The sequence below is a fragment of the Demequina muriae genome (assembly GCF_030418295.1).
Classification (GTDB): Bacteria; Actinomycetota; Actinomycetes; order Actinomycetales; family Demequinaceae; genus Demequina; species Demequina muriae.
Genome location: NZ_JAUHQA010000001.1, coordinates 1,476,930 through 1,532,251, shown reverse-complemented (window position 1 = coordinate 1,532,251; position 55,322 = coordinate 1,476,930). Strand labels below are relative to the sequence as shown.

The following is a 55,322-nucleotide window of genomic DNA, read 5'->3' as shown; positions in this document are numbered from 1 at the left end:
GGGAGCCAGAGGGCAGCGCCCCGCCCGATACTAGTGAGCGCACTCACTCTCACCATCGTGACGTCGACCCCAGGAGCCACCATGCCCCGTCCCGCAAGCGACAAGCGCGAGCGCCTCACCGAGGCCGCCATCACTCTGGCCCGCGCACACGGCCTGGAGGCCACCACTCTGGCCGCGATCGCGACCGAGGCGGGCGTGGCTCAGGGCTCCGTGTACTACTACTTCAAGACCAAGGCGGACGTCGCGCAGGCCGTGGCAGACGGTGTCGCCGAGTCCCTCGCGTCAGCACGATCGACGCTCGGACCAGAGCCCACCGACGCCCTCGTCGGCTTTCTGGGTGCGTACGTGGACGACGCCGCCGCGATCTGCGCGCACGGATCGCTGCTCGCCACCGCATCGGCCGGGACCGGCAGCGACCGGGCGCACCGGGAGGCCATCGACTGGCTCGCCGAGCGCTTCGGAGACCTGGGCTTCGCCGCCGAGGCCGCCCGCGCCCGTGCGGTCCACCTCCTCGCGGGGATCGAAGGCGGGGCCGCGTTGGCGCACGCGCTGAACGATCTGTCTCCGCTCGAGCGGGAGGCCACCCACTTGGGGCGCTGGGTGGCGAACGCCTCCGCCTGACAGGGCTCAGTCAGGCAGCGGGCGCGCGAGCGCTTCGGACCAGATCCGCCGCTCGAGAGCATAGGCGGGCGCTATGCGTCGGCGGCCGTCGGCGCCGTACATGATCGCGCTGTGGTCGGGCGCATGCCGCGGGGCGTCGACGGCACCCGAGCGCACCATCGCCAGCCAGTCCGCGTGTACTGCGTTCGCGAGCGCCTGCGGCGGGTCCTCACCGACGGCGTGAGGCACGCCCTCGGCATCCAGGATGTCGAAGCCGAACGGCACGTCGACGCAGTGCGCCGCACCCGTGGCGGCATCCGAGCGCGACTCCCAGCGGAAGTCGTAGCCCCACGTGGGGCCGTCACCGCGCAGCGCGGCCCAGCCGGCCGTGGGCGCACGGAAGATCGCATCCGTGAACACCTGGCCCAACGCCCAGTCCGCGCCGCGTTCGGGCTCACGCGCGGCCATGGCGATGGCGAGGTCCTGCGGGACGCCCGCTTCGCGCAGGAGCTCGACAGCGTCCGCCTCTGGCCTGGCGGCCGTCGCGCCAGTGAGCGCCTCGTTGAACTCGTGAGCCGTCGAGCCGATCAGGAGGGGCTTGCCCGCGCCCACGCCGGCACGGATCCCCTCCGTCACCGACTGGGGCACCAGATCGCCGTCCACGACCGGGGCGAACGGAAGCGGCTCCGCCGAGCGCGGCAGCAGTCCGACGATCGGATCGTCCGGCTGCGGGTTGGCTGCGCCGAGGGCGTGGAACACCGCGACCTCGTCAACCGCGCTCATGCCCGCCACGTCCGGTGAGACGCCGAGCGAGCGCGCCACCGCCTTCGCCGCCTGGCGCGCGCGGTCCCGAGTCGGCGAAGCGTCGGCTGGCGAGATCGCCATCGCCCCCGCGAAGAGGGGCTGAGCGGCGGGCAGAGTGAGCAACCGCATGACGGCGGCGCCACCGGCGCTCTGGCCGGCGATGGTGACGCGGCTCGGATCGCCGCCGAACGACACGATGTGGCGCTGGATCCATTCGAGGCCCGCGAGCCAGTCAAGCACCCCGCGGTTGGGAGCGGCGTCCTCCATCCACCCGAAGCCTTCGAACCCCAGGCGGTATGACAAGGTCGCGGTGACGACGCCGTCACGCGCGAAGGACTCCCCCACGTACCAAGGACTGGCCGGGGAGCCGGCCACGAAGCCGCCGCCGTGGATCCACACCAGCACCGGAAGCCCGGCTGACGGCGACGGATCGGGCGTCGTGATGTTGACGGACAGCACGTCCTCACCGGGGATGGACGGCTCGGGAATGCGCGGCGGGTCATACGGGGACTCGCGTTGCGGCGTCGGCCCGAAGTCGCCCGCGTCACGCACGCCGTCCCACCCCGACGCCGGGGCGGGCGCGGCGAAGCGCAGGCTCCCCACGGGCGGCGCCGCATAGGGGATGCCCCTGAACGTGGCGTACCGGGTCACCGCCCCGCGCGCATCCGTCCGCGAGCGCCAGCGGCCGCGCAGACGACCGGCGGTGGTGGTCACGATCGGATCGTCGGTGAGGCTCACCCGCTCATGCTAATCGCGGTCTCAGCCCCCGCATCGGCCGTTCGGGTGCCATGCCCCGCCACTCCCGCCGACAGTACGAACCCACCCGGGCGGCGACACCCCGCTGGCGCCGATCAGGGGGCCGCCTCTTCGCGGAGTGTCGGGATGCTGATGGTTCGTACTGTCGGGGAGGGGCGCACGAATAGGCGAATGCCCGCGGCTTCACTAGAATGAGGCCCCGTGCCCGGGCACGGGCATCCCACACTGACACTCCTGGAGTTCCCGCATGCCTCTCGTGGTGCAGAAGTACGGAGGATCCTCCGTCTCGGACGCCGATGCGCTCAAGCGCGTAGCGCGCCGCATCGTGGAGACGCGTCGCGCGGGGAACGATGTCGTGGTCGCCGTCAGCGCGATGGGTGACACCACGGATGAGCTCATCGACCTCGCCAACGCGGTGAGCACCGACCCCGCGCCGCGGGAGATGGACATCCTCCTCACTGCCGGCGAGCGCATCTCGATGGCGCTGCTCGCCATGGCGATCCGCGAGATGGGCGTGGGCGCGCAGGCGTTCACCGGCCCGCAGGCCGGCGTCATCACCACCGAGCACCACGGCCGCGCCCGCATCATCGACGTGGCTCCCGGGCGCCTGCAGAAGGCGGTCGAGGACGGCGACGTGGCCATCGTCGCGGGATTCCAGGGGCTGCACCCGGACACCCAGGACGTCACCACGCTCGGCAGGGGCGGCTCTGACACCACCGCCGTGGCCCTGGCCGCCGCGCTCGGTGCGGACGTCTGCGAGATCTACACCGACGTCGACGGCGTGTTCACCGCGGACCCCCGCATCGTGCCGTCCGCTCGCAAGCTCGACCGCGTCTCGTACGACGAGATGCTCGACCTGGCCGCCTCGGGCGCCAAGGTCCTCATGCCGCGGTGCGTGGAGTACGCGCGGCGATTCGACGTGCCGATCCACGTGCGCTCGTCCTTCTCAGGCCTTGAGGGGACCTGGGTGACGGGGGACACTGATGAAGGAGACGAGATGGAAGACCCGATCATCGCAGGAGTCGCACACGACCGCTCCGAGGCCAAGATCACGGTCATCGGCGTGCCGGACGTGCCCGGCTCCGCCGCACGCCTGTTCGAAGCCGTGGCGCGCGCCGACGTCAACATCGACATGATCGTTCAGAACGTCTCCGCGATCGTCACGGGCGTCACCGACATCTCCTTCACGCTCCCTGCGGAGTCGATCCCGCGTGCGACCAGCGCGATCGAGGCCGACCGCGACGCGATCGGCTACGCCGAGCTGCGCACGGACGACACCATCGGCAAGATCTCGCTCATCGGCGCCGGCATGCGGTCCAACTCCGGCGTCAGCGCCAAGTTCTTCGCGGCGCTGCGCGACGCGGGCGTGAACATCGAGATGATCTCGACCTCGGACATCCGCATCTCCGTGGTGACCCGGTCCGAGACCCTCGACGACGCCGTGCGCGCCGTCCACACCGCATTCGAACTGGACTCGACCGACGGCGAAGCCGTGGTCTACGGAGGGAGCGGACGATGACCCTGACCATTGCCATCGTGGGTGCCACCGGACAGGTGGGCACCGTCATGCGCGAGCTCGTGGCCGAGCGCTTCCCCGACGCGACGGTGCGGCTGTTCGCGTCGTCACGCTCGGCGGGCAAGGTCCTCGAGCACCTCGGCAAGGACGTCACCGTCGAAGACATCGCCTCGGGCGACTACGCCGGCATCGACATCGCGATCTTCTCCGCCGGCGGGGGCCCGTCGACCGAATACGCGCCCCAGTTCGCTGCGGCGGGCGCCGTCGTCGTGGACAACTCGAGCGCCTGGCGCATGGACCCCGACGTGCCGCTGGTGGTCTCGGAGGTCAACCCCGAGGCCCTGGATCGTCTCCCCAAGGGAATCGTCGCGAACCCCAACTGCACCACCATGGCCGCGATGCCCACGCTCAAGGCGCTGCACGCCGAGGCCGGGCTCACCCGCCTGATCGTCTCGACCTACCAGGCAGTCTCCGGCTCCGGCGTCGCGGGGGTCGAGGAGCTCGGCTCGCAGGTGCGCGCGGTCGCGGACAAGGCCGATGCGCTGGCGAGGGACGGTCGCTCCGTGGACTTCCCTGCGCCCTCGGTCTACACCGACACCATCGCGTTCAACGTGCTGCCGCTCGCGGGCGGCCTGCTCGACGACGGCTCGAACGAGACCGTCGAGGAGCGCAAGCTCGTCGACGAGTCGCGCAAGATTCTGGGCCTGCCCAACCTGCGCGTGAGCGGCACGTGCGTGAGGGTCCCGGTGTACTCCGGGCACTCACTGTCCGTGAACGCCGAGTTCGCGGCACCGCTGTCCCCCGAGCGCGCGTACGAGATCCTCAACAACGCCCCCGGCGTGGTGGTGGACGAGGTCCCCACTCCGCTCAAGGCCGCCGGAGCGGACCCCACCTACGTGGGTCGCATCCGCCAGGACCACGGGGTCGACGACGGCCGCGGGCTCGCACTGTTCATCGTGGGCGACAACCTGCGCAAGGGTGCAGCGCTCAACGCCGTGCAGATCGCGGAGCTGCTCGCAGCCCGAATCACCGCCGCCAAGGCCTGACACCCGTCACCTGTCCGGCACTGGTGGACGCCTCTGGCGCCTGGATGACTCCTGTCCGGCACCTGGTGTCAGTGAGTGCCGGACAGGGAGCCGCGAGCGCCCGTAGCCGACAATGAGTGCCGGACAGGGGTGGGGCTAGACGATCACCCAGGCCATGACGCCGATGATCGCGAGGCACACGGCCGCGATCGGTAGAGCCTTCGTGAGCACCTGACCCTCGCGTCCCGATAGGCCCACGGTCGCCGCCGCCGCGACCACGTTGTGCGGGCAGATGAGGTTGCCGATGGCCGCCCCCGCGCCCTGCGCTCCCATCAGCGGCACCGGATCGAGATCCGCCGACAACGCCGTCTGGTCCTGGAACTCGGTGAACAGGATGTTCGATGCGGTCGCCGAGCCGGTCATGAACGTCCCCAGCGCCCCGACGAACGGGGACAGCAGCGGCCACGCGGCGCCCGCGCCGGCGGCGGCGACGGCAAGCTGAGTGGTCATGCCGGACTCTGACATGGTGAACGCCACCGTCACCATCGCCACCAGCGCCACGAACACCGGGATCACCTGGTAGGTGGCCTTCTCGAACGCGAGCCCGACGTCTCTCACCGCCGCACGCTGCCAGACGGCGCCCGCGAGGAACGCGACGAGCAGCAGCAACCCCGGGTGGTACAGCGGCTGGATGCTCTCCGAGAAGTGCCCGAACAGGTCCCAGCGGACCTCCCACGCCTGACTCGCCTCACGGACTGGCGCGGCCAGGCGCGTGAGCAGCACCAGCGCCACCAGCACCAGGTACGGGGCTGTGGCTGAGAGCACGCTCATGCGAGGCTCGCGACGCACGGTGTGGACAGGCACGGTGTCGACAGGCGCGGACTGACCCGCCCGCGCATCGGCCGCACGCAGCTCCTCGGAGCGCTCGATCACCTCCTCGGCGCTCTCACGGACCTGCTCGTCGGCCGCGATCTCCTCAGCGCTCAGCGGAGGTCCCGTGCCCGTGGCGTCCGCCCGCATGCGGCGGCTCACAGCCCAGCGCACGGTGAGGATGAATGCCACCGCGCCGCCGATCGCCCCCACGAGCGACGGCAGCTCCGGCCCCACGAACCGGGCGATGAGCAGGTTCGGGACGAAGAACGCGGCGTAGGCGACGGCCATCCACCTCCACGGCGGCCCCGCCGTCGGGAGCAGGGTGCCCACCAGCCGGGCCACGACGAAGGCGAGCACGAGTCCCACCACCGCCATGTACGGCGCGACAGCCCAGGAGAGCTCGCGCGGGGCGTAGTCGACGATCGCGAGCTGAGCGAGTGTCGGGGTGCCGACGGCCGCGAATGGCACCGCGGAGGCGTGTCCCACCATCGCCGCGACCACCGCCGTCACCGGCTTGAACCCCGCCGCCACGAGAAACGGGGCCGCGAGCGCCACCGGGGTGCCGAACCCCGCTGCACCCTCGATGAGCAGGCAGAAGAACCAGACGATCAGCAGGGCTGCGACGCGCGGGTCGGGGGTGATGCGCGCCAGCCCGGCCTCCAGCGCGGCGGTCGCACCTGTCCGCTGCTGCAGGTGATGCACGCCAAGCGCGGGGCCGATGATCAGCATCACGGTGAACGCGACCCAGGCCGCGCGCGCGAGCACCCCGATCACGCCCTCGAGCGGGCCGAACGGATCGTCCTGTCCGTACTCGAAGGCCGTCAGCGCGAGGATGATCGCGCCGAATGCCGCCGTCGCGCCCGCGAGCGAGGCCGACCACTTGGCGCCCACCATCAGGATCAGGATTGCAGCGACGGGCAGCGCCGCGAGCGCGGTCAGCACCCCGACCTCGCACCGATGCGACTCGCTGTCATGCCCCCAGCGTGCCAGACCGACGGCCGATGCGCGGGCACGTCAGCAGGCGTCGCGCCCCGAGGAGAGGAGGGGAGGAGTCAGCGCTCGCCGAGCGGATCTGCCAGCAGTGACGCGAAGGCGAGTTCGGCCGCGCCCACCATCAGCAGCTCGTCGCGCAGCGCCGCGCGTTCGATCCGAAGGCCGTCGGCCAGCGGCGAGAAGGCGTGGGCCGCGACGGCGGCCTCGAGCCGCTCGGTGCGCAACGCGTACATGGTTCCCAGGAACCCGCCGAGGATCGCCGACTCGGGGTTGAAGACGGAGACGAAGGAGGCGATGGCACGCGCCAGGACGTCGACCTGACGGTCGATCTCGTCGCCGAGCGCCGGCGGCAGTTCGCCCGCGAGCGCCGTGTCCAGGTCATCGTGGTTGAGCGCCCTGTCCCCCGCAGCGGCCTCGAGCCGCTGCAGGTTGACCTCGGTCTCGAGGCATCCCGATCGGCCGCAGTGACAGTCCTCACCGCCGGGAGTGACGAGGGTGTGCCCGAGCTCGCCGGCGAAGCCGTCCGCCCCTCGCAGCACCGCGCCTCCCACCAGCACGCCGCCGCCGATGCCGGACGTCGAGCCATTGAGGTAGATGAGGTCGGACCGCTCGCGCCCTGCGCCGAAGAGCGTCTCGGCGGCGAGCGCGGTGTTGGCATCGTTGTCGGCGGCCGCCGGCACGCCGAATGCCTCCGCATACGCAGCCGCCACGGGCTCGTCTCGCCACAGCAGGTGGGGTGCGCGGGTCACGACCCCCTCGGAGGTGCGCACCAGTCCAGGCACCGCGATGCCCGTTCCCACCACACGCAGGCCCACGGGCGCATCGGCCGTCAGCGCCGCGACTGCTGCACGGACGTGCTCAATGCTTGCGTCGACGCTGGGAACGTCGGCGAGTGCGATGCGGCGGCGGCCATGCACCACGCCGCCGAGTCCGACCAGCCCCACGAGGATCGCGTCGACATCGGGATTGACCGCGATGGCGGTGACCCGGGAGTCGGGCCGGATGATCGGGCTGGGCCGGCCCACCGTGCCGGTGGCGGGGGCGGTCTCCTCGACGAGTCCCGCCGCTGCCAGGTCGGCCACGAGGGCGCCGATCGTGGAGCGATTCAGTCCGGTCAGTCGCGTGAGCTCCGCCCGCGACGCCGAGCGCCGGTGGTGGACCAGCGACAGCAGGGTGGACAGATTGTGGCGGCGAGTCGACTCGTTGCGGCTGCCCCGTCCGGCCGCGAGGGGACGCGGCGGTGTCGCCTCAGTCATCTGCGCGCCTCCGTGTCCATGCGATCGAGATCGGTCCGACCCATATTTTGACAGGTCCCCACACCGCCGATTATGTTGGAGTCAACAACCTAACAGATCGACGATGATCGGAGCATCACCATGGCCCCCACACCTACGCGCGAGGACAAGTTCTCGTTCGGCCTCTGGACCCTTGGCTGGGAAGCACAGGACCCCTTCGGTCCCGCCACCCGCCCCCGCCTGGACACCGTTGAAGCCATCCATGGACTGGCGGAAGCCGGTGCCTGGGGCATCACGTTCCACGACGACGACGTCTTCCCGTTCGGCTCCTCGGACGCCGATCGCACCAAGGCGATCGACGACCTCAAGGGCGCATGCTCGGACACGGGCATCGTGGTCGAGATGGTCACCACCAACCTCTTCTCGCACCCCGTCTTCAAGGACGGCGGCTTCACCTCGAACGACCGCGGCGTGCGTCGCTTCGCGATGCGCAAGGTGCTGCGCAACATCGATCTGGCGGCAGAGCTGGGCGCGAAGACCTTTGTGATGTGGGGCGGCCGCGAGGGCGCGGAGTACGATTCGGCCAAGGACGTGGGCGCCGCTCTCGAGCGCTACCGCGAGGCTGTGAACGTGCTCGGCGACTACGTCACCGACAAGGGCTACGACATCAAGTTCGCGATCGAGCCCAAGCCCAATGAGCCCCGCGGCGACATCCTGTTGCCGACGGTGGGACACGCACTTGCGTTCATCAACTCCCTCGAGCGTCCGGAACTCGTGGGCCTCAACCCCGAGGTCGGCCACGAGCAGATGGCCGGGCTGAACTTCACCGCGGGCATCGCTCAGGCGCTGTACCACGGCAAGCTGTTCCACATCGACCTGAACGGCCAGCGCGGCATCAAGTACGACCAGGACCTGGTCTTCGGCCACGGCGACCTGCACAACGCCTTCTCGCTGGTCGACCTGCTCGAGAACGGCGGCCCCAACGGCGGCCCGAGCTACGACGGCCCCCGCCACTTCGACTACAAGCCCTCACGCACCGAGGACATCACGGGCGTGTGGGAGTCGGTGCGGGCGAACATGTCCATGTACCTGCTCCTCAAGGAGCGCGCAGCGGCGTTCCGTGCGGACCCCGAGGTGCAGGAGGCGCTCACCGAGGCACGCGTCTACGAGCTCGGCCAGCCCACCATGGGCGAAGGTGAGACCTACGACGGCCTGCTCGCCGACCGTTCGGCATACGAGGACTTCAACGCCGACGAGTACTTCGGCGGCAAGGGCTTCGGCTTCGTCCGTCTGCAGCAGCTGGCCTCCGAGCACCTGATGGGTGCCCGCTAGACCCAGTGTTCGACCGGTGCGCCCGCCCCTACGCCTCGCCCGGCGGGGGCGGGCGCACCGCTATCTCCCCTCCCGACGAAAGGACGCGCGATGACGCTCGTTGCCGGTATCGACTCTTCCACCCAGAGCTGCAAGGTGGTCATCCGCGACCTCGACACGGGGGCCATCGTCAGGTCCGGCCGGGCCTCGCATCCCGACGGCACCGAGGTGCCACCTGCGGCGTGGTGGGACGCCCTGCGCGCGGCTCTGGACGACGCCGGCGGTCTCGAGGACGTCGCCGCGATCTCCGTCGGTGGCCAGCAGCATGGCATGGTCGTGCTCGATGACCAGGGCCGCGTCATCCGTGACGCGCTGCTGTGGAACGACACCCGCTCCGCCGGCGCCGCCGAGGACCTCATCGCCGAGTTCAGCGCCGCCACGCTCGCCGACCGCACGGGACTGGTGCCCGTCGCCTCCTTCACGTCGACCAAGCTGCGCTGGCTGCGCGACGCCGAGCCCGAGAACGCCGCACGGGTGGCCGCTGTCGCCCTGCCCCACGACTGGTTGACCTGGCGTCTGCGCGGCTACGGTCCCGCAGACGACAGCTCCCTGGGACCGGACCTCGGTGAGCTCACCACCGACCGCTCGGACGCGTCCGGCACCGGCTACTGGAGCCCCGCGACGGGCGAGTACGACCGCGACCTCCTCGTCGCGGCCCTCGGCCACGACGCGATACTTCCGCGCGTGCTCGGCCCCGGCGATTCCGCCGGCACGGGCGTGGCTGGCTACTCCACGACGGCCGATGCTGTCGTGGGCCCGGGTGCGGGAGACAACGCGGGCGCAGCGCTGGGCCTGGGAGCGGGAGAGGGCGACGCGGTCGTGTCGATCGGCACCTCCGGCACCGTCTTCGCCGTCACTCCGGTCCCGGCCCGCGACGAGTCGGGCTCGGTCGCCGGGTTCGCCGACGCCTCCGGGGAGTTCCTGCCGCTGGTCGCGACCCTCAACGCCGCTCGCGTGCTGGACGCGATCGCGCGGGTGCTCGGCGTCACGCACGACGAACTCGGCACCCTCGCCTTGGCCGCGGAGCCCGGTGCCGGCGGCGCCGTGCTGGTGCCGTACTTCGAGGGCGAGCGTACGCCCAACCTGCCCGATGCGACCGCGACGCTGAGCGGCCTCACGCTCGCGTCGACGACGCGCGAGAACCTCGCCCGCGCGGCCGTCGAGGGCATGCTGTGCGCCCTGGCCGACGGTGTCGAGGCGGTGCGCCGCCAGGGACTCGAGCCCAAGCGACTGCTGCTGGTCGGCGGCGCGGCGCAGAATCCCGCAGTCCAGGCCATCGCGGCGCAGGTGTTCGACACGCCCGTCGAGATCCCCGAGCCGGCGGAGTACGTCGCGCTCGGAGCGGCGGTCCAGGCGGCGTGGGCGCTCACGGGAAGCCGCCCCGCATGGGACGTGCAGACCGTCGCAAGGCCCGCACCGGACCACCAGCCAATCATCCGCGAGCAGTACCGCGCCGCGGCCTCCGCCTACTGACTCCGCCTCGCCGCCTTAGCGTCCCAGTGGGCGCTCAGTGTCGGATCCGCGGTGTGCGGGAACGCTGGCGGGCACTGAGTGTCGGGCTTCGACCCGCCGCTTGAGCGACCGGTTGAAGGAGTGCGCATCGAGGGCGTGCCCGGCGGAGATGTCGATCGATGTGGAGAGAACGATGCTCATGACCGCTTCCGATCCGTGCGCACTGCGGGCGTGGTGGGAGTCTCACTGAGCTCGCCCCAGTGGGCGAGCGCGAGGATGAAGCCGTCGACGAGCCGTGCGAAGCTGCGATCGATGTCCGCGCTCCATCGGAACGAACCCGTGGTCTCGAAGGCGATGAAGCCGTGGAGCACCGAGCGGAAGGCCCTGATCGCGTCGACCGAATCGTCGCCCTCGAGCTCGTACGACTTCAGCACATCCGCGATGATCTGGACCACGGCCATCGAGAGCGCCTCGTCCTCCACGTCACCGGGCGCCGGCACCGCGTTGGCCGCCTGGTACCTCGCTGGGTGCTCGACGGCCCACTCGCGGTAGGCGTGAGACATGGCGCGGATCGCCTCGGGGCCGGAACGCCCCACGGCCGCGCGAGCAAGCACGTCCCCGACCTCGCGCTTGGCCTGGCATCCGACGCTGCGGCGCAGACCAGCAAGCGAGTCGATGTGCTTGTAGAGCGAGGGCTGGCGTACTCCAAGTCGCTCGGCCAAGGCGGCAAGGGTGAGGTTGTCGAGCCCCACCTCGTCGGCCATGATCGCCGCCTCGTCGGTGACCCGATCCCGCGTCAGGCCAACCCTAGGCACGGTGCACCGACCCGAGGAACTCGATCACGGCGGCCGCGGTCTCTGCGGGCTGCTGCGAGTGTGGGTAGTGACCCGCGTCGGCGACCATCACGACCCGCCCCTCGAGCGCCTCGCCCACGAAGCGGGCCTCGGCGGCGGGATCCTTGAAGTCCGGATCCTTGTCTCCCATGATCACGAGGGTGGGAGCGGTGACTGCGCCGAGCTTCGCCTCGGCGGGGTCGTGGTCGGTCTGGCGGGTCGTCTGGGAGAACGCCCGCCCGTACTCCTTGCGCTTGAGGTTCGCCACGACGGCCGCGCGGTACTCGTCGAAGTCGTCGGGCTTGCGGCCCGCGTACAGGGTGGGCATGTAGCCCTTCCACACGGGTGCGATCCAAGCGGGCGCCATCATCGCCCGGAACATCGCGCGCATGAACGCATTGGCGGGCGGGTTCCGGACGAACGGGCCCACGAGGACCAGCCCCTCCACCTCATCGGGGTGCTCGGCCGCGACGATCACAGCAGCGCCAGCGGCCAAGGAGTTGCCCACGATCACGGCCGATCCGCCCAGCTCGGCGATGAGCGCCCGTATGTCACCGGCGGTCTCGACGTCTCCGTACGCCGCGAACGTCGTGGCGCTGTCTCCATGACCACGAAGGTCCGTCGTGGCGACGGTGTAGCCGGCGTCGACGAGCGCCGGCGTCAGGAACCGGTACGAGGACCGCAGTTCGCCCATCCCTGGGACGAGAACGAGCAGCGGGCCTTCGCCCTGGATGTCATAAGCGACCCGCCCTTCCGGACGGTCGATGTAGTGCGTCTGAGCCTGGGGTGACTGCTGTGGTGTGGTCATGCGGCTAGTGTGCATCTCCTTTTGGCTATTGTCAATAGCCTCTTCTCCATCGAACGCTGCAGCGCCGCCACGGCGACTGCGGTCGACCCAACCGGCCTGGCAGAGGGCCTTGACTCCTGAAGCACCTGGACTGCTACTGTCAAGCGCACGCAACGGAGAAGCAACGATGCAGCGGGATAGACCTTGGTCGCCCAGTTCCAGCTGTGGAGCGAGTGGGCGAAACCGGCTCCGATGACACGATCATCACAGGAGCAATGCATGAAGAAGGCAATCCTCACAGGCATCCTCGCAGGCGCCAGCATCCTCGTCGCCGTCACCGGATCGCCGGTCGCGGCAGCGCCCAGCGCCGGTGGCACCGATGACAGCTCCCAGTTCGCAGGAACGGTGTCCGACATCGTCGATCCCGCGGCAGAGACGGGCATCCCGCGCCGATGGATGCGTCACGTCGGCGATCCCGCTCCCAGCGGCTACAGCCACGGCTACCAGTGGGGCGCCCCTTCACTCACCACGCCGGCCGATGCGGGCGTCGTCACTCTCGAGGGGACGCTCGACCTGATCGACGCCGCAGCCGGTGACTTCGGCCTCATCGGCCTGGTCGACACCGCGACGCTCGCGGCGGGCGAGCGGGGCCTCAATGAGGGCGCGTACATCTACCTCACCATGTCGACGGCGAACCGCGCGATCGTGGGCCTGAGCGATGGACGAGGCGCCGGCGGCGAGTACGTCCAGACGTTCCACACCATCGACCTGACCGGCACGGACCGGGTTCTCGACGTCACCTTCGAGATCGACGCCGACGCCGACCCCACGACGTGTGCGACGGCTGCGGCCGATGTCGCGACGGCGGAGGGCTGCCTCACGCTGCAGATCGACGACCTGACGTTGCTGACGGACAGCTACGGCTCGATCACCAACGATGCGGCGAATGGTGGCCAGGAGTTCATCGCCGGCGGAACACTCGGCTGGGATGGTCTGGCCTCGGCGACGGCGGCCACGGGCATCGACTACGACTTCACGGTGTCCCCCACCGTCGTGCTCGAGCCGCAGAGCAAGGCCGACTGCAAGAAGGGCGGCTGGGAGGCATTCGGGTTCCGCAACCAGGGCCAGTGCGTCTCCTCCGTCGCCAAGAACCAGTAGCAGTCACCCTGTCCGGCACCACCTGTTCACCAGTGCCGGACAGGGGGCCGATGCGCGCCACAGGGGACAGTGAGTGCCGGACAGGATAGGGGTCCGGTGAGCGTCGCCCGGAGGGCGGAACGGTCAGTCGTGGAGACAGCAAAGCCCCTCCCGAAGGAGGGGCTTTGCTGTGAATGGTCGGGGTGACAGGATTTGAACCTGCGACCTCGTCGTCCCGAACGACGCGCGCTACCAAGCTGCGCCACACCCCGATTTTTCAGCCGTGTCAGGATACCTGATGCGCAGGCCCTGAACCTAACTGGCCCTCGGGCCTCTCCCCCGCTCAGCGTCCGCGCGGCATCAGGGTGAGCACGGTGACCTCGGGTCGGCACGCGAGCCGCACGGGGGTGTACGGCGACGTGCCCACCCCGGCCGAGACGTGCAGCCACACGCTGTCGGTCCCTCCCGGCGCATCGGGCCTCGGACCCGGCCAGCCGTGCAGGCCGCTCGCACGCGACGTGTCCAGATCGCAGTTCGTGACCAGCGCTCCGTAGCCCGGCACCGCCACCTGCCCGCCGTGCGTGTGGCCCGCCAGGAGCACGGACGCTCCGTCACCACGGAGCGCCTCGAGCGCTCGTCTGTACGGGGCGTGAGTGACGCCGATGCGCAGGGCGCCGACGGCGTCCACCGCTGTGGGCGTCGCGTCCCGGCCCAGGTGCGCATCGTCCAGTCCCACGAAGTCCACGCGCTGGCCGCCGATCTCGAGCTCGCCACGGGCGTTGTTGAGATCCAGCCATCCCGCTGCCGTGAAGCCTGCGGTGAGCGACGCAGTGTCGAGCGACGTCGCGTCGTCGTGCACCTCCGTGGGACGACGGAGGTACGCCAAGGGGTTCTTGAGACGCGGCGCGTAGTAGTCGTTCGAACCGTGGACGAACACTCCCGGGAACTCGAGCAGCGGCTCGAGCGCGTGGAGAGCCGTAGGCACGGCGTCAGGGTGGGCGAGATTGTCCCCGGTGTCCACCACCAGGTCGGGACGATAGCGCGCCAGCGAGCGCACCCACTCGACGCGGTGCGTGCTCCCCGGAGTCAGATGCAGGTCCGAGAGGTGCAGAATGCGAATCGGACGCGACCCCGGCGCGAGCACGGGCGCCGACACTTGACGCACCGCGTACGAGCGCGCCTCGAGAAGGCTCCATGCCAGCACGCCGGCGCCAACGGACGCGACCGCACCAGCGGCCTTGACCCACGGACTCATCGCGTCACTCAGTCGTCATCGTCGTCGTTGTTGCCGCCGCCGTTGCCGCCGCCGTTATTGCCGCCACCGCCGTTGCCGCCGCCGACGGGGTTGCCGTCCTCGTCATAGCCAGGGCAGGGCTTGTCGGTGTCCTCGTTGAAGGTGTCGTCACCCGTGCACTGGCGCTCCCAGCCGTTGGGCGGGTTCGACTCGAACTCCGCCGGCGGCCAACTCGAACCCCAGTAGTCGTCGGGCGCAGTGTTGCGGTCCCAGCCGTCCGGCCAGTTGTACCACCAGTCGGGGTAGGTGTCGGTGGCGACGTAGACGGTCATGGTGCCGCCCGGCGTCATCGTGCTTCCGGCACTCGGAGACTGCGCGGCCACGGTACCGGCCTCGTACTCATTGGAGAACACCAGCTGCTCGGACACGCGGAACAGGAACCCTGCGTCGTTGGCCATGAACCGGGCGGAGCCCTCGCTGCGGCCACGCACGTCGGGCACTCGCACCGGGACGCCATTGAGCATGTCGGACGAGACCTCGGGGAAGCCAAGAACCTCCCGGCCATCGAGGGCGCGCTCCATGAACGCCTCCCACGTGGGTGCGGCGAGGGTCGAGCCGTAGAAGTACGGCTCCCACCGTCCGCCGATGGTCATGTTCTGCTGCGGGACGTCTCGGTCGGGGTGGCCGAGCCAGAACACTGAGACCAGCTGCGGCGTGTAGCCCGCGAACCAGGTGTGCGCATTCTCCTGGGACGTACCGGTCTTGCCGGCGGACGGACGGCCGTCGAGCTGGGTGAACCGGCCCGAACCGTCCGTCATGACCTCTTGCAACGCGTAGGTGACGCCGTTGGCGACATCCGCGTCGATGGCCTGACGACAGTCCTCCTGCGGCACCGGAACCTCCGTGCCGTCCGGCTGCGTGATCGACAGGATCGCGATGGGCTCGCAGTGGATGCCCTCATTCGCGAACGTCTGCATGACCTCGGCCATGGTCAGCGGCGAGGCGTTCTGCGGGCCCAGCACTGACGACGGCACCGGTTCGTACGGCTGGCCGTCGGCGCGCTCGTACCCGAGCCGTTCCGCCATGGTGCCGATGTCGCACAGGTCGAGCTGGCTCGACATCGCCACGTACGCGGTGTTGACGGAGTTCGCGGTGGCCTGCAGCACGGACATCTGTCCGGCGCCGGTGCCGCCCACGTTGCCCGGCTCCCAGGTGCCCGAGTAGAGCGGCCCATCGCCCAGGCACGATGCGGTCCAGTCGTCGCCCTCCCACTCGCGCTTGGTGCCGGAGACGAACTGACGCAAGGAGTGGCCGGTGTTGAGCCACTCAGCCAGGATCACGGGCTTGAAGGTCGAGCCGGGGGAGAATCCCCTCGAGCCGCCCATCTTGCGATCCACGGAGTAGTTGATGGACGTGGAGTTCTCCGCCTCGGCGGCGGGGTCAAACTCCCGGTTCTGAGCCATCGCCAGCACCTCACCGTTCTCGGGGTCGAGAGCGACCATCGCCATGGCGAATCCAGAGGGGTCGTCCGCCGGTAGCGTGTTGCGCAGCTCCTGGTTCGCGATGCGCTGCCTCTTGACGTCAAGGGTGGTGACGATGTTCAGTCCACCGGTCAGCAGCAGGTCGTAACCCGACTGGCCCTCGGCGTTGAACACCTCGTCGAAGCGGATGATCTTGGTGACGTAGTCGCAGAAGAACGGGGCGTCTTCCGCCGCTGCACACGAGAACTTGGGCTGCGACACGTTGAGCGTGTCCGCGACGGGGATCGCCTCCCACTCATCGAACTCCGCCTCGGTGATCATGCCCTGCTCGAACATCTCGCCCAGCACGTTGTCGCGACGGATCTCAGCGTTCTCGAAGTTGTCGACCTCGCCGTCCTCGCCGACAAACGTGCGGGTCGGGTCCCACTTGGTGGGGTTCTGGGTGATGCCGGCGATCGTCGCTGCCTCGAGCGCCGTGAGCTCGGCGGCGGGCTTCGAGAAGTAGTACTGGGCCGCGGCCTCGACGCCGTAGATGTTGCTGCCGAACTGCGCGATGTTGAGGTACTGCTGGAGCACCTCTTCCTTGCCGCAGTCCACGGCAGGGTCTTCGCCGGTGCAGTCGGTCCCCAGCTGGTTGTTGAGGTTCTCCTCGAACGCGAGCGCGAGGCGCCATTCGCGGATCTTGCGCGCCATGGACACCTCGGTCGCCTCGGCGAGGGCTTGTTCCTGCGCCTCCTCGTCGTCCTCGTTCAGTGCCGCTTGATACAGGGTGTTCTTGACGAGCTGCTGCGTCAGCGTCGAGGCGCCGGGGTTCTCAGGGGTGGTGAGGTTCCGGTAGGCGGCGGCGACGATGCCCTCACCGTCCACGCCGTTGTGCGCCCAGAAGCGCTTGTCCTCGATCGCCACCACGGCCTTCTGCATCCACGGCGAGATCTCTTCGAGCGGCACCACGACGCGATTCTGCGAGTAGAAGGTGGCCAGCAGAGTCTTGCCGTCGCGCGCATAGATGTTGGACTGCTGAGGCAGGCGCGGGTTGGCGAGGTCGTCCGGCAGGTCCTCGAAGAGCTCCGCCGAGCCATTGGCCGCGGAGCCGGCGACCGTGGCTACCGGGAGCGCGATGCCGGCGATGAGGAAGCCGCCGATCACGGAGAAGGCGATGAACATGAGGAGCGCAGCCAGCAGCTGCACCAGTGTCACCTGGCCATCACGGCGCGCTCGACTCGAAGAAAGGATTCCCATACACCAACCTTACGTCCCGCGTGCGAGGCGCACACGTCCCATGGTCAACGCTCCACATGCCCCAAGCGTTGCGGGCGAGGCGCGTTAGTCTCATCACATGACTGCATGGGAATACGCGACAGTACCGCTCATCGACCACGTGACCAAGCAGATCCTCGACCAGTGGGGTGAGGACGGCTGGGAGCTCGTGCAGGTCGTCACCGGACCTACTGGCGGGCTCGTCGCCTACCTCAAGCGCCCCAAGCCATGACCGCATCGGCGCGCATGAGGGAGCTGGGACTCACCCTCCCCGCGGTGGCGACACCGGTCGGCACCTACACGCCCGCGCGCCGCATCGGCGATCTCGTCTACACCTCCGGCCAGCTGCCCCTGGTCGATGGCGAGCTGGTCGCGACGGGCCTGGTGGGACAGCGCGCAGGCGACGTGGGACCGGAACGGGCCGTCGAGTGTGCGCGCGCAGCGGTGCTGAATGCGCTTGCCGCCGTCGCATCGGCGACGGACGGCATCGACTCCGTGCTGGGAATCGTGAAGATGACCGGATTCGTGGCCTCGGCGCCAGGCTTCACCGGTCAGCCCGCCGTCCTCAACGGCGCGAGTGCGATCCTCGCTGACGTGTTCGGGGAGCAGGGCCGCCATGCGCGGTCCGCAGTCGGCGTCGCGGCGCTGCCGCTCGGCGCGCCCGTCGAGATCGAACTGATCGCAGAGCTGCGCGCGCTGTAGAGCGACAAGGCCTGCAGCGATCGGGCGCTGTAGCGATAGAACTCAGCGCAGGCGGACTCAGCGGGAGCGGGCCCGGAGACGCTCGGGCTCAAACACCTCAACAGAGCCGATGTGCACGTCGATCCATCCGCGCGACGCGAAGTCGGCCAGCGCCTTGTTGACGGTCTCCCGCGACGCCCCCACCAGCTGCGCGAGCTCCTCCTGCGTGAGCCCGTGGCGGACGGTGACGTGGCCGCGCTCCATGCGACCGAACCGGTGGCCCAGGTCGAGGATCGCCTTGGCGACACGGCCGGGCACGTCGGAGAACACCAGGTCCGCCATCGTGTTGGAGATGCGGCGGATGCGCTGCGCCAGGGCGCGCATCAGGTGGCGGGACATCTCGAGGTGATCGTCGAGCCACACGTCGAGGACATCCTTGGGCAGCTCATAGACCACGGACTCCTCGACGGCGTGCGCACGGGACAGTCGCGGGCCCGGATCGAACACGGACAGCTCGCCGAGCATGTCGCCCACGCCGAGGAGCCCCAGCAGGTTCTCGCGACCGTCACGCGCGGTGCGCGCCATCTTGACCTTGCCCTTGACGATCACGTAGAGCGCATGGCCGTCGTCGCCCTCGTTGAAGATCACGTCGCCCTTGGCGAGCTCGAGCCGCTTCATCATCGTGATGAGCGAGCGAGCGGACGCTCCATCCATGCCGCCGAACAGCGGCGAGCTGCGCAGCAGCTGCTCTTCGCGCGGGGACTCACCCATGGGAGCCCCCACGGGTGCGCGCGTCGACGCCGCGGGCGTCGCCCAATGCTCTCACCATCTGCGCCGTCACCGTCTCCAAGTTCTCGCTGACACGTTCCTCGTACGACTTTAGCCGGGCATCGAGCGAAGCCAGTGCCTCGACGCTCCTGGGTGTCGCAGACGCGGCGTCAGGCCAGATGGCATTCGACAGCTCCGGAGGGGTCGGCGCATCGGCCGCGAGAGCCTCCCACGCCTCGTCGAGGCCGAGCGTCTCGAGCTCGTGAACGTCTGCCAGGCGAGCGACGGACAGGTCCATGCGCGCGCGCACGAGCCTGCGCCACCAGCGCACGCGAGCCAGCTCGCGCCGCATCTCACGGCGCCGGTGCCTGAGCTGGGCGACCTGCGGGTCAGCGTCGACGTAGGGCACGCGCACCTCCCAGGACTCCGTGGGCCGGCGCACAGACGCTCCGACACGTTACCTATCGGCGCGCGCGATGGGCGTCTTGAGGGTCGCCTAGGGTGACTCCATGGCCTCTCGCACTCCCGTCACCGTGGCCAGCGCCGGCATGGCCGCGCCTCCGGTGGCCCTGACGCGTCGCGCCCGCGCCATCAACAGGGCGCTCGCCGAGGTGTACCCGGATGCGCACTGCGAGCTCGACTACCGCTCGCCGTTCGAACTGCTCGTCGCCACGGTGCTGAGCGCGCAGTGCACCGACGTCCGCGTGAACCAGGTCACCCCCGCGCTCTTCGCACGCTACGGCGACCCGGCCGCCCTCGCATCGGCCGACCGCACGGAGCTGGAGGCGTTGATCCGGCCCACCGGCTTCTACCGTGCGAAGGCGGAGTCGCTGCTGGGCCTCAGCCGAGACATCGTCGAGCGCTACGACGGCGAGGTGCCGGGACGGCTCAAGGACCTCACGACACTGCGGGGCGTGGGGCGGAAGACCGCGAACGTGGTGCTGGGCAACGCCTTCGGGGTCCCGGGCATCACTGTCGACACGCACATGGGCAGGCTCGCACGCAGACTTGGCCTGACGGTCAACGAGGACCCGGTGGCGGTGGAACGGGACCTGATGACGCTCCTGGAGCGCAGCGAGTGGACGCTGTGGTCGCACCGGGTCATCTTCCACGGGCGACGACGCTGCAAGGCGCGCAAGCCTGAATGCGGCGCCTGCGAGATCGCGGCGCTGTGCCCCACGGCACCGGGAACGCCGGTGCGCCACGCAGTTCCGACCGACTAGCGGGCGGTCTCCTTGCTCTCCACGTCGGGCGCGGGCGGCTTGGGCTGAGGCGGGTCGAAGCGGTAGCCCACGTTGCGGACGGTGCCGATGAGGTGCTCGTGCTCGGGGCCGAGCTTGGCCCGCAGGCGACGCACGTGGACGTCGACCGTGCGCGTGCCGCCGTAGTAGTCGAAGCCCCAGACCTCCTGCAGCAGCTGGTCCCGCGTGTACACCCGGCCGGGGTGCTGCATCAGGTACTTCAGGAGCTCGAACTCCTTGTACGTGAGGTCGAGGGGAACGCCCTTGAGCCTGGCGGTGTATCCGCCCACGTCCACGTTCAGGTCGCCAGAGGTGAACTCGGCGGCCTTGTCGAGGGGATCCTCACGGCTCGCACGGCTGACGAGCAGCCGGATCCGCGCCTCGACCTCGGGCGGCGATGCGTCGGTGAGCACCACGTCGTCGGCGCCCCAGTCGGCATTCACGATGGACATGCCGCCCTCGCGCAGCACCAGCAGGAGCGGGACGGAGATGCCGGTCACCTGGACCAGCCTGCAGTTGTTGCGGGCCTCAGCGAGATCGTGACGCCCGTCGACCACGATGACGTCGGCATCCATCGCGTCGAGCATGGCGGACGGCTCCGGGGGGAGAACACGGATGCGGTGCGACAGCAGGCCGAGGGCGGGCAGGACGCCAGCAGACCCGTCCTCAGACGGGGTGAGCACGAGCAGGTCTGCCATCGCCACCTCCGAAGGCCTTTACTGTAGCGGCGCGAACAGTGAGACACTAACGCCCATGAATCCGACGACCAGGGCGACGATCACTGCCGTCGCAGCGTCGGTGATCGCAGCGACCGGGTACCTCGGGACGAGGTACCTGGCCATGGGGGCCCTGGCAGTGATGATCGCGGCCGCGATCGGCTGGCCCGTGCTGACCCGCGTCTCACGCCCGTGGGTGAGCACCGGCATCATCGCGGTGGGCGGAACGGTGGCCCTCGTCGCGGTGCTGCTCGGGCGCAACGAGCCCTATCTCCGCTACATGGTGGTCGCGGTGGCGGCCATTGTGATCGCCTCGCTGCTGGCCGAGGTGGCGTACCCCTCGTCCCCCGGACGCGCCGTCACCTCCGTCGCCGCCACCGCATCGGGCGGCGCCGTGGCTGCATCAGGCGCGGCCTGGGTCGCGTCGAACCGCACGCCTGGTGCGGAGGAGCTGGTGGTGCTCGGCGCAGCGACGCTCGCCGTGGCCGCGATCGCCTCCGTCCTCACCCACCACGCGACGGTCAACACCGTGTCCGCGCTGGTGCTCGGCACCGGTGCCGGGTTCGGCATGGGCTACGTCTTCGAGTCGATCCCCTGGTACGGCGGGATCCTCGTCGGCATCGCCTCCGGCGCCTCCGTGGTGCTGCTGGCCGAGCTGTACCGACGCGAACCACGGCCCCGCAACCCGTGGGCAGGAATAGCGTCGGGGGTCACACCTGTTCTGGTGGCCGGGGTGCTCGTCTACCTCGGCGGGCGCCTGCTCGTCGGCTGACCCCAGGAAGAAGGCCACACACGTGCTCGAGCGGATCCTCATCATCGCCGCGCTGCTCGCGATCGCGAGCGCCGGCTACTGGTGGTGGCAGCGCAGACAGGGTCGAGTGCGCGAGGTCCACCGGGACGGGGCGCTGTCGTCGGAGATGCTCGGCGCGAAGCGCGGCTACCGCGCGACCTTCGTGCAGTTCTCGACGCCCATGTGCGCCAAGTGCCCCGGCACTGCGCGACTGCTGACGGACGTCGCCGAGGGGCACCGCCAGGTGGTGCACCTCGAGATCGACGCCTCCGAGCGGCTGGACCTCGCGCGCGAACTGTCGATCATGCGCACGCCCACGACCCTGGTGCTCGACGGCGACGGCATGGTGGTGGCGCGCATGGACGGCCCGCCCACCCGAGAGCAGGCCGAGGCGGCCCTCGCGACGGTGCCGCCGTCGCGCCCCGACTATTCGATCTAGCTCCGCTCTACACTCCCCTCAGGAGGACTCATGTCACAGGACATTCGGATCGACCCGCGGGGCTACCGGTTCGGCGCCGCGGTCACGCTCGCCGTGGCCCTCGTCGCGCTCATCCTCGGCGCGGGCGTCGCCGGCACCGTCGTGATCGGCGTGCTCGCCCTCATGTTCCTTCCCGGGGCGACCGTGGGCCCACAGGCCACCGTGCAGGCGTGGCTCTTCAAGCGCCTGCTCCGCCCGCGCATCGGCCCCCCGACCGAGACCGAGTCGTTCCGCCCTCCCCGCTTCGCGCAGCAGATGGGCCTCGCCATGGCGGCGGCGGCGTTCGTGTTCGGACTGCTCGACATCGCGGCGGGCTTCTACCTGTTCACCGGGCTGGTCACGGTGGCCTCGTTCCTCAACGCGGTGTTCGGCTTCTGCCTGGGGTGCGAGATCTATCTGCTGCTGAAGCGCACGACCACGCGAGCTGCGTGAGATCCGACCCCGGTTGACCGCACGCGCGGGGCCCGTGGGTAGACTCGACACACTATGACTGGTCTCGAAATCGTCTTCACTGCACTCGCGGTGCTGGGCTTCGGCGCGACCGCGTGGATCACCGCGATCATCGCCTGGCGTCTGCTGCGGAGCCCGCGCCGGTGACGTTCGTCATCCCGGACGACCTCGCCCCCGAGGCCTACCCGCTGGCGTGGCTCGTGGGCCGCTGGTCGGGTCACGGCGAGGTGGACTACCCCGGCATCCCCCGTGCAGAGATCGTGCAGGACGTGGTCTTCGATCACGACGGCGGGCCGTACCTCACGTACTCCTCGACCGTGCGGCTGCGCGGCACCGACGAGCAGCCCGGTCAGGTGTGGTCCGTGGAATCCGGGTTCTGGCGCGTCGCCCCCCAGGCGCCTGAAGGCGTCCCTCTCGAGGATTTCCAGCACCCGCTCGAAGTGGTGCTCTCCGACGCCTCCGGACTGCTCACGTGCTACATGGGCGCCGTGGGCAACGGCCGCATCGACCTGGCCTCCCGGTTCGCTGCCGCGACCGAGTCCGGCCCCGAGGTGCGCGGCGCGACCCGCATGTACGGCAACGTCGCGGGCGAGCTGATGTGGGCGTGGGACCTCGCCGCCTTCGGCCAGGAACTCCAGTCGTACATGTCCGCACGCCTGACCCGCGTCGAGGACGCGGCTGCGGTGGACGAGCCCGACGCGCCTGACGCGCCCGGCTCCTGAGCGTCTGCGGAATCACTGATGGACGCCACACGTTCCCCCGGCATGACTGTCTCACCTCTGCTCTCCCGCCACGGCGCCGTGGACGATTCCGGACCTGACGCGGGGGTTGCGTGGCACTACGGCGATCCCGTCGCCGAGCAGCGGGCGCTGGCCGCTGGCCGCGCCGTCGCCGATCAGTCGCACATGGGTGTGGTCACCGTGACCGGGCCCGACCGGCTGACGTGGCTCGACTCGCTCTCGTCGCAGGCTCTCGGGACCCTTGAGCCCGGCGTCTCGACCGAGATGATGATCCTGTCGCCTCAGGGCCGCATCGAGCACGTGGCGGGACTCGTGGACGACGGCGAGACCGCATGGCTTCTCACGGAGACCGCGCCCGCTCTTGCCACCTACCTCGACCGCATGCGCTTCATGCTGCGCGTCGAGGTCGCCGATGCGACGGCTGGGTGGGCAGCCCTCGGCGAGGCAGTCCGTGCCCCGGCTGCGGCCGGCGAGCCGGTGACCTGGGTCGACCCGTGGCCCCACGTCTCTCCTGGCGGCACCACCTACGCCGCAGATCCGTCGGCCCCCCACCCGGGCGCCGACCGCGCGTGGCGGCTGGTGCTGGTTCCCCGCGACACGCTCGAGTCCGAGATCGACGCCCGCCTCGACGCGGGCTGGAGCCTCGTGGGCACGTGGGCGACCGAGGCGGCGAGGATCGCCGCGCATCGGCCGCGCGCCGTTCGCGAAGTGGACGAGACCACCCTGCCGCACGAGCTCGACTGGCTGCGCACCGCAGTCCACCTCCACAAGGGCTGCTATCGCGGCCAGGAGACGGTGGCGAAGGTCCACAATGTGGGCCGGCCGCCGCGTCGCCTCACGATGCTGCACCTCGATGGCTCCGGTCACGCTCTGCCCGAGCCCGGCGCCCCGGTCATGAACGGCGAGGCCACCGTCGGCCGGGTGACGTCCGTCGCGCGCCACCACGAGGACGGACCCATCGCCCTCGCGATGCTCAAGCGCTCCGTGGACCCCTCGCTCGAGCTCATGGTCCCCTCGGACGGCGGCCCGCTCTCCGCGAGCCAGGAGCTCATCGTCAACGCTGATGGGTTCTCCTCCGATCGTCCCGAGCGGCCCGGCCCCACCATGCGTGGCCTGATGATGGGCAAGGGGTGCGCCGCCGACGGCGGCGACATGTCCTCCTGACCCCTCCGGTCCGCCCGCTGGCGGGCGCGCCACCCTGCCGCTCGTGCGCGTCCGGGGTAGCGTGAACGACGTGGAGATCTCGGTCACTGAACTGCGTTCGGGCCTGCGTGCCGCCATCGACGCCGCCAAGGAAGGCGAGTCCGTCGTGATCACGGAGCGGGGCGTCCCCGTCGCGCGCCTCACCGGCGTGGAGTCCGCTGATCTGCTGTCCCGCCTCGAAGCCGACGGCCTCATCGCTCTGCCGGCGGCCTCCCGCGCCGTGCCCCGCCTGCCGCAGGCGGAGGCCGCGAAGGACGCGCTGTCGAGCCTGCTCGGCCGCATGCGGAGGTAGGGCGTGACCCTCGTCTATCTCGACACCTCTGCTCTGGTGAAGCTGTGCGTCCTGGAGACCGGCACGCCGCTGGTGGTGGGCCTGTGGAAGCACGCCGATGCCTTGGTCACCTCCCGCATCGCCGATGCCGAGGTGCGTTCGGTGCTCGCGGCCGCCGAGCGCATCGGCCGCATCGACGCCGCCCCCGCCGCGCAGGCGCGCGACCGGTGGAAGGAGCTGTGGCCCTCGCTCGCCATCGTCGAGGTGACCGCGTCGCTGGCGAAGCACGCGGGCGATCTCGCCGACCGCCGTCCGCTGCGTGCAGGCGATGCCCTTCACCTCGCGAGCGCGCTGCTGCTCGCCGAGGCCAAGCCGGTGTTCGCGGCGTGGGACCGACGGCTCGGGGCGGCGGCGCGCGCGGAGGGCCTCACCGTGCTGCCGCCTACACTGGCCTGAGCCCACGACCCGCACCAGCGCCGGAGGACCGATGTTCGACTCCCTGCAGGCCATGATCGTCCTTGCCATCTCGGTGGCCGCGCTCGTCGCAGCCATCTGGGCGCTCATCGACGCCATCAAGTACCCCGACTCCGCCTACGTGAACGCCGGCAAGAAGTCGAAGGTGCTGTGGCTGGTGATCCTGGGCGCCGCCGCGCTGGTGGCGTTCATCTCGCTGCCGTGGCCGCTCGGCGGGGGTGGCGGGATCATCGGCTTCCTGGGGATCGCGGCCGTGATCGCAGTGGTCTACTACTTCGTCGACGTTCGCCCCAAGGTGTCCGGGTTCAGCTCCGGCTCGGGCGGGTCGCGCGGCTCAGCCGGCGGCTGGTGACGGGAACCGGCCGATGCGGGCGGTTCTTCAGCGCGCCTCGCGCGCCTCGGTGACGGTCGAGGGCGAGGTCACGGCGGCGTTCGACCGTCAGGGCATCGTCGCCCTCGTCGGCGCGACGCACGACGACGGACCCGAGCAGGTCGCGACGATCGCGCGCAAGATCGCGGAGCTGCGCATCCTCGATGACGAGCGCTCCGCCTCCGACGTCGACGCGCCCATCATCGTGGTCTCCCAGTTCACTCTCTACGCCGACGTGCGCAAGGGGCGGCGGCCGTCCTGGAATGGCGCCGCTCCGGGGCCGGTCGCGGAGCCGCTGGTCGACGCGGTGGTCGAGGCGCTTCGCGAGCGCGGCCTCACGGTCGGCACGGGGGTGTTCGGCGCGATGATGGATGTCGAGCTCGTCAACGACGGGCCCATCACAATCATCCTCGAGGCCTGAGCGCAGCGTCCGCACCCACCAGCCGAGTGGACGTCAGTGCGGAAGCTGCGTGCGCATCGTCCCCACGGGCATCGGGCCGATGCGTCAGTGCGGAAGCCGAGCGACCCCGGCGGCCATCACTGCGCGTCGCGCACCAGCAGCTCGCCGACCTCACAGTCGAGCACCTCGCAGATCGCCGCGAGCGTCGAGTAGCGGATGGCCCGCGCGCGGTCGTTCTTCAGCACGGAGAGGTTGACGACGGACACGCCCACGCGTGCACTGAGCTCGGTCAGGGTCATGGCACGGGCCTCGAGCAACTCGTCGAGGCGGCAGTGGATGCCCGTGCCCTCGCTCTCCGAGTCCGCCGGGCTCATACGAGGCCCTCGGTCTCCCGCTGCAGCCGCTCGCCGATCTGCAGGGCTGCGCCGATCGCGGCGATCACCAGAATGGCGAGACCCGGCGCAAGGTCGACTTCAAAGGTCACGGACTCGTAGGTGTAGTCGCTGATCGCCGACAGCGCGCCGTTGGTCGTCATGTTGGTGAGGATCCCGGAGCCGAACCAGCCCACGGTGAGCACGATCGCCCCGGCGAACGCGAGTCTCGATGCGCCGGACGTGAATGCCCGTCCGCGCGCGAGCCTCAGGAAGAACATCGCCGCGATCACGAGGCCCGCGCTGGTCGCCACGGCGAACCAGATGGGCTGAGCCCACAGCGCGAACAGTGTCGCGGGTGCGGGGTCGGCCACCACCACGGTCGCGGTCTCGATCGTCGCGTCCACCGCGGCGCCGTCCGGACCGAGCGGCAGCGCGGCCGTCTCGTCGCTGAGGGGGACCGTCACCGGGATGTCCTGCCCGGACCACACCTCGCTGAGCCTGACGACTGCGCTCGCGACCGCCAGGCCGATGCCGATCGCCACCATCACGATCGATCCGTACATGCCGATGCGGTCTGACCTGTCGAGCTGAGTGCGTTCATCCATGATTGTCTCCATCACGATTCTCGTTGTTATCGACAAACGATACGCAACGATAGTCGATATGGCAAGTGGGCCCTCCGACCCCTCCCGCGCATCGGCCGTCTGTCACGGCCAGGTCACAGCCATCACGCCGGTGGCGAACATGGGCATGAGCACGCTCATCGCCTCGTTAGCCTGGACGCAACGCCACAGGAGACTGAGGCGAACCCGGCCCTGCCGGACAAGACGAGGAGGATGACATGTTCGAACGGTTCACCGATCGAGCCCGACGCGTGGTGGTGCTCGCCCAAGAAGAGGCGCGCATGCTCAACCACAACTACATCGGGACGGAGCACATCCTGCTGGGCCTTGTCCGCGAGGGCGAGGGCGTCGCCGCCAAGGCCCTCGAGGCCATGGACATCTCCCTGAACGGCGTCCGCGAGCAGGTCCAGGAGATCATCGGCGAGGGCTCGCACGCCCCGTCCGGCCACATCCCCTTCACGCCGCGCGCCAAGAAGGTGCTCGAGCTGTCGCTCCGCGAGGCGCTGCAGCTGGGCCACAACTACATCGGCACCGAGCACATCCTGCTGGGCCTCATCCGCGAGGGTGAAGGCGTGGCGGCTCAGGTGCTCGGCAAGCTCGGCGCCGACCTCGGCGGCGTTCGCCAGCAGGTCATCCAGCTGTTGAGCGGCTACGAGGGCAAGGAGCCGGCCACTGCCGGTTCCGGTGGACCTCAGGAGGGCACCCCCTCCGGCTCCACGGTCCTCGACCAGTTCGGCCGTAACTACACGCAGGCCGCGCGCGAGGGCAAGCTCGACCCCGTCGTGGGTCGCGAGCTCATCCAGGAGCGCGTGATGCAGGTCCTGTCGCGCCGCACCAAGAACAACCCCGTCCTCATCGGCGAGCCCGGCGTCGGCAAGACCGCCGTCGTCGAGGGCCTGGCCCAGGCGATCGTGCGCGGCGACGTGCCCGAGACCCTCAAGGACAAGCACCTCTACACGCTGGACCTCGGTTCGCTCGTGGCCGGTTCGCGCTACCGCGGTGACTTCGAGGAGCGCCTCAAGAAGGTGCTCAAGGAGATCCGCACCCGCGGCGACATCATCCTGTTCATCGACGAGATCCACACCCTGGTGGGTGCGGGTGCCGCCGAGGGCGCGATCGACGCGGCTTCGATCCTGAAGCCCATGCTCGCCCGTGGTGAGCTGCAGACCATCGGCGCGACCACTCTCGACGAGTACCGCAAGCACGTCGAGAAGGACCCCGCGCTCGAGCGCCGCTTCCAGCCCATCCAGGTGCCGGAGCCGGAGCTCAGCCACGCCATCGAGATCCTCAAGGGGCTCCGCGACCGCTACGAGGCGTTCCACCGTGTCACCATCACCGACGAGGCCATCGTTGCCGCGGCGACGATGGCGGACCGGTACATCTCGGACCGGTTCCTGCCCGACAAGGCGATCGACCTCATCGACGAGGCGGGAGCGCGCCTGCGCATCCGCCGCATGACGAGCCCGCCCGAGCTGCGCGAGCTGGACGACAAGATTGCGAACGTGCGTCGCGACAAGGAGTCGGCCATCGACGAGCAGGACTTCGAGAAGGCTGCGAACCTGCGTGATGTCGAACGCCGCATGTCCGAGGAGCGAGCCGAGAAGGAAGAGGCCTGGAAGTCGGGCGACCTCGACGTCGCCGCAGTGGTGGACGAGGACCTGATCGCCGAGGTGCTCGCGATGTCGACCGGCGTCCCGGTCACCCGCGTGTCCTCCGACGAGTCCTCGCGACTGCTTCACATGGAGTCGGAGCTGCACAAGCGCATCATCGGCCAGGAGCAGGCCATCAAGGTCCTGTCCCAGTCGATCCGCCGCACCCGCGCAGGCCTCAAGGACCCCAAGCGTCCCGGTGGCTCGTTCATCTTCGCCGGCCCCACGGGCGTCGGAAAGACCGAGCTCGCCAAGGCGCTGTCCGAGTTCCTGTTCGGTGACGAGGACGCCCTGATCTCGCTCGACATGTCTGAGTACGGCGAGAAGCACACCGTTGCTCGCCTGTTCGGTGCCCCTCCCGGCTACGTCGGCTTCGAAGAGGGCGGCCAGCTCACCGAGAAGGTGCGCCGCAAGCCGTTCTCCGTGGTGCTGTTCGACGAGGTCGAGAAGGCTCACCCCGACATCTTCAACTCGCTTCTTCAGATCCTTGAGGACGGCAAGCTGACGGATGCCCAGGGTCGTGAGATCAACTTCAAGAACACCATCATCATCATGACCACGAACCTCGGTGCCGACACGATCTCGCGTCGTCAGGCCACGGGCTTCTCGGTTCAGGCGGAGTCCGGCCACACCTACGACGAGATGGTCAAGCTGGTCAACGGCAAGCTCAAGGAGCACTTCAAGCCTGAGTTCCTGAACCGCGTCGACAACGTGGTGGTCTTCCCGCAGCTCACGCAGGACGAGATCGTGCAGATCGTGGACCTCATGGTCGCCCGTCTCGACGAGCGCATGAAGGACAAGGACATGGGCATCGAGCTCACGACCGCAGCCAAGCGCCTGCTGGCCGAGAAGGGGTACGACCCCGTACTGGGTGCGCGACCGTTGCGCCGCGCCCTCCAGCGCGAGATCGAGGACCCGTTGAGCGAGAAGATCCTGTTCGGCGAAGTCACCTCCGGCCAGATCATCCGCGTCGACGCCCAGGGCGAGGGCATCCTCGGCGAGTTCACGTTCGAGGGCATCGACCGCGACGACATCGTCGGCGAGCCCATCACGTCCGACCCCGAGGTCAAGGTCGGCGGCGGCTCGGACGAGGGCGCTGACGTGCCCAAGTCCGACGGCGACGACGTGACCAAGCACGCTCCGGGCGAGTAGCCCGCACGCCTCACGTCACGAAGGCCCGGTTCCCCTGGTGGGAGCCGGGCCTTCGTGCGTTCCGCCCGCACGTCACGTCCCGCCAAGTGCGCCCTGTGAGTGCATGGGTGCCCATCTCGCCCCGATCTGCGCACTCATGCACTCACAGGGCGCAGGACCGCACATGGCCGATGCGCGCATCGGGCCTAGGCTGGAAGCCATGAGCCACGACCCGTATCTCGCCGACCCCACCCGCTACGACTCCATGCAGTACCGCCGCTCCGGCAAGTCCGGCCTGCGCCTGCCCGGCGTGAGCCTGGGGCTGTGGCACAACTTTGGGGGCGCCAACAACGCGGACACGATGCGCGAGACGATGCGCACCGCGTTCGACCTGGGCGTCACGCACTACGACCTCGCGAACAACTACGGTCCGCCGCCCGGAAGCGCCGAGGAGAACTTCGGGCGCATCTTCGCGCAGGACCTCAAGCCGTATCGCGACGAGATCATCGTGTCGACCAAGGCCGGGTACGACATGTGGCCGGGGCCGTACGGCGACTTCGGCTCGCGCAAGTACCTGCTCGCCTCGCTCGACCAGTCGCTTGCCCGCATGGGCCTCGACTACGTCGACGTGTTCTACCACCACCGTCCGGACCCCGACACTCCGATCGAGGAGTCGATGATGGCCCTGGACTCTGCGGTGCGCTCGGGCAAGGCGCTGTATGCCGGCATCTCGAACTACGGGCCGGACGCCACGCGCGCCGCGATCGACATCCTGCGCGACCTCGGCACGCCTCTGCTGATCCACCAGTTCTCGTACTCGATGTACGAGCGCGGACCGGAGGAGGAGCTCATCGGTGCGCTCGAGTCAGAAGGCGTGGGCTCGATCGTGTTCTCGCCGCTCGCGCAGGGACTACTGACCGACCGGTACCTCAAGGGCGTTCCCGAGGGATCGCGCGTCACCCACTCGCAGTTCCTGAACGAGAACCAGCTGTCGCAGACCTATCTTGACCGCACGCGAGCGCTGAACGACATCGCGGCCGGGCGCGGCCAGTCGCTGGCGCAGCTCGCGATCCAGTGGGTGCTGCGGGGCGATCACATCACGTCGGCGCTGGTCGGCGCCTCGAGTGCCGAGCAGCTGCGCAACACCGTCGCGTCCCTGGACTTCCCTGCCCTCACCGACGACGAGATCGCGGCGATCGAGCCACACGCCGTGCACGGCACGCACCGCGGGGCGTAATCCTCGCGATCACGTCCTGACCTGCCTCCAAGACGGCAGCCCTAGCGACTTCGAGTACCTGACTTGCCTCCTTTGCGGGGTGGGCACGTGCAGGTGGAGGTGGGGCAGCAGGGCGGCCGATGCGAGGGCCGGCTACAGCGCGTACGTCCCGCGCTCGTCTGACACGAGTCGGGCAAGGCCATCGGCGACCAACGACTCGAGGCACCGGTCCAGTTGGCCCGGCTCCACGTCCTCGAGCGAGGCATGTCCGGTCACGGTGACGGGGCCAGACGCGTCGCGCAGCAACGCCAGCACACGACCGCGCACCTGTCGGTCGGTGCCGTGCCACGCCTGGGAACGGCGCGGTGCCTCATCCAGCCCCGGCGACCCGGCTGCCACCCACGCGCACGACGGAGCGAGCACGCAGGCGTCACAGCGGGGCGCACGTGCCGTGCAGACGAGCGCTCCCAGTTCCATGGCGCCTGCATTCCACAGCGCCGATGCGCTCTTCTCCTCCGGCACCAGGCCTGCGGCGTGGTCGCGCTCGCCCTTGGTGAGGTGCGCGGCCGGCAGCGGTCGTGCGTGCCAGGCCCGCCCGATCACGCGCCGCACGTTGGTGTCCAGGACGACGTCGTGCTCGCCGAACGCGAACGCCCTGATGGCTGCCGCCGTGTACTCACCGATGCCGGGCAGCGCCCGCAGCTCCACAGTCTCGCGGGGCACCTCACCGCCGTGCCGCTCCACGAGGGCGACCGCACACTCTCGCAGCCGCATCGCACGGCGCGGGTACCCGAGGCGGCCCCATGCGCGGATCACCTCCGATTGAGGCTCGGCGGCGAGGTCCGCAGGGGCGGGCCATCGCTTCATCCACTCCCGCCACACCGGAGCCACGCGCACCACGGGTGTCTGCTGCAGCATCACCTCCGACACGAGCACTCCCCAGGGCGAACGGTCGGGGGACCGCCACGGCAGCTCACGAGCCTCGCGCTCGAACCACGTGACCACAGCATCGACCATCGCGGTGTCGGACAGATGCGGCATGGCTCCATTGTTCCAGCGCCCTGCGGGGCTACCGTCGTTCAGAGGAAGGAGCCTCACATGGACGGAATGCGCAGACCCGTCGGTGACCAGCCACCTGCCGTCTACTGGCGTCGAAGGCTCGTCGTCGCGGTCGCAGCGATCGCGCTCGTGCTCTTGCTGTGGTTCTTGATCTCGGCAACATTGGCGGGCGGAGACGGCGAGGAGCCCGGGCCCGGGTCCACCACCTCCACCACGCCTGAGGCACAGGCCGTCGATCCGGACGATCCGAGCCGCGAATGCACCTCGGATGATCTCACTCTCACGCTGGCCGCGTCGCCGCCCGAGGTCACCGTGGGATCCATGCCCGCGTTCGACGTGAGCGTCGAGCACACCGGCGCGACCGCATGCATGCTGTCGACCTCGACCGAGGGCACCGACGTCAGCATCCGCTCGGGCGAGCAGATCTACTACTCGACGACGTGGTGCACCGAGGACCCCGCGTTCCCCAGCTCGGAGTGGATCCTCCAGCCCGGCGACAAGGAAGCGCTGCAGGCCACGTGGACCGGACAGCGGGTCGACGACAGCTGCGAGGTCATCCAGGATCAGGCAGATGCCGGCTACTACTGGGCGTCCGTCGCGATCGGCGGCGTGCCCGCCCCCGAGGTCCAGTTCCAGCTCATCGAGAGCTGACGAACGCCGTCAGCCTGACGTGACGCGCGGCAGTGCCACGCCGACCGCGTCTCGGAGGCTCGCGACCGCGTGCACCGCCACCCCGCTGGGGGCCTCGACCTGGGATGCGCTCGCCGGCACGATCACCTCGGTGAATCCGAGCCGTGCGGCCTCCGCGACACGCTGGCCGATCCCGTGAACCGGCCTCACCGCGCCCGACAGCGCCACCTCGCCGATGGCGACCAGGCCCTCGCGGACAGGAACGTCCCCCCGCGCCGAGGCCAGCGCGAGAGCCAACGCCACGTCTGCGGCCGGCTCCGTCACGCGCGCACCGCCGATGGTCGACACATACACGTCATCGGCCGCCACCGCGACGCCCACCCGCCGCTGCAGTACCGCAAGGATCATCGCGACGCGGGACGAATCGATCCCGGACGTGGCGCGCCGCGGATTGCTCAAGGCGCTGGGGGCCACCAGCGCCTGGATCTCGGCTGGCAGCGGCCGCTTGCCGTCGATGGTGATGGTGGCGCAGGTGCCCGCGACGTGCGCACCCTCGCGTGACAGGAACAGCCCCGAGGGATCGGAAACGCCTTCGATCCCGGTGTCGACGAGCTGGAAGCAGCCGACCTCGTCGACCGAGCCGTAGCGATTCTTGATGGCGCGCAACAGTCGCAGCTGCGAGTGCTGCTCCCCCTCGAACTGACACACCACATCGACGAGGTGCTCGACGAGTCGCGGGCCGGCCACGGTTCCCTCGCGGGTGACGTGCCCCACCAGCACCATGGGGAACCCCCGCAGCTTCGCGGCCTGGATCAGGGAGGACGCCACCTCGCGCACCTGGCCCACTCCGCCCGGCGTGCCGTCGATGGCCGACGATGCGATGGTCTGAATGGAGTCCACCATCAGCAGCTGCGGCTGCACCTGGTCGATATGCGCCAGGACCGCGCCCAGGTCCGTCTCTGCCGCAAGGAGCATGCCGGTGTCCAGCGCGCCGATGCGCTCGGCACGCAGGCGCACCTGCCCGGCCGACTCCTCGCCCGTCACGTACAGGACCCGCGCGCCCGATCGCGCGGCGCGCGCGGCGACATCGAGAAGCAGGGTGGATTTGCCCACCCCGGGCTCACCCGCGAGCAGCACGACCGCCCCGGGCACCAGGCCGCCGCCGAGCACGCGGTCGAACTCGCTGACTCCGGTCGCGCGACGCTCGGACGCCGTCGCCTCCACCTCGCCGATGGGACGGGCGGGCGTGCTCGTCGCGGTGGCCCGGGTGGACGAACCCACCGGTGCGGCGCTCGCCTCGATCACCGTTCCCCACTCCTGGCACTCGCCGCACTGGCCCACCCACTTGGCCGCCGTCCACCCGCATTCGGTGCAGCGGTAGCCGGGACGTGCGGTACGAGTGCTGGTGGCCATGCGGACACGCTATCCCGCGGGTCGGACACGCGGCGCACAGCCGTTTCCTGGTCGCGCCGTCCCGCCAGCCGTAGGCTGAGCCCATGGCGACGCAGAACTCGGGTGAGACCCGGAATCCTTGGCTTCCGGTGCACGACGACGGAGCAGGCCGCGGTGCTGTCGCGCCGTCGAAGCCGGCCATGCCGGCCACCCGTCTCGCGACGCCCCGGCCTGAGCCGATCGACGTCGGCGACGCCGACGTCATCGCCCCCGTCGCGCTGCCGCCGCAGCACGAGATCCTTCCCTCGTCGCCCTCAGCGCCCACCGCTCCGTCGGTGGGCCGTGCGAGCGGCGCAGCGCAGGTCCAGGATCCCTTCAGCGCGCTCGGCGACTCCGCGGTCCGCAGCGCGTCGCTGTCGGCCTCGGGCGCTCCCACCCCGCTCGGAGGTGTGCCCATGGTCACCCCGCTCTCCCGCGAGTCTGGCGCTGCCGAGGGGCCGAGCCGTGACGACACCCCTGCCGCGCAACGTCCCCCCTCGCCGGTGGTGAGTGACGACGCCCCCGCCTATATGCCCCGCGTCAGTGCGGGCTCCGCCGACGAGCCCGAGGACCAGACGAAGGCCGCCGGTGACGGCAGCGACGGCGACCACCCCGCCTCCGCAGCCACGCCGTGGTGGCGCTCCGTGCCCGTCCTCGTCATCGCGGGACTGCTCGTCATGGGTGGCGTGGGCTACGTGCTGTATCTCGCGCTGTGGCCCCAAGAGCAGGTCGAGCTCACCCCTGCGGTGATCGTGGCGCCGCCCGAGGTCGCGGCCCTCGACCCCATCGCGCTCGAGGACCCCACCGACTTCCAGTCCGCGATGCCCGGCCTCGTCGGCCTCTACGCCATGACCGAGCTCGAGGCACCCCCCGTGGCGACGCTCGACCTCCGGGCCCGCGCCGCCGAGGTCGCGCGCCTCACCTACAGCGATCAGCAGACCACGCTCACGGTGCAGGCGATTCAGCACTTCGACGAGGAGGACGCGGTCGCTCAGTTCGAGGCGCTGGCAGCGGACGGCACCGCTCGCGAACCCGTGACTGCGGGCGGAGCCCAGGTGGGCGAGCGCGCCACGGTCCCAGCCGACGGCGGTCAGGCGGTCGTGTGGCGCAACGGCACGGTCGTGTTCGAGGTCACCGGTCCGGCCGATGCGGTCGAGGGCTTCTTCGCGATCTTCCCGCTGTAGCCGCGCCCTCTGTGCGCTGGCGTGAGAGCCGGCCGTCGCATCGGCCGTCCGAGCGATCGGTTAGCCTGACGGAATGAGCGAAGAGACGATGACGTCACCGTCCGAGTCGCCCCGCGTCGCCGTGATCGGCGGCGGCGTCATGGGCGGCACCATCATCACCGCGATCCGGGTGGCGGGCTGGCCCGTCGAAGGGATCGCGGTCGCCGAGAAGGACCGCGATCGCGCCGGTGCGCTCGAAGAGGCGCACGGTATTCACGCGTCCGAGTCGATCGGCGAGGCCGTCGACGGTGCCGAGGTCATCGTCATCGCCGTCAAGCCCCAGGACGCCGACTCCGCGCTCGCGCAGATCGCGCCGGCCTACAAGCCCGGCGCCCTCGTCATCACCGTGGCTGCGGGGCTGCCCACCTCGTTCTACGAGAGCCGGCTGCCCGAGGGCGCACCGGTGGTGCGGTGCATGCCCAACACGCCCGCGATCGTCGCGCGAGGGGCGACGGCCATCGCCGCCGGGTCCCATGCGTCCTCGCAGCACCTGGGGATCGCCGAGTCCATGCTGCGCGCCACCGGACTGGTGGTGACCGTCGCCGAGGAGGACCTCGACGCGGTGACCGCCGTGTCCGGATCCGGACCCGCGTACTTCTACGCCGTGGTCGAGGCGCTCACCGAGGCCGGCGTCGCGCACGGCCTCGACCGCACGCTCGCCACCCAGCTCGCCGCGCAGACGTTCGTGGGCGCCGCTCAGCTGCTGATGGAGTCGGGAGACACCCCGCAGACGCTGCGGCGCCGGGTGAGCTCCCCTGGGGGCACCACGATCGCGGCCCTCGACGCGATGGAGCACGCCGGGCTGCAGGGCGTCGTGTCGGCCGGAGCGAATGCCGCGGCCGCACGCTCCAAGGAGCTCGCCCAGGAGCTGGGCGACTGACCCCTCCCGCGCCGAGCAGCCGGTGCATTGCACAGCCCGCGCGGAGATCAGAGACCGCGCTCCCGTGCCAGCAGCGACCGTTTGATGTCGACGCCCCACGCGAACCCCGTGAGCGCACCGCTCGCGCCTCCCACCCGGTGGCAGGGAATGAACAGCGCGATCGGGTTCGCCCCGCAGGCTCCGCCGACGGCCCGGCTTGCGCCAGGGGACCCGAGCGCCGTGGCGATCGATCCGTACGTGCGTGTCTCCCCTGGCGGAATCGTCGTCAGGGCATCCCAGACTCGTTGGCGGAACACCGTGCCCCGCAGGTCGAGCGGGACCCGTGCGAGCGCCTCGGCGCCTCCCTCGTAGTAGCCGCGCACGGCGGAGGCCGATGCGCACTCTCCCTCGACGGAGCCGGACCGTCCGGCCCGGGCCGCGACCGCATCGGCGCTGTCGCTCCAGCCGGCGGCGACGACGGCCCCGTCGTCCTCCACCACCGTGAAGGGGCCGTCGGGGGTGGCGATGGTGGTGTGGGTGAGCATCAGGTCTCCTTCGAGGTGCCGGAGAGGGCGGCGGCCCTCCACAGGTGGATCATCACGTAGCTGCGCCATGGTCGGTGGCGCTCCGCGTACTCGGCGAGGCCGCGCGGTTCCGAGGGGATCCCGAGCGTCCGGGCCCCGGCTCGCACGGCACTGTCGCCGGTGAGCAGGATGTCGGGGTGGGTCAGGACGCGCAGCGCGACGTAGTGGGAGGTCCACGGGCCGATGCCGGGGATGGCTTCGAGTGCGGACGTGGTCTCCGCGAGGGTGCGACCAGCGTCCAGCACCAGCTCGCCCGAGGCGACGGCGGACATCGCGTCGGAGAGGGCGCGGGTGCGGGTCGCTGGGCCGCGCACGACCTCCGCGGCGTGCGACGCGATCGCGACTGCAGACGGGAAGGCCACCCGCACCTCGTCGGTCGCAAGGGAGGACGGCAGCGGCTCCCCAAGCGCGTCCACCAGGCGCTGCACCGCGGTCCGGGCCGATGTGACGGATACCTGCTGACCGAGGATCGCGCGGGCAAGCATCTCCGTGGGGTCGACGGTCCCCGGAATCCTCGAGCCGGGCGCGGTGGCGACGGCGGAGGCCAGGCGAGGATCCGATGCGAGCGCCGCGTCCACGGCGGCCGGGTCAGCGTCCAGGTCGAACAGGCGTCGCAGCATGGCGAGCAGCTCCGGCAGGTCCGCCAGGTGCGCGAGCGTCGCGGTCACGTGGACGTGGTCCGCGGCAGGTGACGCCGTGAAGCGCGCGGCGCCGGTGGAGAGGCGCACCGCGCGGCTGAACGCCCCGGCCTCCGCGTGCTCGAGGCCGTCGATCGCGCGCGCCGCGAGCCACGCGATGATGTCGGACCCGCGAAAGGGCTCCCGGGCCTGGAGGCGCAGGGTGATGGTGCCGGGAGCGGGGCCATCGGCCGTGCCCTGCGCGTGCTCGGACCGCCGTGCGCGCCCGCGCAGCTGCGACGGGGTCATGGCGAACACCTCGGCCACCGTGTCGTTGAACTGCCGGATGGAGTGGAAGCCAGCGGCGAACGCCACGTCCGAGGCGGGCATCGCCGTCGAGACCAGCAGCTGCCGGGCGGTCTGGGCGCGCTGCGCCCGGGCGAGCGCCAGCGGACCCGCTCCCAGCTGAGAGGTCAGGATGCGGCCGAGCTGACGCTCGGAGTACCCCAGCCGTGTGGCGAGTCCGGCGACGCCGTCGCGATCCACCACCCCGGCGCCGATGAGTCGCATCGCGCGAGCCGCGACGTCCTCGCGCAGGTTCCAGGCGGGGCTGCCCGGCACGGCCTCTGGGAGGCACCGGCGGCACGCCCGGTACCCCGCCACGTGCGCCGCAGCAGACGTCGGGTAGAAGGTGCAGTTGACTGGCTTGGGGGTGCGGGCGGGGCACGAGGGACGGCAGTAGATCCGGGTGGACCGCACCGCCACCACGAACTGCCCGTCGAAGCGAGGGTCGCGTGTGGACACCGCCGAGTAGCAGCGGTCGAAGTCCAAGGCGGTCGCGGTCACCCTCCCAGGGTGCCCTGCCGCGGCGCGCGGCGCTAGCGGGTTTCGGACGCCGCCGTCGCGGCCGGTGATGTCGGCTGTCGGAGGATGGTCCGGAGCCTCTCGGCAGGGGTGCGGCGCAGGTCGCTGAGGTAGATCTCGTGGTGCCGACCCGCAAGGACCAGGCCCGCCGCGGCGATCGCTTCGTGGAGCGTCTCGATCACCGGCCCTTCGTCGGCGAAGGGCCCCACGTGCAGGGTCTGCGCGCACCGGCCCTCGTCGATCAGCTCAACCCGCACCTGGGCGAGGTGCGCGGGAGGGACCTTTGCGCTCACGGACTCGCGCGCGGCATCGACCAGTTCGTTCGGCACCCACTCGGGGATCATGAGCAGCACCGTCGAGCGCCACTGCGACGCATCGCGGGCGGTGGTGAACGACGCCATGTCGTCGGCCCACCACCACGCCTCCAGGGGCGGCACCACGTAGTCCCTGCCGAGGTCCCGCTTCGAGGCGAACTTGAGGGCGTATGCGAACGGATAGAGGGACGCGATCGCCGCGCCGAACGCCTCGGCCTCGGGGCCGCCGTCGGCGTCCATCGCGAGGTATCGCGCCGGAGGCACATCGATGAGATCGATCCGGCCACGCGTGGCCCTGTAGCCCGCGAGCTCCTTCTTCAGATCGACCTTCACCGCAGCGTCAGCCGATCGAGCTCAGGAAGTCCGTGACGTGCTCATGCATCTGGTGCGCAGCCTCGTCGTCGTACTCGTGCCACCCCTCAAAGGCGAAAAGGTGGCCGTCACCGTCGTACACGAAGGTGTCGCACGCACCGTCGGCGATTGCGAGGAAGGCCGCGTTCTCGTCGTCCTCGACCCACGGGTCCCTGGACGCGTAGTGAAGCTGCGCGCGCAGTCCATCCGGCCATGCATCCACCCCGAACCAGGCCGGCGACATCGCGCCGTGCATCACGACGAGGCCCACAGCATCGGGCCTGGTCAGCGCCAGGATCTCTGCGACTGCTCCCCCGAGCGAGAAGCCCGCGTAGACGCGGGGTCCGTCGAGGTCGATGGTCTGCGACAGCACGGCGTGCGTGAAGGCGCCGGGCCCGCCCTCCGCATCGACGAACGCGACCGCGGCGTCCAGGTCATGGAACGTCTCGCCGCCGAACATGTCCGGGGTCACCACGTGATGACCGTCCTCGCGCAGCGAATCCGCCCACTCGCGCACGTGGTGCGTGAGACCGAGCGCTGAGTGGAGGAGGACCACAGTCGTCATGGGACGAGGCTAGCCTCCGCCTGCGACGGCCGCGCGGCGTCGAGAATCAGTCTGGCCAGTCGATGCTGGGAAGCGCCTCGAGCTCCGGCTTGGCGAAGAGATAGCCCTGCATGTAGCGCACGCCCTTGGACCTGAACCAGGAGTACTCCTCGTAGGTCTCGATTCCCTCCGCGACCACGTCGATCTGCAGATTCCGGCAGATGTCGATCACACCGTCGACGATGACCTGACGCACGGGGTCAGCATCGACGCCCCGCAGCAGGCCCATGTCGATCTTGACGACGTCGGGCTGGAAGTCCACGAGCAGCGAGAGGCCCGCGTAGCCGGCCCCGAAGTCGTCGATCGCGGTGATGAACCCTCGGTCGCGGTAATCCCGCAGGATCGTCGTCAGGTGCCCCTTGTCGACCATGTCCTCGGACTCTGTGACCTCGAACACGATGCGCTCAATCGGGAAGTCGAACCGCTCGGCCGCTGCGAGCGTGGCGCGAATGCAGGCCGCCGGCTCGTAGACGGCGTTCGGCAGGAAGTTGATGCTCAGGCGGCATTCGATCCCCAAGCGCGCCGCGAGTTCGATCGCCTTGGTGCGGCAGGCCTGGTCGAACCGGTAGCGGTTGTCGTCGGTGACCCTGTCCAGAATGCTCGCCGCGCCCGCGCCGTCCACGCCGCGCACGAGCGCCTCGTACGCCGCTACCTGTCGCTCCTGGACGTCGACGATGGGTTGGAAGGCCATGGTGAACTCGAAGGGCAAGGGGTCGCCGCTGCGGCACTGCTCGCACTTCAGCAGGTGGTCCCGGACCGGTGTATGCATGCGGACACCGTAACCCCGCGAAGTCGCCCGTCGACTACAGCGCGCTCGGAGACGGCGACGCCGCAAGGGAGACGTCGGCCGGCTCGGTGGCCAGCACCGCGACGAACGGCGAGGCCATGGCCCGCAGCAGCGCGCCGTAGTCGACACCGAATCGCATCTCCGCCCCGGCGGCGACGACGGCGGACGTCTCGAGGACCAGGTGGTCGCTCGAGGCCCCGAGGATGCTCGCGCCCGCCGGTGGGGTCAGCCCGTCCGGATCCGAGTCCTGCCGGCCGAGAGCCACGATGGTCTGGATTCGACGGGCCCGCCCGGCCCGCGCGGAGGGCGCCGAGTGCCTGGCGTGTGCCGCGCGTGCAGCCACGGGCGCGACCTGACCCCACGGTTCCGTGGGCTTCTCGCGCGACTCGATCACCGCACCCACCACCGTGAAGGCATCGGTGCGCAGTCCGTCGATCGGCTGGGCCGTCAGGGGGTCGAGACCCAACAGCAGCGCCTCACCGAGCCGAAGGTCGTTCACTGCTCCAACGGAGCCTCGACCGAGAGCCCACGGCAGATTGGCGGAGTTGCCTCCGCTGACGCGCAGCGCCGGAAGCCCGAGCCGGGTCGCGACGAGCGAGGCGAGCGCGGACAGATCTCGCATCTGCTCCGTGCCCGGGATCACACCGCTCAGGCACGCGAGGTTGGCACCGAGGCCGACGAGCTCCACGCCGGCGAGCGCTGCCACCTGCCGCGCGGTGGTGAGGAGCTCTCCAGGCATCAGGCCCTCGCGCAGGTCACCGAGCTCGACCATGAGCACGACGCCGTGAGACAGGCCGGCCGCCTTCGACGCCTCCGCCAGCGAGCGCACCACGTCGATGTCGCTCACGAGCGACACGTCAGCGGCGAGGATCGCCCGGGCAGCCTGGGCCGGCGCTGGCGAGCGCAACAGGGTCAAGGGCGCGGTGATACCACCGCGCCGGAGTCGTTCGAGGTTCTCGATGCGGGAGTCGGCCAGGCGCGTCACGCCGCCGCGCAGCACCGCCCGAGCGATCTGGGGCGACCCGAGCGTCGCCTTGGTCACTCCTGTCACGGTGATTCCCGTGGGCGCCAGTCGCGCCACCAGCGTCCGGGCGTTGTGCTCGATCGCGGCAAGGTCGACCTCGATGCGCGGCGCGGTCATGTCGCGACCTTCTCGCCCTCCGGCACCAGTGCGGGGTAGGCCTGGAGGACCATGTCGGCCAGGCGGTCGGCACCATCCCAGAGCGGGTCGGCGGCAGGGATGCCCAACTCGAACTCGTACAGGGCTGCCGCTGCGGCCACCTCGGAGTGCTGCATGTTCTCGTGGTTGATCGCGAGGCCGATCACGCGGGTGCGCCCGAAGAGCTCGATGAGCGCCAGTTCGTCCGCGGCTTGAGGCATCGCTACATCCGGATAATCGCTGAGCACGGTGCGACCGGGGGCGTGCTGCAGGATGACCGCCTGGGGCCGGCTGGCACGCAGCACCACGGTCGAACTGAGGTACGCGGGGTGACTGAGCGCACCCTGGCCTTCGACGACGATGACCTGCGGGCGCTCGCCCTCCCACGCTGAGACGACGGCGCCCTCGAGCTCGCCGACGCCGAACTGGGCCGGGATCGCATCCAGTGCGACGCCGTACTTCGCGCCCTGCATGAGGCCCGTCTGCCCGGTGCCGACCATGACGGCGTGCACGCCGGCGGCCTTGAGCGCGGAGGTCAGCAAGGTGGCAGTGGTGCGCTTGCCGATCGCGCCGTCCGTGCCGAGGATCGCGATGCGCAAGCAATCGACGCCGTCGATGGCACCGTCGAACATGCGCAGGTCGCGCGTGGGGCGCGGGCGACGGATGTCATGAAGCGTCACCCCGGCCTTCCGTGCGTGGGCGGAGATCTCGGGGTCGTCCTCGAGGAACTCGTGCAGGCCGGACACGATGTCGAGCCCGGCACCGATGGCCTCGATCACCGCGGCGCGGTCCGCGGGGCTCATGAGCCCCGACAGCGGCGCCAGGCCGAAGATGAACACGTCGGGCATGGGAGACGGGACCGGTGCAGCGAGCGACTCGAGCGAGTCGAGCGGACCAGGCGTGGCGACCGCGAGCGCTGCGGCGAGCGAGTCGACGACGGGGATGCCTGCGGCGACGTCCCCGAGAGCGAGCCCGGCGTCGGCTCCGTCGATCGTGCTGTCGATGACGGCGACGATGCGGTAGCGCTCGCTCGAGCGGACCAGCCCGTTGGCCGTCTTCCCGTCGATCCTGGCGAAGTTGCCTTCGCAGTACACGACGGCCGTGGGGCGCGAGTCTGCGCTCGTGGGCGCAGGCAGGGCGGAGACGGGGGGCGGAACGGGGCGCATGACAGACCTCGAGTCGATGCTCGGAAGGAGGCGCCAGGGACGTTGCGGCCAGGAGGCCGGTGTCAACGAGAGGTCCCCACCAAGAAGGGGGTGAACTCTCAGTCTACGCCGGTTCCCGTCACCTCACTTCTGCCCGCAGCGGACGTCAGCTCGCCTCGACCGACCCCGCCACGTCGCCTCCCGCGAGACTGCCGTCGAGCACGAGTCCGGCGATCGCCTCACCCGCCGCCGTGCCGCCGAGCACCACGTCGTAGCTCGTGCCCGCGACCAGGTCAGGAGTCGATAGCACCAGAGTCTGCGATTCCTTGGCGGAGGTGTACGACGCCAGCACCGACCCGTCCTCGTCGACAACCGTGACGGTCTCGCCTTCCGCCACCGTCTCGCCATACGAGACGCCGATGATGGCCTGAGCTCCTCCAGACGGTGCCATCGCCATCCCCGCCGCTCCGGTCGCGACGAGCGTCCCGCCATCGATCGTGAAGTCGCCGTCGAAGTCGAGTGCACCGTTCATGCTCTCGGTGGGTCCCGCGATCACGACGGTGCCGCCGGTCATGGCGACGGCGCCGTTGACGTCGAGGCCGTCGCCCTCCGCATCGACCGCCCACGTGCCGCCGGAGATCTCCAGGCGCACACCATCCGTGCCCGACGCGGGCTCCGTCGAGTCCTGCGACGCCGTGGTCGGCGCATCAGTCGTCAGCGACGCCGAGACCACCGCGGCGGCCTCCTCGTCCGCGGAGTCATCCGCCGTGGTCGTCGCATCGGACTCCTCGCCCGCACCCGGCCGGGCCCCTCCACCTGAAGCGCCACCACCGGGCTCTCCCGCCCCGCCCATGCCCGCATCGGCGCCCGAGCCCTCCGAGGCGTTGATGCCGTCCGAGGCATTGATGCCGTCCGAGGCATTGATGCCGTCGTCGCTCGAGACGACCGTCCCCGTTCCCCCCGACAGCAGCACGATCGCACCCTCGAAGCCCTCGTAGGACGCCTCCACGTCGACCGTGCCGGACGCGATGCGAAGGATCCCGTCCGCGTGCACCGCGTCGTCACCGGCGTCGATGGCGAGCTCGCCGCCGTCGATGGTGACCTGGGTGACCGCATCGATGGCGTCGGCCGCCGCCGTGATGTCCAGCGACCCGCCGTCGATCCAGATGACTCCCACCGCTTTGTTCGGCTCGTCGTCATCGGCGACGTTGTCCGCCGTCAGTCCGTCGCCGCCAGCCTCGAGCGTGAGGTCGCCGCCTCGGATCACGAGGTGATCCTTGCCGCGAAGCGCGTCGTCCGCCGCGGTGACCTGGACGGTGCCGGCGTCGATGACCAGCGTGTCCTTGGAGGTGATGCCGTCGTTGGCCGCCGCCTCGACCACGAGGGTGCCCGTGCCCGTGACGAACAGGTCCGCGGTCGAGTAGATCGCCGCGTTGGGGGCGTCGTCCTCTGTCGGTTCGGTGGCGCCCTGCGCGTCGGAGACAGCGTTCGTCGATCCTTCCGCGAGCCACAGCACCACCTGATCCGCCGCCGCGACCTCGATCCCGGCGGTGGAGGGCGACGTGATGTCCACTCCGTCGAGGAGGAGGGTGACGTCCTCTCCGTCGGCATCGACGACGACGCGGCCCGCGATGAGCACGCCGCTCAGCCGGTAGACCCCGCCGGCCGTGATGGTGACCACGTCGCCGTCGATGCTGACGCCGTCGCCACCGCTCGAGGCCCCATCTGCGAGCACGACGTCGACAGCGGCGCTGGAGTCGGCGGTGAGATCCGCCTCCTCGATCTCGAGGTCGGCGTAGGTCGCCTCCACCAGGGACGCGACGTCGATCGCTTCCGTGGACTCGACGGCCGATGCGGCGGCGTCGGCCGATGCAGCTGCCTCCTCGGTCGCGGCGGCCGTGGGTTGGTCGGTGGCGACGGCGCTGCACGAGGTCAGCACGAGAGAGCCGGCGGCGAGCGCGGCAAGGACGGAGGGTCGGATGCGCATGAGGGTGCCTTTCTATGCGCCGGCGAGCGCCGGCTGGGGAGCGTCGAGGTGGCGGCGCAGCGTGCGCGCCCAGCGATGGGAAGGGAGGTCGGGACGCAGCGCGGCGAGCGCGGTGCAGTACTTGGAGACGCGGGACGGCCGCACACCGAGCGACCACAGGGCGCGGTCCACGGCGCCGGCACGCGCCGACGCCTTGACTTCGACGATCAGCAGGTCGCCGAAGCCGGCCTCGCGGCCGCGGTTGTCGCGTCCTCGCACGTGCGCATCGACCGTGACCCGCGCATCGGCGGTGAGGAGCGTGACCCGCTCGTAGGACGTGGTGAGCGTCTCCGCGAGCCGCCCCACCGCATCGGCCGTCGCCGGGAAGGACGCCACGAACCGCTGGGCCTCGGCGGGAAGTCGGGGCCCGCCGCCGCGGGACGCGCCCGGGCTCAGCCACTCGCGATGCTTGACCGTCTCGCCGGTGCGAGAGCGGAGCTTGACCTCGACCGCCACGGTGCCCGTATCGACGTACTGGCGGGTGCGCACCTTGTAGCGCAGCGGCCGTCGCCGCGCGGCCATGCGATAGGAATCCAGGTCGGGGGTGTCGTAGTACACGGACTCGTAGCGGAATGTGCGAAGGCCATCGATGTCGAGCACGCGCGGGGCGGCGTCAAGGGACGCGAGCGCCAGAGCCCAGGTCTCGGGGCGCAGCACATACTTGCGGTCGGTCCGGGTCTGCAGGGCGGCGGTGGCATCCAGTTCCTCGAGCGTGACGGGCGCAAGCCGACCGATCACACCTGGCCACGCTCCGGTGGCGGTCATCGGTGCGCACCCGTGGCGATCGGCTCGGACGCGGGTGCCGTGTGTCGCACGGGCGTCACGACCGGCGCTGGCGCCGAGTCCGCTGTGTCCCCGCCGCGAGGCACGCTGAACCGCACGTCGACCAGCGTCGTGTCCGTCACCATGTCCACCCGGCGGATCTGCACCCGATGCACCGGCCCGGCCAGCAGCGCTCTCAGGTGAGCGATCGCATCGGCCTCCCGGGTGAACGCGCGGTCCAGGGTCATGGTCTGCTGACGCGATCGTGAGAACAGCGCCGGGTGGTCGCCGATCGCGATCACCCCGAGCAGCACGGCCATGAGCGTGAAGCTCACCGACGGCGAGATCGACGGGAAGCCGCCCAGCAGGCCCAAGGCGATCGCCGTGAAGTAGTAGGCGATCTCGGCGTGGTCCATCTCCGTCGAGCGCAGCCGGATGATCGACAGCACCGCGAAGATGCCCAGGCCGAACCCGAGCGAGATCTCCGCGTTGGTCATGGCGTACGTGACGCCCATGACGCCCACGTTGATGGACAGCAGCGCGACGATCATGTCGCGGCGGCGGTGGCGGGGAAAGTACAGGCCGAACACCATCGCCCCGATGGCGATGAGGTCGGCGGCGATGAAGGCAGCAATGGGCACGGGTCACCTCTGAGATCGGGCCCGCCCCGGTCATGGCTCCGTGAGAGCCGCCGGGGGTCGAGCGGTGGTGATCTCCATGGCACCGCGCCCACCTGGGAGAACGCTGAGAGCGACAGCACAGCCACCTGTGACTTGGGCTGAGCGGCCTGCCAGGGCGTTCCCAGCAAACTCTGAGCCTCAGGTGTGAGACTGAGGCCATGCCCACACGCTCGATCCTCGTGGTGGACGACGAGGACAACCTCCGCACCATGCTGGTCGCCGCCCTCCGGTACGAGGGCTACACCGTCCACCAGGCCGTCGACGGTGCGGACGGGCTGCGCGCGGTCAAGGAGCACCGGCCCGACCTCATCGTGCTGGACGTGATGATGCCGCACGTGGACGGCTTCGCCATGTGCCGCCGGCTGCGCGAGTCCGGCGACCGCACCCCGATCATCTTCCTGACGGCGCGCGACAGCGCAGCCGACAAAGTCGAGGGACTCACGATCGGCGCCGACGACTACCTCGACAAGCCGTTCAATCTGGACGAGCTGGTGGCGCGCGTGGAGGCGGTGTCGCGCCGGGTGGAGCGCTCCCCGGGCGCCTCCGAGGTGTACGTCGTCGCAGACCTGACTCTCGACGACGTCGCCCATCGGGTGACGCGCGGCGGCGTGGAGACCTCGCTGTCCCCCACCGAGTACCGGCTGCTCCGCCACCTCATGCGACACGTGGGCCGGGTGCTGTCCCGCGGGCAGCTGCTCGAAGGCGTGTGGGGCTATTCACCCGATGACGATCCGGGCGTGGTGGAGACGTACATCGGCTACCTGCGTCGCAAGGTCGACCAGGTCGAGCCCCACCTCATCCACACGGTGCGCGGCGCCGGCTACACCCTGAGGGCGCCATGAGCGCCGCCGTGGCTCCGTCCTCGACGAGGGCGCGGCTGTCGCTGCGCGACCGCGTGCTGGTGGGGTTCGCCGCGATCGCCGCCATCGCGATCGCCATCGCCGTCGCGGTCACCGCGACCACTCACCAGTACCAGATGGCACAGCTCGACGAGCGACTGGAGTCATTCGCGGGGCCGTTCGTGGTCGACCAGCCGATGCAGCGCCTGCCGCGCAGCCCCAGCGACGATCTGTCCCGCCCGTCGGACGCGCTGCGCGGCTTCCTCGCAGCGGACGGGGAGCTGCACGTGGTGCTCGCGCCCACCGTCGACGACGCGGGCGATGCGGTGCCGGTGGTCGACGTGGACCAGCTGTCACCGACCTTCGCCGCTGTCGTGACGGCGCCGTCGTCCGACGGCTCCGGCGATTTTCGCGTGCTCGCGCGGCCCGCCGGCAACGGGTGGGACGTGACGGCCCTGTCGATGGACTCCGTGCAGAGCGCGTCTCAGCGGCTCATCGCCATCGAGACCGCCGGGATCGCGCTGATGCTCGGCGGTCTGGGTCTGGTCGCCTGGTGGATGATCCGCATGGGCATCACGCCGATGCGGCGCATGATCGACGCCTCCTCCCGCATCGCGGCAGGGGACCTCGACGTACGCCTGGAGGGGGCCGGGCGCGGCAGCGAGACCGCAGAGCTGGCGGGCTCGCTCAACGCGATGATCGCCACGTTGACCGACTCGCTGCGCGAGCGAGAGCGCTCGGAGACGAGGCTGCGAGAGTTCGTCGCGGACGCCTCTCACGAACTGCGCACGCCCCTCACCACCGTCCTGGGCTACTCGGAGCTGCATCGCCGCGGCGCCCTCCCGCGGAAGGCCGACCAGACCGACGCGTGGGCGCGCACCGAGGCGGAGGCCGGCCGGATGCGGCGGCTGGTGGACGACATGCTCGAGCTGGCGAAGTACGACGCCGAGCCGCAGCTCGCGCAGGCGCCCATCGCGCTCGCGCAGCTCGCGCGGGACGTCGTGGCCGACGCCTCGGCCGCCTTTCCGGACTCCACGTTCAGCGCGGCCGGCGATGAGCTCACCGTGACCGGGGACGCGGATCGACTGCGACAGGCGCTGCTCAACGTGATCTCGAATGCCGCCCTTCACGGCGGCGCGACGGTCGCGGTGGCCGTGGAGCGTGACGGCGGCCGTGCACGCGTCTCCGTCATGGACGACGGCCCGGGCATGGCGCCCGAGATCGCGGCGCGTGCCACGGAGCGGTTCGTGAGGGGCGACTCGTCCCGGCAGCGGGCGACCGGCGGGGCGGGGCTCGGGCTCGCCATCACGGCAGCGATCGTCCAGGCGCACGGGGGAGATTTGGACGTCGAATCGACCGAGGGCGAGGGCACACGAGTGACCATCGCTCTGCCGCTCGCCGCCGGTCCGCCTGCCACCCCCCGTCCCGATGTGCCACAGTGAGCCCGTGACTCGACCCAATGATCAAGCCCGTCTCGCCGTCCTGATCGACGCTGACAACGCCCACGCCAAGTACGTGGAGGCGCTGTTCGTCGAGATCGCGAAGTACGGCACCGCGAGCGTGCGCAGGGCATACGGCGACTGGACCACGAACCAGTTGAAGTCCTGGAAGGACAGCCTGCTGGACCACTCCGTCCAGCCGGTCCAGCAGTTCAGCTACACGCAGGGCAAGAACTCGACCGACAGCGCGCTGATCATCGATGCCATGGACCTGCTGCACGGCGGCACCGTGGACGGGTTCTGCCTGGTGTCGAGCGACAGCGACTTCACGCGTCTCGCCGCGCGCATCCGCGAACAGGGCTTCGAGGCGTACGGCTTCGGCGAACGCAAGACGCCCAAGCCCTTCGTGGCGGCGTGCAACACGTTCGTCTACGTCGAGAACCTGATCGCCTCGGAGACCCCGCTGTCGCCGACCGACAAAGCCGACTGGAAGCACGACGACCGACTCGATGCGCTGCTCAAGGAGGCCGTGACGACGGCCGCGCGCGACGACGACTGGGCGCACCTGGGCGAGGTGGGCAGCAACCTCTCACGCCTGGCGTCCGACTTCGACTCGCGCACCTGGGGCTTCTCGAAGCTCAAGGACCTGATGAGTGCCCATCCCGCCTACGAGATCAATCCGCAGGCCACCGGCGAGGGCAGGCAGAAGACGGTCATGGTGCGACTCAAGGCGCCCAAGAAGACGCGCTAACGCTGACCGTCGGGCTGCCCCATCGGGCGGGGGCGCCCGCCTCCGCTACGACACCTGCCGCAGCCAGCGGGCGGCGTACCGACCCAGCGTCAGCGTGAGAGTGCCGTCCGCGGCCACCTCGACCGGCTCCGCCACTCCCGCACCCGACGCAAGCTGGTCGCGCACCCTCGTGCCGGGTTCCAGCCCCGTCGTCAACGTGACCTCGAGGGGCGCCTCGCCGAGGTGGTGGACAGCGATCACGGACTCGCCGTCCAGCTCCGCCCGATGCGCGAGCACCGAGGGCGCGTCGCTCTCGAGCCATTCGACGTCGCCCCAGCCGAAGTGAGGCATCTCCCGGCGGAGGTCGGCGAGGCGCGACATGGCGGTGAGGAGCGAGTCCGGGTCCCCGCGCTGAGCCTCGACGCTGATGTGGTCGGGACCGAACGGCCGCGCCGGCATCGGCCTGCGCATCTGGTCGACGTCCGCAGTGGTGAACCCGCCCGTGGGCCCCGGCTCCCACTGCATGGGAGTCCGCACCGAGGAGCGGCCGGGGACGTCGAGGTTCTCGACCATGCCGATCTCCTCGCCGTAGAACAGGACCGGGGTGCCCGGGAGGGAGAACAGCAGCGAGTACACCATCCGAATGCGGTCCTGGTCACCGCCGAACATGCTCGGCAGCCGGCGTCGCAGTCCTCGTCCGAAGACCTGCATGTCGGGCTCGGGGCCGAACGCGGCGAACACCTCGTCACGCTGCTCGGGGGACAGCTGGTCGAGTGTCAGCTCGTCGTGGTTGCGCACGAACGTCGCCCATCGGGTGTCGCGCGGTGCGAGCGGTCGGGACACCATCGCGTCTCGCAGCGGCCCGGCGTCCCGGCGTGCCAGCGCAAGGTACATCGCCTGCATGCCGGGGAAGTCGAACGAGAGGTCCAGCTCGTCCCCGCCGTCGCCGAAGAACCGCATCAGCTCGTCATAGGGGACGTTCACCTCGCCGAGCATGATCGCGTCTCCCGAGCGCCGTGTCATGAACGAGGACAGCGCTCGCATGTACGAGTGCGGGTCGGTCTCCACGTCGGCGCCCTGGGTGTGACCCGTCGTCAGCAGGTACGGCACCGCGTCGACGCGGAAGCCTGACAGCCCCAGCTCCATCCAGAACCCCATGACGCGGGCGATCTCGTCGCGCACGTCCGGATTGGAGATGTTGAGGTCGGGCTGGTGACGGTAGAAGTGATGCAGGTAGTACTGACCCGTCGCCTCGTCGCGCCGCCACAGGCTGTCCTCCTCGTCAGGGAAGATCACGGCCTGCGGCGCGCCCTCCGGCGGCTCGTCCCGCCACACGTACCAGTCGCGCTTGGGGTTATCGAGTGAAGACCGCGACTCCTGGAACCACGGGTGCTGATCCGAGGTGTGGTTGACCACCAGGTCCGCGATCACCCTGATGCCGTGGTGGCGCGCGGTGCGCATCATCTCGACGAAGTCGCCGAGAGTGCCGAGCCGCGGGTCCACCGAGTAGTAGTCGGCCACGTCGTAGCCGTCGTCACGGTTGGGCGATGGGTAGAAGGGCATCAGCCACAGGCACGTGACGCCGAGCCTCGCCAGGTGATCGATGCGGGAGGTCAGCCCCCGGAAGTCGCCGATGCCATCCCCGTTGGAGTCCTGGAACGTCTCGACGTCGAGGCAGTAGACCGTGGCGTTGCGCCACCACACATCAGCTTGATTGGCGGGTCTCATGGCTGGGCAACGGGTCGGGGGCTCTCCTTATGCCCCGGGGGTCACGGTGATGACACGCGCGGTCTTCCTACCCGACGCACGACGAGCGCATTCCGTGTACAGAACCTTCCTACAGGAGGGTGTCGAGGAAGGTGCCGTCGAGCTGCCACTCGCGGGTGGGCGCCAGCGCGGCGACGAAGTCGGCGTCATGACTGACCACCACCAGCGCCCCCTGATACCCCGCGAGCGCATCCACCAGATGGGTCCGCGACGCGAAGTCGAGGTTGTTGGTCGGTTCATCGAGCAGCAGCAGCTGCGGTGCCGGGCGTGCCAGCAGCACCGCCGCCAGCGTGGCCCGCAGTCGTTCGCCACCCGACAGGGTCGCGGCGAGCGCGTCCCCGGCATCGCCACGGAAGAGGAACCGTGCGAGACCGGCGCGGACGTCGTGCGGCGTCGCGCCGTGCGCCCGTGCGCGGACGTTCTCCACGACGGTCAGGCCGGGGTCGAGCAGGTCCAGTCGCTGTGGCAGGTAGCCGGCCGGCACGTGCACCGTCGCCTCACCCGCGCGAGGCGCGATCTCGCCGAGCAGCGTCCGCAGCAGTGTGGTCTTGCCGCTCCCGTTCGCGCCCGCGAGCACGATGCGCTCCGCACCCTGGATGGTGGCGGACACGGTCACTCCCGTGGCGAGCACGCAGTCGTCGAGTCGCGCGACGTCTCGTCGCGCGGGCACGGTCGTCTCTGGGAGGTCGACGTGGATCTCTCGGTCGCGATCAGCCGCATCCTGGGCGCCGTCGAGCCTCGCGCGGGCGTCGTCGAGCCGCTGCTCGTGCACGGCGGACACGCGCGCCTCCGTCGTCTGCGCCTTGCGCTTGAGGCCGCCCGCGATGATCTTCGGCAGGTTCGCCTCCTTCGCCTTCCTCGCACCCACCCGCTGGCGCTTGGCCGAGCCCTCCACATGCGCGCGGAGCTCCCGTTGCTGGCGTGCGACATCCGCGCGCGCACTGCGCACGGCCTGATCAGCAGTCGCACGCTCAGCATCGATCGCCTCCTCATACGCACGGAGGTCTCCTCCGAACCACCGCAGCCGTCCCCGTCGGAGTTCGCCGATGGCGGTCACCCGTGCGAGCAGTTCCCGATCGTGACTCGCCACCAGGGTGGGCTCGCGGCGGCTCGTCAGCGCCTCAAGCACCTGCGCCGAGGCCGTCGCGTCCAGGTTGTTGGTCGGCTCATCCAACAGCAGGACGTCCGGTCGGCGGTGCAGCGCGGAGGCCAGCGCCAGGCGCGTGATCTCCCCTCCGGACAGCTCCCCCACGCGACGGTCGAGCGTGTCTGGGGGAAGGCCGAGCAGGGCGAGGGTGCCCGATGCGCGCTCCTCAGCGTCCCAGTCGTCGCCGACGGCGTCGTAGTGGGCGGGGTCGACTGAGCCTGACTCGATCGCGCGTAGTGCGGCGCGCACGTGTGCCAGCCCCATCACCGCATCGGCCCTGCCCTCGCTGTCGAGGGCGACGTCTTGAGGGACATGCACCACGGTCGGGGGACGGAGCACCGTGCCCGATGCGGGGGCGAGCTCTCCAGAGAGCAGCCGCATCAGGGTGGACTTGCCGGCGCCATTGGCGCCGACCACGCCGGTGAGGCCGCCGGTGAGCGCACCGGTCGCATCGGCGATCGCAGGTGAGCCGTCGGGCCACAGGAATGTGAGGTGAGAGAAGGACAGGGAAGACACAGGGTTCTCGCAATACGTCTGGGGTGCGTGCGGGCGCGTGACCAGAACTTAAGCGTCTGGCGAACCTAGATCTTCATGTCGAGCAAGTCTCCCGGGCTGGAATCGATGGCCAAGGAGATCATACGCGCCGATCTATACTCCCCGCATGTCACTCCGTGCACCCCTCGCTCTTGTCGGCGCGCTCCTCGCCGGCGTCGTCATCTCCTTCGGACAGACCTTCTCACCCGAGGTGCTCGCACCGCTCTTCAACTCCGCCGCTCCGGTCGTCGCGCTCGCCGCCGCCGTGTCGATGGCAACTCGTTCGGTGTGGGCGCGGATGGCGACGGGAGCCGCAGCCGGTCCGATGGCGATGGTCGGGTACTACGCCACCTCCGCGCTGAGGGGCTACGGCGTGAGCACCTCGATGGTGCTGATGTGGTGCACGGCTGGCGTGATCGCCGGGGCCGCGATGGGTTATGCGCTGTGGACTCTGCGCCACTCGCACTCGTGGACGCTGCGCGCGGTCGCGGCGGCGGTGTTTCCTGGAGTGGCGATCGGGGAGGCGGCGCACGGGCTCCTCAGGGTCGCAGACACCACGCCCGTCGCCTACTGGTGGTCAGCCGTTGTCGTCGGGGTCGGCGTGCTGGTGTGGCTCGCCATCACCCGACTCCGCAACGCGCCCGGCATACTCCTGGCCTGCGCGACCACGGCGGTCTTCGCCGGTGCACTGTTCTACATCTACGGCGCCATGTGAGCCGAAGCGGAAAGCGGGAAGCGGGGGTCAGGCGAGCTTCGCCTTGACGTACGCGACGATCGCGTTCGCGTGACCGTGCCCCAGCCCGTGGTCCGACTTGAGCCATTCGACCACCTCCATGTGCCGGTGATCGTCGAGCCGATCCGCAGCGAGGTCGAGCCAGTCCTGGACGGGCCGTCCGTACGTCCGCTCGATCGACGGGAAGTAGGAGGCGGGACCCTTGACCCTGACGCCAGGGTCCACCTCGGGGGCCACGACCCGGTGCGGGTGTGCCTCGCTCATACGAACACCTCGTCCTCGAGCCGGGCGTAGCTGGTCTCCATGCCGTCCACCATGCCCGTGCCGAGCACCATGTCCCGGACCTCGGCGTTCGGGTAGGTGATCACGACCGTGAGCAGGGTGCCGCCATCGACGGGGATGAGCGTCAGCTCGTTGATGTTGGACTCGCCCTCCATCCCGATCATGGACTCGGTGGTGACTTCGCGGAACGGGGCCTCGGCCTCGAGCAGCTCGCCCGTGAAGCCGAACCTGTTCTCCCCGTTCTCGTCCTCCCACTCGTTGCGGTACGTGTCGCCCACGTTCTGAGCGATCTCGCAGACCGGCATGGTCCAGCCGTCGGGGCCCAGCAGCCAGCGCTTCATGAGGTCGGGGTCGTGGTGGGCCCGCCAGATCTGCTCCGGGGTGCCCCGGATCACACGGGACACCCGCACCTGGGTGTCGGAGAGGATCTGCGCCTCCGCCGACCGGCCGGCGGCGAAGGACTCGAGGTCCGCCAGCACGTCATCGATCTGGCCCATTGCGGACGTCATGCCCTCCTCCATGCCCATCCCGATCAACTGCTCGAGCTGGTCGAGAGAGCCGAAGTGCGTGGTGGTGACCAGCCGGGAGCCACCGTCGGTGTCCTCGAACTGGAACGTCATGCGCATCGACGGCATCTCGGTGTTCTCGTTGCCGGAGTCGTCCGCGAAGCCGTCTCGGACCTCGAAGGAGTGGCCGGGGTCGACCGCCAGGAACTCCCAGAAGCCTCCCGAGCTCTCCCCGTCCGGGCCGGTCATCACGTAGTTGCTGCGCCCGCCGGGGAAGACGTCGTGGCGGGTGAAGGTCGCGGGCCACCCGACCGGACCCCAGAACTTCTCGATCTGGCGGGGGTCGGTGTAGGCCTCCCAGAGGCGCTGGCGGCTGGCGGCGAAATCGGCGATCACCGTCATGGTGAGCGCGTCGAGGTCCTTGTCGACTGAGGTGATGGGCATGGCGGGGCCTTCCTGCGGTGGGCTACTCGGGGGCGTCGGCGAGCAACGCGTCGAGCCGGTCGACGCGTGCGCGCCAGATCTGCTCGTATGCGTCCAGCAGCGCTTGGGCGCGCCGGATCGCTTGGGGATTGCCGCGCACCTTGCGCTCGCGGCCGTGGGGATGCTTAGTCACGAGACCGGCTCCCTCCAGGATCGCGACGTGCTTCTGGACCGCCGCGAAGGACATGTCGTACGCATGAGCGAGCTCGGTGACCGACGCCTCGCCTGCGAGGCTGCGGCGCACGATGTCGCGGCGCGTGGAATCGGCGAGGGCCCGGAAGATCCGGTCAACCTCGTCGTCGGTGAGTTCAGCTTCTACAACCATTTGGTTGTACATTACGACCGGCCGATGCGCGTGTCAAGAGATCTGTACCGCACCACCAGGCGCAAGTGTCGAGAACCGTGCACTGGCAGGGGTGGAAGCGCACAGATTTCGACACTTGCGCGAGGAAACGCGCATGCAGGGCGCGGGGAGCGGGGCGAGAGTGGAGCGAGAGGCTGGGGTGCGGGCCGCGAGCGGCGGGCCGGTCAGCCGGCGACGGCCTCGGCGGCCACGCGCTCGATGACCTCGGCGTACTGCGCGGTCTCGACGCAGCCAGGGATCGCGAGTCGCCCACCGACCACGGTGAACGGCACTCCGGTGGCGCCGAGCTCGCGTGCCTGTGCCTGATCGGCACGCACGGCGTCCGCGAAATCCTCGCCAGCGAGCATCTCCACCGCACGATCGCGGGTCATGCCTGCGGTGGCGGCGGCGTCCGCCAGCGCCCCGTGATCGGAGATGTCGACCGTGCCGTCGAAGTGCCCGCGCTGGATCGCTTCGCGCACTTCAAGGCTATGT

General features: G+C 70.1%; 57 protein-coding genes and 1 tRNA gene (1 of these 58 only partly in view). 27 read left to right on the top strand and 31 right to left on the bottom strand.

What is annotated here, in order from left to right:
- The first annotated feature begins 81 nt into the window (after nucleotides 1–81).
- Nucleotides 82–621 (top strand): TetR/AcrR family transcriptional regulator, encoded by a 540-nt coding sequence (locus tag QQX02_RS07170; RefSeq protein ID WP_301142154.1) that lies wholly within the window; start codon nucleotides 82–84, stop codon nucleotides 619–621.
- A 6-nt stretch (nucleotides 622–627) separates the two neighbouring features.
- Here the strand turns inward: QQX02_RS07170 and QQX02_RS07165 are convergent, their stop codons facing one another.
- Nucleotides 628–2,142: a carboxylesterase/lipase family protein gene (locus tag QQX02_RS07165; protein ID WP_301142153.1), complete on the bottom strand. Its 1,515-nt coding sequence runs from the start codon at nucleotides 2,140–2,142 to the stop codon at nucleotides 628–630.
- Nucleotides 2,143–2,407: 265 nt separating this feature from the next.
- Here QQX02_RS07165 and QQX02_RS07160 point away from each other — a divergent pair, with 265 nt between their 5' ends.
- Together QQX02_RS07160 and QQX02_RS07155 are read left to right on the top strand one after the other, a co-directional pair.
- Nucleotides 2,408–3,679, top strand: coding sequence for an aspartate kinase (locus QQX02_RS07160; RefSeq protein ID WP_301142152.1), 1,272 nt, complete (start codon nucleotides 2,408–2,410; stop codon nucleotides 3,677–3,679).
- Nucleotides 3,676–4,722 carry an aspartate-semialdehyde dehydrogenase gene (locus tag QQX02_RS07155; protein WP_301142151.1) on the top strand — a complete coding sequence of 349 codons (1,047 nt, stop codon included), beginning with the start codon at nucleotides 3,676–3,678 and terminating at the stop codon, nucleotides 4,720–4,722. The genes QQX02_RS07160 and QQX02_RS07155 overlap by 4 nt, the downstream gene beginning before the upstream one ends.
- A gap of 135 nt (nucleotides 4,723–4,857) precedes the next feature.
- Here the strand turns inward: QQX02_RS07155 and QQX02_RS07150 are convergent, their stop codons facing one another.
- The gene (locus QQX02_RS07150; RefSeq protein ID WP_301142150.1) at nucleotides 4,858–6,516 is read right to left on the bottom strand and encodes an L-lactate permease; all 1,659 of its coding nucleotides are present in this window, start codon (nucleotides 6,514–6,516) and stop codon (nucleotides 4,858–4,860) included.
- A 110-nt stretch (nucleotides 6,517–6,626) separates the two neighbouring features.
- Nucleotides 6,627–7,823, bottom strand: a complete 1,197-nt coding sequence (locus QQX02_RS07145) for an ROK family transcriptional regulator (protein ID WP_301142149.1) — start codon at nucleotides 7,821–7,823, stop codon at nucleotides 6,627–6,629.
- 120 nt (nucleotides 7,824–7,943) lie between these two features.
- Between QQX02_RS07145 and xylA the strand changes: the two genes are divergently transcribed.
- Both xylA and xylB read left to right on the top strand, forming a co-directional pair.
- Entirely contained in the window at nucleotides 7,944–9,134 is a 1,191-nt protein-coding gene (gene xylA, locus QQX02_RS07140) for a xylose isomerase (RefSeq protein WP_301142148.1), read from the top strand.
- 90 nt (nucleotides 9,135–9,224) lie between these two features.
- On the top strand, nucleotides 9,225–10,646 hold the full coding sequence (xylB, locus tag QQX02_RS07135) for a xylulokinase (RefSeq protein ID WP_301142147.1): 1,422 nt from the start codon (nucleotides 9,225–9,227) through the stop codon (nucleotides 10,644–10,646).
- A 176-nt stretch (nucleotides 10,647–10,822) separates the two neighbouring features.
- Here the strand turns inward: xylB and QQX02_RS07130 are convergent, their stop codons facing one another.
- Nucleotides 10,823–11,440: a TetR/AcrR family transcriptional regulator gene (locus tag QQX02_RS07130; RefSeq protein ID WP_301142145.1), complete on the bottom strand. Its 618-nt coding sequence runs from the start codon at nucleotides 11,438–11,440 to the stop codon at nucleotides 10,823–10,825.
- Entirely contained in the window at nucleotides 11,433–12,266 is an 834-nt protein-coding gene (locus tag QQX02_RS07125) for an alpha/beta fold hydrolase (RefSeq protein WP_301142144.1), read from the bottom strand. The genes QQX02_RS07130 and QQX02_RS07125 overlap by 8 nt, the downstream gene beginning before the upstream one ends.
- Before the next feature lie 258 nt (nucleotides 12,267–12,524).
- Here QQX02_RS07125 and QQX02_RS07120 point away from each other — a divergent pair, with 258 nt between their 5' ends.
- A complete protein-coding gene (locus QQX02_RS07120) occupies nucleotides 12,525–13,403 on the top strand; it encodes a hypothetical protein (RefSeq protein ID WP_301142143.1) in 879 nt (292 codons plus the stop codon).
- A 174-nt stretch (nucleotides 13,404–13,577) separates the two neighbouring features.
- Here QQX02_RS07120 and QQX02_RS07115 read toward each other — a convergent pair.
- The 3 genes from QQX02_RS07115 to QQX02_RS07105 form a co-directional block, all read right to left on the bottom strand.
- Nucleotides 13,578–13,654 (bottom strand) — tRNA-Pro (locus tag QQX02_RS07115).
- Between the two features lie 71 nt (nucleotides 13,655–13,725).
- Nucleotides 13,726–14,637: a metallophosphoesterase gene (locus tag QQX02_RS07110; RefSeq protein WP_301142142.1), complete on the bottom strand. Its 912-nt coding sequence runs from the start codon at nucleotides 14,635–14,637 to the stop codon at nucleotides 13,726–13,728.
- Nucleotides 14,638–14,645: 8 nt separating this feature from the next.
- Nucleotides 14,646–17,336: a transglycosylase domain-containing protein gene (locus QQX02_RS07105; protein ID WP_301142140.1), complete on the bottom strand. Its 2,691-nt coding sequence runs from the start codon at nucleotides 17,334–17,336 to the stop codon at nucleotides 14,646–14,648.
- 97 nt (nucleotides 17,337–17,433) lie between these two features.
- Here QQX02_RS07105 and sp36 point away from each other — a divergent pair, with 97 nt between their 5' ends.
- Nucleotides 17,434–17,586: a Sp36 family protein gene (gene sp36, locus QQX02_RS07100; protein WP_084631071.1), complete on the top strand. Its 153-nt coding sequence runs from the start codon at nucleotides 17,434–17,436 to the stop codon at nucleotides 17,584–17,586.
- Nucleotides 17,583–18,056, top strand: a complete 474-nt coding sequence (locus QQX02_RS07095) for a RidA family protein (protein WP_301142139.1) — start codon at nucleotides 17,583–17,585, stop codon at nucleotides 18,054–18,056. Before sp36 ends, QQX02_RS07095 begins: the two co-directional genes overlap by 4 nt.
- Nucleotides 18,057–18,113: 57 nt before the next feature.
- On the opposite strand, the gene QQX02_RS07090 is transcribed toward QQX02_RS07095, so the two are convergent.
- Nucleotides 18,114–18,806, bottom strand: coding sequence for a Crp/Fnr family transcriptional regulator (locus QQX02_RS07090; RefSeq protein ID WP_062136611.1), 693 nt, complete (start codon nucleotides 18,804–18,806; stop codon nucleotides 18,114–18,116).
- Complete coding sequence (locus QQX02_RS07085; RefSeq protein WP_301142138.1) at nucleotides 18,799–19,212, bottom strand: hypothetical protein; 414 nt, start codon at nucleotides 19,210–19,212, stop codon at nucleotides 18,799–18,801. Before QQX02_RS07085 ends, QQX02_RS07090 begins: the two co-directional genes overlap by 8 nt.
- Before the next feature lie 100 nt (nucleotides 19,213–19,312).
- Between QQX02_RS07085 and nth the strand changes: the two genes are divergently transcribed.
- Complete coding sequence (gene nth, locus QQX02_RS07080; protein WP_301142137.1) at nucleotides 19,313–20,026, top strand: endonuclease III; 714 nt, start codon at nucleotides 19,313–19,315, stop codon at nucleotides 20,024–20,026.
- Here the strand turns inward: nth and QQX02_RS07075 are convergent.
- Nucleotides 20,023–20,742, bottom strand: a complete 720-nt coding sequence (locus QQX02_RS07075; protein ID WP_301142136.1) for a winged helix family transcriptional regulator — start codon at nucleotides 20,740–20,742, stop codon at nucleotides 20,023–20,025. The genes nth and QQX02_RS07075 overlap by 4 nt on opposite strands.
- Before the next feature lie 55 nt (nucleotides 20,743–20,797).
- Between QQX02_RS07075 and QQX02_RS07070 the strand changes: the two genes are divergently transcribed.
- From QQX02_RS07070 to dtd, 9 genes are all read left to right on the top strand, one after another.
- On the top strand, nucleotides 20,798–21,532 hold the full coding sequence (locus tag QQX02_RS07070) for a hypothetical protein (RefSeq protein ID WP_301142135.1): 735 nt from the start codon (nucleotides 20,798–20,800) through the stop codon (nucleotides 21,530–21,532).
- A 22-nt stretch (nucleotides 21,533–21,554) separates the two neighbouring features.
- Nucleotides 21,555–21,989 carry a TlpA family protein disulfide reductase gene (locus QQX02_RS07065; protein ID WP_301142134.1) on the top strand — a complete coding sequence of 145 codons (435 nt, stop codon included), beginning with the start codon at nucleotides 21,555–21,557 and terminating at the stop codon, nucleotides 21,987–21,989.
- 30 nt (nucleotides 21,990–22,019) lie between these two features.
- Nucleotides 22,020–22,460 carry a DUF4395 domain-containing protein gene (locus QQX02_RS07060; protein WP_301142133.1) on the top strand — a complete coding sequence of 147 codons (441 nt, stop codon included), beginning with the start codon at nucleotides 22,020–22,022 and terminating at the stop codon, nucleotides 22,458–22,460.
- Nucleotides 22,461–22,621: 161 nt separating this feature from the next.
- A complete protein-coding gene (locus tag QQX02_RS07055; protein ID WP_301142132.1) occupies nucleotides 22,622–23,200 on the top strand; it encodes a heme-binding beta-barrel domain-containing protein in 579 nt (192 codons plus the stop codon).
- A 42-nt stretch (nucleotides 23,201–23,242) separates the two neighbouring features.
- Nucleotides 23,243–24,382, top strand: a complete 1,140-nt coding sequence (ygfZ, locus tag QQX02_RS07050; RefSeq protein WP_301142130.1) for a CAF17-like 4Fe-4S cluster assembly/insertion protein YgfZ — start codon at nucleotides 23,243–23,245, stop codon at nucleotides 24,380–24,382.
- Between the two features lie 70 nt (nucleotides 24,383–24,452).
- Nucleotides 24,453–24,713 (top strand): type II toxin-antitoxin system Phd/YefM family antitoxin, encoded by a 261-nt coding sequence (locus tag QQX02_RS07045; protein ID WP_301142129.1) that lies wholly within the window; start codon nucleotides 24,453–24,455, stop codon nucleotides 24,711–24,713.
- Between the two features lie 3 nt (nucleotides 24,714–24,716).
- Complete coding sequence (locus QQX02_RS07040) at nucleotides 24,717–25,148, top strand: type II toxin-antitoxin system VapC family toxin (RefSeq protein WP_301142128.1); 432 nt, start codon at nucleotides 24,717–24,719, stop codon at nucleotides 25,146–25,148.
- 31 nt (nucleotides 25,149–25,179) lie between these two features.
- Nucleotides 25,180–25,518, top strand: coding sequence for a DUF2516 family protein (locus QQX02_RS07035; protein ID WP_301142127.1), 339 nt, complete (start codon nucleotides 25,180–25,182; stop codon nucleotides 25,516–25,518).
- 13 nt (nucleotides 25,519–25,531) lie between these two features.
- The gene (dtd, locus tag QQX02_RS07030; protein ID WP_301142125.1) at nucleotides 25,532–25,957 is read left to right on the top strand and encodes a D-aminoacyl-tRNA deacylase; all 426 of its coding nucleotides are present in this window, start codon (nucleotides 25,532–25,534) and stop codon (nucleotides 25,955–25,957) included.
- A gap of 116 nt (nucleotides 25,958–26,073) precedes the next feature.
- Here the strand turns inward: dtd and QQX02_RS07025 are convergent, their stop codons facing one another.
- Entirely contained in the window at nucleotides 26,074–26,310 is a 237-nt protein-coding gene (locus tag QQX02_RS07025; RefSeq protein ID WP_301142124.1) for a helix-turn-helix domain-containing protein, read from the bottom strand.
- Nucleotides 26,307–26,915: a hypothetical protein gene (locus QQX02_RS07020; RefSeq protein ID WP_301142123.1), complete on the bottom strand. Its 609-nt coding sequence runs from the start codon at nucleotides 26,913–26,915 to the stop codon at nucleotides 26,307–26,309. Before QQX02_RS07020 ends, QQX02_RS07025 begins: the two co-directional genes overlap by 4 nt.
- Nucleotides 26,916–27,151: 236 nt before the next feature.
- On the opposite strand from QQX02_RS07020, the gene QQX02_RS07015 reads away from it, so the two are divergent.
- Nucleotides 27,152–29,734 carry an ATP-dependent Clp protease ATP-binding subunit gene (locus QQX02_RS07015; RefSeq protein ID WP_301142121.1) on the top strand — a complete coding sequence of 861 codons (2,583 nt, stop codon included), beginning with the start codon at nucleotides 27,152–27,154 and terminating at the stop codon, nucleotides 29,732–29,734.
- Nucleotides 29,735–29,933: 199 nt separating this feature from the next.
- Nucleotides 29,934–30,950 carry an aldo/keto reductase gene (locus tag QQX02_RS07010; protein WP_301142120.1) on the top strand — a complete coding sequence of 339 codons (1,017 nt, stop codon included), beginning with the start codon at nucleotides 29,934–29,936 and terminating at the stop codon, nucleotides 30,948–30,950.
- A 132-nt stretch (nucleotides 30,951–31,082) separates the two neighbouring features.
- Here QQX02_RS07010 and QQX02_RS07005 read toward each other — a convergent pair whose 3' ends face one another.
- Nucleotides 31,083–31,970 carry an HhH-GPD family protein gene (locus QQX02_RS07005; RefSeq protein ID WP_301142119.1) on the bottom strand — a complete coding sequence of 296 codons (888 nt, stop codon included), beginning with the start codon at nucleotides 31,968–31,970 and terminating at the stop codon, nucleotides 31,083–31,085.
- Nucleotides 31,971–32,027: 57 nt separating this feature from the next.
- Between QQX02_RS07005 and QQX02_RS07000 the strand changes: the two genes are divergently transcribed.
- Complete coding sequence (locus QQX02_RS07000; RefSeq protein ID WP_301142118.1) at nucleotides 32,028–32,639, top strand: hypothetical protein; 612 nt, start codon at nucleotides 32,028–32,030, stop codon at nucleotides 32,637–32,639.
- A 9-nt stretch (nucleotides 32,640–32,648) separates the two neighbouring features.
- Here the strand turns inward: QQX02_RS07000 and radA are convergent, their stop codons facing one another.
- The gene (radA, locus tag QQX02_RS06995) at nucleotides 32,649–34,031 is read right to left on the bottom strand and encodes a DNA repair protein RadA (RefSeq protein WP_301142117.1); all 1,383 of its coding nucleotides are present in this window, start codon (nucleotides 34,029–34,031) and stop codon (nucleotides 32,649–32,651) included.
- Nucleotides 34,032–34,114: 83 nt separating this feature from the next.
- Here radA and QQX02_RS06990 point away from each other — a divergent pair, with 83 nt between their 5' ends.
- Nucleotides 34,115–35,233, top strand: coding sequence for a hypothetical protein (locus QQX02_RS06990; protein ID WP_301142116.1), 1,119 nt, complete (start codon nucleotides 34,115–34,117; stop codon nucleotides 35,231–35,233).
- 73 nt (nucleotides 35,234–35,306) lie between these two features.
- Entirely contained in the window at nucleotides 35,307–36,152 is an 846-nt protein-coding gene (gene proC, locus QQX02_RS06985; protein WP_301142115.1) for a pyrroline-5-carboxylate reductase, read from the top strand.
- 47 nt (nucleotides 36,153–36,199) lie between these two features.
- Here the strand turns inward: proC and QQX02_RS06980 are convergent, their stop codons facing one another.
- From QQX02_RS06980 to QQX02_RS06935, 10 genes are all read right to left on the bottom strand, one after another.
- Nucleotides 36,200–36,676, bottom strand: a complete 477-nt coding sequence (locus tag QQX02_RS06980) for a methylated-DNA--[protein]-cysteine S-methyltransferase (protein WP_301142114.1) — start codon at nucleotides 36,674–36,676, stop codon at nucleotides 36,200–36,202.
- Entirely contained in the window at nucleotides 36,676–38,178 is a 1,503-nt protein-coding gene (locus QQX02_RS06975) for a DNA-3-methyladenine glycosylase 2 family protein (RefSeq protein WP_301142113.1), read from the bottom strand. The genes QQX02_RS06980 and QQX02_RS06975 overlap by 1 nt, the downstream gene beginning before the upstream one ends.
- Nucleotides 38,179–38,210: 32 nt before the next feature.
- Nucleotides 38,211–38,843 (bottom strand): GyrI-like domain-containing protein, encoded by a 633-nt coding sequence (locus QQX02_RS06970; protein WP_301142112.1) that lies wholly within the window; start codon nucleotides 38,841–38,843, stop codon nucleotides 38,211–38,213.
- A 7-nt stretch (nucleotides 38,844–38,850) separates the two neighbouring features.
- Nucleotides 38,851–39,426 carry a dienelactone hydrolase family protein gene (locus tag QQX02_RS06965; RefSeq protein WP_301142110.1) on the bottom strand — a complete coding sequence of 192 codons (576 nt, stop codon included), beginning with the start codon at nucleotides 39,424–39,426 and terminating at the stop codon, nucleotides 38,851–38,853.
- A 46-nt stretch (nucleotides 39,427–39,472) separates the two neighbouring features.
- The gene (locus tag QQX02_RS06960; protein ID WP_301142109.1) at nucleotides 39,473–40,234 is read right to left on the bottom strand and encodes an EAL domain-containing protein; all 762 of its coding nucleotides are present in this window, start codon (nucleotides 40,232–40,234) and stop codon (nucleotides 39,473–39,475) included.
- Nucleotides 40,235–40,268: 34 nt separating this feature from the next.
- Nucleotides 40,269–41,393 (bottom strand): alanine/ornithine racemase family PLP-dependent enzyme, encoded by a 1,125-nt coding sequence (locus QQX02_RS06955; protein ID WP_301142108.1) that lies wholly within the window; start codon nucleotides 41,391–41,393, stop codon nucleotides 40,269–40,271.
- Entirely contained in the window at nucleotides 41,390–42,577 is a 1,188-nt protein-coding gene (locus QQX02_RS06950) for an N-acetyltransferase DgcN family protein (protein ID WP_301142107.1), read from the bottom strand. Before QQX02_RS06950 ends, QQX02_RS06955 begins: the two co-directional genes overlap by 4 nt.
- 145 nt (nucleotides 42,578–42,722) lie before the next feature.
- The gene (locus tag QQX02_RS06945) at nucleotides 42,723–44,543 is read right to left on the bottom strand and encodes a carbohydrate-binding domain-containing protein (protein WP_301142106.1); all 1,821 of its coding nucleotides are present in this window, start codon (nucleotides 44,541–44,543) and stop codon (nucleotides 42,723–42,725) included.
- A gap of 12 nt (nucleotides 44,544–44,555) precedes the next feature.
- On the bottom strand, nucleotides 44,556–45,347 hold the full coding sequence (locus tag QQX02_RS06940) for a polyphosphate polymerase domain-containing protein (protein ID WP_301142105.1): 792 nt from the start codon (nucleotides 45,345–45,347) through the stop codon (nucleotides 44,556–44,558).
- A complete protein-coding gene (locus QQX02_RS06935) occupies nucleotides 45,344–45,985 on the bottom strand; it encodes a DUF4956 domain-containing protein (RefSeq protein ID WP_301142103.1) in 642 nt (213 codons plus the stop codon). Before QQX02_RS06935 ends, QQX02_RS06940 begins: the two co-directional genes overlap by 4 nt.
- A 197-nt stretch (nucleotides 45,986–46,182) precedes the next feature.
- On the opposite strand from QQX02_RS06935, the gene QQX02_RS06930 reads away from it, so the two are divergent.
- From QQX02_RS06930 to QQX02_RS06920, 3 genes are read left to right on the top strand one after another with little or no spacing between them, the layout of a single operon-like run.
- Nucleotides 46,183–46,866, top strand: coding sequence for a response regulator transcription factor (locus tag QQX02_RS06930; RefSeq protein WP_301142101.1), 684 nt, complete (start codon nucleotides 46,183–46,185; stop codon nucleotides 46,864–46,866).
- Nucleotides 46,863–48,305: a sensor histidine kinase gene (locus tag QQX02_RS06925; protein WP_301142099.1), complete on the top strand. Its 1,443-nt coding sequence runs from the start codon at nucleotides 46,863–46,865 to the stop codon at nucleotides 48,303–48,305. The genes QQX02_RS06930 and QQX02_RS06925 overlap by 4 nt, the downstream gene beginning before the upstream one ends.
- Nucleotides 48,306–48,309: 4 nt before the next feature.
- Complete coding sequence (locus QQX02_RS06920) at nucleotides 48,310–49,053, top strand: NYN domain-containing protein (RefSeq protein ID WP_301142097.1); 744 nt, start codon at nucleotides 48,310–48,312, stop codon at nucleotides 49,051–49,053.
- 45 nt (nucleotides 49,054–49,098) lie between these two features.
- Here QQX02_RS06920 and QQX02_RS06915 read toward each other — a convergent pair whose 3' ends face one another.
- Together QQX02_RS06915 and QQX02_RS06910 are read right to left on the bottom strand one after the other, a co-directional pair.
- Nucleotides 49,099–50,736: an alpha-amylase family protein gene (locus tag QQX02_RS06915; protein WP_367304230.1), complete on the bottom strand. Its 1,638-nt coding sequence runs from the start codon at nucleotides 50,734–50,736 to the stop codon at nucleotides 49,099–49,101.
- Between the two features lie 133 nt (nucleotides 50,737–50,869).
- Complete coding sequence (locus QQX02_RS06910) at nucleotides 50,870–52,462, bottom strand: ABC-F family ATP-binding cassette domain-containing protein (RefSeq protein WP_301142095.1); 1,593 nt, start codon at nucleotides 52,460–52,462, stop codon at nucleotides 50,870–50,872.
- A gap of 145 nt (nucleotides 52,463–52,607) precedes the next feature.
- Between QQX02_RS06910 and QQX02_RS06905 the strand changes: the two genes are divergently transcribed.
- Complete coding sequence (locus tag QQX02_RS06905; protein ID WP_301142094.1) at nucleotides 52,608–53,195, top strand: DUF6518 family protein; 588 nt, start codon at nucleotides 52,608–52,610, stop codon at nucleotides 53,193–53,195.
- Nucleotides 53,196–53,222: 27 nt separating this feature from the next.
- On the opposite strand, the gene QQX02_RS06900 is transcribed toward QQX02_RS06905, so the two are convergent.
- The 4 genes from QQX02_RS06900 to QQX02_RS06885 all read right to left on the bottom strand — a co-directional run.
- The gene (locus QQX02_RS06900; RefSeq protein WP_301142093.1) at nucleotides 53,223–53,477 is read right to left on the bottom strand and encodes a DUF4287 domain-containing protein; all 255 of its coding nucleotides are present in this window, start codon (nucleotides 53,475–53,477) and stop codon (nucleotides 53,223–53,225) included.
- Nucleotides 53,474–54,445, bottom strand: a complete 972-nt coding sequence (locus QQX02_RS06895) for an SRPBCC family protein (protein ID WP_301142092.1) — start codon at nucleotides 54,443–54,445, stop codon at nucleotides 53,474–53,476. Before QQX02_RS06895 ends, QQX02_RS06900 begins: the two co-directional genes overlap by 4 nt.
- A 22-nt stretch (nucleotides 54,446–54,467) precedes the next feature.
- On the bottom strand, nucleotides 54,468–54,809 hold the full coding sequence (locus tag QQX02_RS06890) for an ArsR/SmtB family transcription factor (protein ID WP_301142090.1): 342 nt from the start codon (nucleotides 54,807–54,809) through the stop codon (nucleotides 54,468–54,470).
- Nucleotides 54,810–55,012: 203 nt separating this feature from the next.
- Nucleotides 55,013–55,322, bottom strand: the final stretch of a protein-coding gene (locus QQX02_RS06885) for a DsbA family oxidoreductase (protein ID WP_301142089.1). The gene runs 347 nt beyond the window's last position; 310 of the gene's 657 nt are visible here — the last part of the coding sequence; the start codon falls outside the window, past its right edge; its stop codon occupies nucleotides 55,013–55,015.

Bases quoted from the DNA above. Each gene is read 5' to 3' on its own strand.
- QQX02_RS07095 (WP_301142139.1), top strand. From the start codon at position 17,583: ATGACCGCATCGGCGCGCATGAGGGAGCTGGGACTCACCCTCCCCGCG.
- QQX02_RS07090 (WP_062136611.1), bottom strand. From the start codon at position 18,806: ATGGGTGAGTCCCCGCGCGAAGAGCAGCTGCTGCGCAGCTCGCCGCTG.
- QQX02_RS07020 (WP_301142123.1), bottom strand. From the start codon at position 26,915: ATGGATGAACGCACTCAGCTCGACAGGTCAGACCGCATCGGCATGTAC.
- QQX02_RS06960 (WP_301142109.1), bottom strand. From the start codon at position 40,234: ATGCATACACCGGTCCGGGACCACCTGCTGAAGTGCGAGCAGTGCCGC.
- QQX02_RS07075 (WP_301142136.1), bottom strand. From the start codon at position 20,742: ATGGCAGACCTGCTCGTGCTCACCCCGTCTGAGGACGGGTCTGCTGGC.
- xylA (WP_301142148.1), top strand. From the start codon at position 7,944: ATGGCCCCCACACCTACGCGCGAGGACAAGTTCTCGTTCGGCCTCTGG.
- QQX02_RS06945 (WP_301142106.1), bottom strand. From the start codon at position 44,543: ATGCGCATCCGACCCTCCGTCCTTGCCGCGCTCGCCGCCGGCTCTCTC.
- QQX02_RS07155 (WP_301142151.1), top strand. From the start codon at position 3,676: ATGACCCTGACCATTGCCATCGTGGGTGCCACCGGACAGGTGGGCACC.
- QQX02_RS07070 (WP_301142135.1), top strand. From the start codon at position 20,798: ATGAATCCGACGACCAGGGCGACGATCACTGCCGTCGCAGCGTCGGTG.
- QQX02_RS06950 (WP_301142107.1), bottom strand. From the start codon at position 42,577: ATGCGCCCCGTTCCGCCCCCCGTCTCCGCCCTGCCTGCGCCCACGAGC.
- QQX02_RS07145 (WP_301142149.1), bottom strand. From the start codon at position 7,823: ATGACTGAGGCGACACCGCCGCGTCCCCTCGCGGCCGGACGGGGCAGC.
- QQX02_RS07110 (WP_301142142.1), bottom strand. From the start codon at position 14,637: ATGAGTCCGTGGGTCAAGGCCGCTGGTGCGGTCGCGTCCGTTGGCGCC.
- QQX02_RS06965 (WP_301142110.1), bottom strand. From the start codon at position 39,426: ATGACGACTGTGGTCCTCCTCCACTCAGCGCTCGGTCTCACGCACCAC.
- QQX02_RS07160 (WP_301142152.1), top strand. From the start codon at position 2,408: ATGCCTCTCGTGGTGCAGAAGTACGGAGGATCCTCCGTCTCGGACGCC.
- QQX02_RS06990 (WP_301142116.1), top strand. From the start codon at position 34,115: ATGGCGACGCAGAACTCGGGTGAGACCCGGAATCCTTGGCTTCCGGTG.
- ygfZ (WP_301142130.1), top strand. From the start codon at position 23,243: ATGACTGTCTCACCTCTGCTCTCCCGCCACGGCGCCGTGGACGATTCC.
- QQX02_RS06895 (WP_301142092.1), bottom strand. From the start codon at position 54,445: ATGCCCATCACCTCAGTCGACAAGGACCTCGACGCGCTCACCATGACG.
- QQX02_RS06980 (WP_301142114.1), bottom strand. From the start codon at position 36,676: ATGCTCACCCACACCACCATCGCCACCCCCGACGGCCCCTTCACGGTG.
- QQX02_RS07010 (WP_301142120.1), top strand. From the start codon at position 29,934: ATGAGCCACGACCCGTATCTCGCCGACCCCACCCGCTACGACTCCATG.
- QQX02_RS06925 (WP_301142099.1), top strand. From the start codon at position 46,863: ATGAGCGCCGCCGTGGCTCCGTCCTCGACGAGGGCGCGGCTGTCGCTG.
- QQX02_RS06890 (WP_301142090.1), bottom strand. From the start codon at position 54,809: ATGGTTGTAGAAGCTGAACTCACCGACGACGAGGTTGACCGGATCTTC.
- QQX02_RS07005 (WP_301142119.1), bottom strand. From the start codon at position 31,970: ATGCCGCATCTGTCCGACACCGCGATGGTCGATGCTGTGGTCACGTGG.
- QQX02_RS06955 (WP_301142108.1), bottom strand. From the start codon at position 41,393: ATGACCGCGCCGCGCATCGAGGTCGACCTTGCCGCGATCGAGCACAAC.
- QQX02_RS06900 (WP_301142093.1), bottom strand. From the start codon at position 53,477: ATGAGCGAGGCACACCCGCACCGGGTCGTGGCCCCCGAGGTGGACCCT.
- sp36 (WP_084631071.1), top strand. From the start codon at position 17,434: ATGACTGCATGGGAATACGCGACAGTACCGCTCATCGACCACGTGACC.
- QQX02_RS07060 (WP_301142133.1), top strand. From the start codon at position 22,020: ATGTCACAGGACATTCGGATCGACCCGCGGGGCTACCGGTTCGGCGCC.
- QQX02_RS06905 (WP_301142094.1), top strand. From the start codon at position 52,608: ATGTCACTCCGTGCACCCCTCGCTCTTGTCGGCGCGCTCCTCGCCGGC.
- QQX02_RS07125 (WP_301142144.1), bottom strand. From the start codon at position 12,266: ATGACCACACCACAGCAGTCACCCCAGGCTCAGACGCACTACATCGAC.
- QQX02_RS06940 (WP_301142105.1), bottom strand. From the start codon at position 45,347: ATGACCGCCACCGGAGCGTGGCCAGGTGTGATCGGTCGGCTTGCGCCC.
- QQX02_RS06930 (WP_301142101.1), top strand. From the start codon at position 46,183: ATGCCCACACGCTCGATCCTCGTGGTGGACGACGAGGACAACCTCCGC.
- QQX02_RS07025 (WP_301142124.1), bottom strand. From the start codon at position 26,310: ATGAGCCCGGCGGACTCGGAGAGCGAGGGCACGGGCATCCACTGCCGC.
- proC (WP_301142115.1), top strand. From the start codon at position 35,307: ATGAGCGAAGAGACGATGACGTCACCGTCCGAGTCGCCCCGCGTCGCC.
- QQX02_RS07120 (WP_301142143.1), top strand. From the start codon at position 12,525: ATGAAGAAGGCAATCCTCACAGGCATCCTCGCAGGCGCCAGCATCCTC.
- QQX02_RS07170 (WP_301142154.1), top strand. From the start codon at position 82: ATGCCCCGTCCCGCAAGCGACAAGCGCGAGCGCCTCACCGAGGCCGCC.
- xylB (WP_301142147.1), top strand. From the start codon at position 9,225: ATGACGCTCGTTGCCGGTATCGACTCTTCCACCCAGAGCTGCAAGGTG.
- dtd (WP_301142125.1), top strand. From the start codon at position 25,532: ATGCGGGCGGTTCTTCAGCGCGCCTCGCGCGCCTCGGTGACGGTCGAG.
- QQX02_RS07035 (WP_301142127.1), top strand. From the start codon at position 25,180: ATGTTCGACTCCCTGCAGGCCATGATCGTCCTTGCCATCTCGGTGGCC.
- radA (WP_301142117.1), bottom strand. From the start codon at position 34,031: ATGGCCACCAGCACTCGTACCGCACGTCCCGGCTACCGCTGCACCGAA.
- nth (WP_301142137.1), top strand. From the start codon at position 19,313: ATGGCCTCTCGCACTCCCGTCACCGTGGCCAGCGCCGGCATGGCCGCG.
- QQX02_RS07105 (WP_301142140.1), bottom strand. From the start codon at position 17,336: ATGGGAATCCTTTCTTCGAGTCGAGCGCGCCGTGATGGCCAGGTGACA.
- QQX02_RS07015 (WP_301142121.1), top strand. From the start codon at position 27,152: ATGTTCGAACGGTTCACCGATCGAGCCCGACGCGTGGTGGTGCTCGCC.
- QQX02_RS07000 (WP_301142118.1), top strand. From the start codon at position 32,028: ATGGACGGAATGCGCAGACCCGTCGGTGACCAGCCACCTGCCGTCTAC.